Source organism: Nocardia sp. NPDC055050, from assembly GCF_053608345.1.
The window spans coordinates 1-55,618 of the sequence record NZ_JBSGVG010000043.1 but is presented as its reverse complement, the minus strand read 5'-3'; the positions used below and the strand labels follow the sequence as shown (position 1 = coordinate 55,618).

At 67.1% G+C, this 55,618-nt stretch carries 52 protein-coding genes, 5 tRNA genes, 1 other RNA gene and 1 pseudogene (1 of these 59 cut by a window edge); 28 read left to right on the top strand and 31 right to left on the bottom strand.

Annotated elements, in window-relative coordinates; translation table 11 throughout:
* The 6 genes from rsgA to ACWGCN_RS30660 form a co-directional block, all read right to left on the bottom strand.
* Window positions 1–1,022: the 5' portion of a ribosome small subunit-dependent GTPase A gene (gene rsgA / locus ACWGCN_RS30685; RefSeq protein WP_378996797.1), read on the bottom strand. 10 nt of this gene lie to the left of the window's left edge; the window shows 1,022 of its 1,032 coding nt (coding positions 1–1,022); the start codon lies at window positions 1,020–1,022; its stop codon lies beyond the left edge, outside the window.
* Between the two features lie 297 nt (window positions 1,023–1,319).
* Window positions 1,320–1,856, bottom strand: coding sequence for a hypothetical protein (locus tag ACWGCN_RS30680; protein WP_378996799.1), 537 nt, complete (start codon window positions 1,854–1,856; stop codon window positions 1,320–1,322).
* A gap of 64 nt (window positions 1,857–1,920) precedes the next feature.
* Window positions 1,921–3,009 (bottom strand): galactofuranosyltransferase GlfT1, encoded by a 1,089-nt coding sequence (gene glfT1, locus ACWGCN_RS30675; protein WP_379221961.1) that lies wholly within the window; start codon window positions 3,007–3,009, stop codon window positions 1,921–1,923.
* A complete protein-coding gene (gene wzt / locus ACWGCN_RS30670; protein ID WP_378996804.1) occupies window positions 3,006–3,848 on the bottom strand; it encodes a galactan export ABC transporter ATP-binding subunit Wzt/RfbE in 843 nt (280 codons plus the stop codon). Before wzt ends, glfT1 begins: the two co-directional genes overlap by 4 nt.
* 12 nt (window positions 3,849–3,860) lie before the next feature.
* Window positions 3,861–4,688: a galactan export ABC transporter permease subunit Wzm/RfbD gene (wzm, locus tag ACWGCN_RS30665; protein ID WP_379301792.1), complete on the bottom strand. Its 828-nt coding sequence runs from the start codon at window positions 4,686–4,688 to the stop codon at window positions 3,861–3,863.
* Window positions 4,689–4,999: 311 nt separating this feature from the next.
* Window positions 5,000–5,578, bottom strand: a complete 579-nt coding sequence (locus ACWGCN_RS30660) for a bacterial proteasome activator family protein (RefSeq protein WP_328658496.1) — start codon at window positions 5,576–5,578, stop codon at window positions 5,000–5,002.
* Window positions 5,579–5,664: 86 nt separating this feature from the next.
* On the opposite strand from ACWGCN_RS30660, the gene ACWGCN_RS30655 reads away from it, so the two are divergent.
* On the top strand, window positions 5,665–6,867 hold the full coding sequence (locus tag ACWGCN_RS30655; protein WP_378660816.1) for a cysteine desulfurase-like protein: 1,203 nt from the start codon (window positions 5,665–5,667) through the stop codon (window positions 6,865–6,867).
* Window positions 6,868–6,873: 6 nt separating this feature from the next.
* On the opposite strand, the gene ACWGCN_RS30650 is transcribed toward ACWGCN_RS30655, so the two are convergent.
* Entirely contained in the window at window positions 6,874–7,857 is a 984-nt protein-coding gene (locus ACWGCN_RS30650; RefSeq protein WP_379316834.1) for an NAD(P)H-quinone oxidoreductase, read from the bottom strand.
* Between the two features lie 144 nt (window positions 7,858–8,001).
* Between ACWGCN_RS30650 and ACWGCN_RS30645 the strand changes: the two genes are divergently transcribed.
* A tRNA-Ser gene (locus tag ACWGCN_RS30645) sits at window positions 8,002–8,089 on the top strand.
* A gap of 12 nt (window positions 8,090–8,101) precedes the next feature.
* Here the strand turns inward: ACWGCN_RS30645 and ACWGCN_RS30640 are convergent.
* Window positions 8,102–8,518, bottom strand: a complete 417-nt coding sequence (locus tag ACWGCN_RS30640) for a winged helix-turn-helix transcriptional regulator (protein ID WP_378996810.1) — start codon at window positions 8,516–8,518, stop codon at window positions 8,102–8,104.
* Between the two features lie 62 nt (window positions 8,519–8,580).
* Between ACWGCN_RS30640 and ACWGCN_RS30635 the strand changes: the two genes are divergently transcribed.
* Window positions 8,581–9,435, top strand: coding sequence for an NAD(P)H-binding protein (locus ACWGCN_RS30635; RefSeq protein ID WP_452458837.1), 855 nt, complete (start codon window positions 8,581–8,583; stop codon window positions 9,433–9,435).
* On the opposite strand, the gene ACWGCN_RS30630 is transcribed toward ACWGCN_RS30635, so the two are convergent.
* From ACWGCN_RS30630 to hisC, 4 genes are all read right to left on the bottom strand, one after another.
* Window positions 9,436–9,804, bottom strand: coding sequence for a nuclear transport factor 2 family protein (locus ACWGCN_RS30630; RefSeq protein ID WP_378638491.1), 369 nt, complete (start codon window positions 9,802–9,804; stop codon window positions 9,436–9,438).
* 157 nt (window positions 9,805–9,961) lie between these two features.
* Complete coding sequence (locus ACWGCN_RS30625; protein WP_452458838.1) at window positions 9,962–10,759, bottom strand: DUF2382 domain-containing protein; 798 nt, start codon at window positions 10,757–10,759, stop codon at window positions 9,962–9,964.
* Window positions 10,760–10,929: 170 nt separating this feature from the next.
* Window positions 10,930–12,042 carry a nitric oxide synthase oxygenase gene (locus tag ACWGCN_RS30620; protein ID WP_452452973.1) on the bottom strand — a complete coding sequence of 371 codons (1,113 nt, stop codon included), beginning with the start codon at window positions 12,040–12,042 and terminating at the stop codon, window positions 10,930–10,932.
* A 276-nt stretch (window positions 12,043–12,318) separates the two neighbouring features.
* Window positions 12,319–13,395 (bottom strand): histidinol-phosphate transaminase, encoded by a 1,077-nt coding sequence (hisC, locus tag ACWGCN_RS30615; RefSeq protein WP_452458839.1) that lies wholly within the window; start codon window positions 13,393–13,395, stop codon window positions 12,319–12,321.
* Between the two features lie 89 nt (window positions 13,396–13,484).
* On the opposite strand from hisC, the gene ACWGCN_RS30610 reads away from it, so the two are divergent.
* The 3 genes from ACWGCN_RS30610 to ACWGCN_RS30600 all read left to right on the top strand — a co-directional run bounded on the left by ACWGCN_RS30610 (window position 13,485) and on the right by ACWGCN_RS30600 (window position 14,497).
* Window positions 13,485–14,201 (top strand): dienelactone hydrolase family protein, encoded by a 717-nt coding sequence (locus ACWGCN_RS30610; RefSeq protein ID WP_378996824.1) that lies wholly within the window; start codon window positions 13,485–13,487, stop codon window positions 14,199–14,201.
* A gap of 93 nt (window positions 14,202–14,294) precedes the next feature.
* Window positions 14,295–14,384, top strand: a tRNA-Ser gene (locus ACWGCN_RS30605).
* 40 nt (window positions 14,385–14,424) lie between these two features.
* Window positions 14,425–14,497 (top strand) — tRNA-Arg (locus tag ACWGCN_RS30600).
* A 56-nt stretch (window positions 14,498–14,553) separates the two neighbouring features.
* On the opposite strand, the gene ACWGCN_RS30595 is transcribed toward ACWGCN_RS30600, so the two are convergent.
* The gene (locus ACWGCN_RS30595; protein ID WP_452458840.1) at window positions 14,554–15,603 is read right to left on the bottom strand and encodes an isopenicillin N synthase family dioxygenase; all 1,050 of its coding nucleotides are present in this window, start codon (window positions 15,601–15,603) and stop codon (window positions 14,554–14,556) included.
* A 145-nt stretch (window positions 15,604–15,748) separates the two neighbouring features.
* Between ACWGCN_RS30595 and ACWGCN_RS30590 the strand changes: the two genes are divergently transcribed.
* On the top strand, window positions 15,749–16,927 hold the full coding sequence (locus ACWGCN_RS30590) for a nitrate ABC transporter substrate-binding protein (RefSeq protein ID WP_452458841.1): 1,179 nt from the start codon (window positions 15,749–15,751) through the stop codon (window positions 16,925–16,927).
* Window positions 16,928–16,996: 69 nt separating this feature from the next.
* Here ACWGCN_RS30590 and ACWGCN_RS30585 read toward each other — a convergent pair whose 3' ends face one another.
* Together ACWGCN_RS30585 and ACWGCN_RS30580 are read right to left on the bottom strand one after the other, a co-directional pair.
* Window positions 16,997–17,722, bottom strand: coding sequence for a maleylpyruvate isomerase family mycothiol-dependent enzyme (locus ACWGCN_RS30585; protein WP_378994486.1), 726 nt, complete (start codon window positions 17,720–17,722; stop codon window positions 16,997–16,999).
* A 143-nt stretch (window positions 17,723–17,865) separates the two neighbouring features.
* On the bottom strand, window positions 17,866–18,261 hold the full coding sequence (locus ACWGCN_RS30580; protein ID WP_387445951.1) for a RidA family protein: 396 nt from the start codon (window positions 18,259–18,261) through the stop codon (window positions 17,866–17,868).
* Window positions 18,262–18,346: 85 nt separating this feature from the next.
* Here ACWGCN_RS30580 and ACWGCN_RS30575 point away from each other — a divergent pair, with 85 nt between their 5' ends.
* Window positions 18,347–19,927 carry an esterase-like activity of phytase family protein gene (locus ACWGCN_RS30575; RefSeq protein ID WP_452458842.1) on the top strand — a complete coding sequence of 527 codons (1,581 nt, stop codon included), beginning with the start codon at window positions 18,347–18,349 and terminating at the stop codon, window positions 19,925–19,927.
* Here ACWGCN_RS30575 and ACWGCN_RS30570 read toward each other — a convergent pair.
* Window positions 19,920–20,600 carry a DUF998 domain-containing protein gene (locus ACWGCN_RS30570; protein WP_378994480.1) on the bottom strand — a complete coding sequence of 227 codons (681 nt, stop codon included), beginning with the start codon at window positions 20,598–20,600 and terminating at the stop codon, window positions 19,920–19,922. The genes ACWGCN_RS30575 and ACWGCN_RS30570 overlap by 8 nt on opposite strands.
* A 147-nt stretch (window positions 20,601–20,747) precedes the next feature.
* Between ACWGCN_RS30570 and ACWGCN_RS30565 the strand changes: the two genes are divergently transcribed.
* Window positions 20,748–20,876, top strand: a complete 129-nt coding sequence (locus ACWGCN_RS30565; RefSeq protein ID WP_387445948.1) for a hypothetical protein — start codon at window positions 20,748–20,750, stop codon at window positions 20,874–20,876.
* A gap of 12 nt (window positions 20,877–20,888) precedes the next feature.
* Here ACWGCN_RS30565 and ACWGCN_RS30560 read toward each other — a convergent pair.
* Window positions 20,889–21,296: pseudogene (locus ACWGCN_RS30560) on the bottom strand (very short patch repair endonuclease); the annotation flags it as partial.
* 80 nt (window positions 21,297–21,376) lie between these two features.
* Complete coding sequence (locus ACWGCN_RS30555; RefSeq protein ID WP_452458847.1) at window positions 21,377–22,510, bottom strand: DNA cytosine methyltransferase; 1,134 nt, start codon at window positions 22,508–22,510, stop codon at window positions 21,377–21,379.
* Window positions 22,511–22,847: 337 nt separating this feature from the next.
* Here ACWGCN_RS30555 and ACWGCN_RS30550 point away from each other — a divergent pair, with 337 nt between their 5' ends.
* Genes ACWGCN_RS30550 through ACWGCN_RS30540 form a run of 3 tightly spaced genes read left to right on the top strand, consistent with a single transcriptional unit; the run spans window position 22,848 to window position 27,200 of the window.
* Window positions 22,848–24,677, top strand: coding sequence for an ABC transporter ATP-binding protein (locus ACWGCN_RS30550; RefSeq protein WP_452458843.1), 1,830 nt, complete (start codon window positions 22,848–22,850; stop codon window positions 24,675–24,677).
* Complete coding sequence (locus ACWGCN_RS30545; protein ID WP_378994473.1) at window positions 24,674–26,533, top strand: ABC transporter ATP-binding protein; 1,860 nt, start codon at window positions 24,674–24,676, stop codon at window positions 26,531–26,533. The genes ACWGCN_RS30550 and ACWGCN_RS30545 overlap by 4 nt, the downstream gene beginning before the upstream one ends.
* 49 nt (window positions 26,534–26,582) lie before the next feature.
* Complete coding sequence (locus ACWGCN_RS30540) at window positions 26,583–27,200, top strand: putative glycolipid-binding domain-containing protein (protein WP_378994471.1); 618 nt, start codon at window positions 26,583–26,585, stop codon at window positions 27,198–27,200.
* Between the two features lie 15 nt (window positions 27,201–27,215).
* On the opposite strand, the gene ACWGCN_RS30535 is transcribed toward ACWGCN_RS30540, so the two are convergent.
* Window positions 27,216–28,163 (bottom strand): prephenate dehydrogenase, encoded by a 948-nt coding sequence (locus ACWGCN_RS30535; protein WP_452458844.1) that lies wholly within the window; start codon window positions 28,161–28,163, stop codon window positions 27,216–27,218.
* A 58-nt stretch (window positions 28,164–28,221) separates the two neighbouring features.
* Here ACWGCN_RS30535 and ACWGCN_RS30530 point away from each other — a divergent pair, with 58 nt between their 5' ends.
* The 3 genes from ACWGCN_RS30530 to ACWGCN_RS30520 all read left to right on the top strand — a co-directional run bounded on the left by ACWGCN_RS30530 (window position 28,222) and on the right by ACWGCN_RS30520 (window position 29,344).
* Window positions 28,222–28,761 carry a tRNA adenosine deaminase-associated protein gene (locus ACWGCN_RS30530; RefSeq protein WP_378638527.1) on the top strand — a complete coding sequence of 180 codons (540 nt, stop codon included), beginning with the start codon at window positions 28,222–28,224 and terminating at the stop codon, window positions 28,759–28,761.
* A gap of 11 nt (window positions 28,762–28,772) precedes the next feature.
* Window positions 28,773–29,207 (top strand): nucleoside deaminase, encoded by a 435-nt coding sequence (locus ACWGCN_RS30525; RefSeq protein WP_378638685.1) that lies wholly within the window; start codon window positions 28,773–28,775, stop codon window positions 29,205–29,207.
* A gap of 46 nt (window positions 29,208–29,253) precedes the next feature.
* Window positions 29,254–29,344 (top strand) — tRNA-Ser (locus tag ACWGCN_RS30520).
* 16 nt (window positions 29,345–29,360) lie between these two features.
* Here ACWGCN_RS30520 and ACWGCN_RS30515 read toward each other — a convergent pair.
* Window positions 29,361–30,329 carry a GlxA family transcriptional regulator gene (locus ACWGCN_RS30515; protein WP_378994462.1) on the bottom strand — a complete coding sequence of 323 codons (969 nt, stop codon included), beginning with the start codon at window positions 30,327–30,329 and terminating at the stop codon, window positions 29,361–29,363.
* A gap of 303 nt (window positions 30,330–30,632) precedes the next feature.
* Between ACWGCN_RS30515 and ACWGCN_RS30510 the strand changes: the two genes are divergently transcribed.
* Window positions 30,633–30,881 carry a hypothetical protein gene (locus ACWGCN_RS30510; protein ID WP_378638529.1) on the top strand — a complete coding sequence of 83 codons (249 nt, stop codon included), beginning with the start codon at window positions 30,633–30,635 and terminating at the stop codon, window positions 30,879–30,881.
* Between the two features lie 40 nt (window positions 30,882–30,921).
* Here ACWGCN_RS30510 and ACWGCN_RS30505 read toward each other — a convergent pair whose 3' ends face one another.
* Complete coding sequence (locus ACWGCN_RS30505; protein WP_378994460.1) at window positions 30,922–33,213, bottom strand: MMPL family transporter; 2,292 nt, start codon at window positions 33,211–33,213, stop codon at window positions 30,922–30,924.
* A 176-nt stretch (window positions 33,214–33,389) separates the two neighbouring features.
* On the bottom strand, window positions 33,390–35,684 hold the full coding sequence (locus ACWGCN_RS30500) for an MMPL family transporter (protein ID WP_452458845.1): 2,295 nt from the start codon (window positions 35,682–35,684) through the stop codon (window positions 33,390–33,392).
* Between the two features lie 201 nt (window positions 35,685–35,885).
* Here ACWGCN_RS30500 and ACWGCN_RS30495 point away from each other — a divergent pair, with 201 nt between their 5' ends.
* The 5 genes from ACWGCN_RS30495 (at window position 35,886) to tgt (ending at window position 42,035) form a co-directional block, all read left to right on the top strand.
* Window positions 35,886–36,482: a TetR/AcrR family transcriptional regulator gene (locus tag ACWGCN_RS30495; protein ID WP_379313779.1), complete on the top strand. Its 597-nt coding sequence runs from the start codon at window positions 35,886–35,888 to the stop codon at window positions 36,480–36,482.
* Between the two features lie 83 nt (window positions 36,483–36,565).
* Window positions 36,566–37,042, top strand: coding sequence for an RrF2 family transcriptional regulator (locus ACWGCN_RS30490; protein ID WP_358102957.1), 477 nt, complete (start codon window positions 36,566–36,568; stop codon window positions 37,040–37,042).
* Window positions 37,043–37,126: 84 nt separating this feature from the next.
* Complete coding sequence (locus ACWGCN_RS30485) at window positions 37,127–38,860, top strand: ABC transporter ATP-binding protein (RefSeq protein ID WP_378994454.1); 1,734 nt, start codon at window positions 37,127–37,129, stop codon at window positions 38,858–38,860.
* A complete protein-coding gene (locus ACWGCN_RS30480; RefSeq protein ID WP_452458846.1) occupies window positions 38,857–40,761 on the top strand; it encodes an ABC transporter ATP-binding protein in 1,905 nt (634 codons plus the stop codon). Before ACWGCN_RS30485 ends, ACWGCN_RS30480 begins: the two co-directional genes overlap by 4 nt.
* Window positions 40,762–40,781: 20 nt before the next feature.
* Window positions 40,782–42,035, top strand: a complete 1,254-nt coding sequence (gene tgt, locus ACWGCN_RS30475; RefSeq protein ID WP_452529150.1) for a tRNA guanosine(34) transglycosylase Tgt — start codon at window positions 40,782–40,784, stop codon at window positions 42,033–42,035.
* Window positions 42,036–42,100: 65 nt separating this feature from the next.
* Here tgt and ACWGCN_RS30470 read toward each other — a convergent pair whose 3' ends face one another.
* Window positions 42,101–42,883: a queuosine precursor transporter gene (locus ACWGCN_RS30470; RefSeq protein WP_378994446.1), complete on the bottom strand. Its 783-nt coding sequence runs from the start codon at window positions 42,881–42,883 to the stop codon at window positions 42,101–42,103.
* Between the two features lie 274 nt (window positions 42,884–43,157).
* Between ACWGCN_RS30470 and ACWGCN_RS30465 the strand changes: the two genes are divergently transcribed.
* Window positions 43,158–43,748, top strand: coding sequence for a DUF4190 domain-containing protein (locus ACWGCN_RS30465; protein WP_378994444.1), 591 nt, complete (start codon window positions 43,158–43,160; stop codon window positions 43,746–43,748).
* 69 nt (window positions 43,749–43,817) lie between these two features.
* On the opposite strand, the gene ACWGCN_RS30460 is transcribed toward ACWGCN_RS30465, so the two are convergent.
* From ACWGCN_RS30460 to ACWGCN_RS30450, 3 genes are read right to left on the bottom strand one after another with little or no spacing between them, the layout of a single operon-like run.
* A complete protein-coding gene (locus ACWGCN_RS30460) occupies window positions 43,818–44,519 on the bottom strand; it encodes an RDD family protein (protein WP_378994442.1) in 702 nt (233 codons plus the stop codon).
* Window positions 44,520–44,564: 45 nt separating this feature from the next.
* On the bottom strand, window positions 44,565–45,485 hold the full coding sequence (gene gluQRS, locus ACWGCN_RS30455; RefSeq protein WP_387445943.1) for a tRNA glutamyl-Q(34) synthetase GluQRS: 921 nt from the start codon (window positions 45,483–45,485) through the stop codon (window positions 44,565–44,567).
* A 9-nt stretch (window positions 45,486–45,494) separates the two neighbouring features.
* The gene (locus tag ACWGCN_RS30450; RefSeq protein ID WP_378994438.1) at window positions 45,495–45,980 is read right to left on the bottom strand and encodes a DUF309 domain-containing protein; all 486 of its coding nucleotides are present in this window, start codon (window positions 45,978–45,980) and stop codon (window positions 45,495–45,497) included.
* Window positions 45,981–46,400: 420 nt separating this feature from the next.
* Between ACWGCN_RS30450 and ACWGCN_RS30445 the strand changes: the two genes are divergently transcribed.
* Complete coding sequence (locus tag ACWGCN_RS30445; protein WP_378638552.1) at window positions 46,401–46,610, top strand: DUF397 domain-containing protein; 210 nt, start codon at window positions 46,401–46,403, stop codon at window positions 46,608–46,610.
* A 96-nt stretch (window positions 46,611–46,706) separates the two neighbouring features.
* A complete protein-coding gene (locus ACWGCN_RS30440; protein ID WP_452460269.1) occupies window positions 46,707–48,137 on the top strand; it encodes a wax ester/triacylglycerol synthase domain-containing protein in 1,431 nt (476 codons plus the stop codon).
* Window positions 48,138–48,158: 21 nt separating this feature from the next.
* Here ACWGCN_RS30440 and ACWGCN_RS30435 read toward each other — a convergent pair whose 3' ends face one another.
* Window positions 48,159–48,641 carry a helix-turn-helix domain-containing protein gene (locus tag ACWGCN_RS30435; protein WP_452460268.1) on the bottom strand — a complete coding sequence of 161 codons (483 nt, stop codon included), beginning with the start codon at window positions 48,639–48,641 and terminating at the stop codon, window positions 48,159–48,161.
* Window positions 48,642–48,907: 266 nt separating this feature from the next.
* Complete coding sequence (locus tag ACWGCN_RS30430) at window positions 48,908–49,552, bottom strand: helix-turn-helix domain-containing protein (RefSeq protein ID WP_378994432.1); 645 nt, start codon at window positions 49,550–49,552, stop codon at window positions 48,908–48,910.
* Between the two features lie 379 nt (window positions 49,553–49,931).
* Here ACWGCN_RS30430 and ACWGCN_RS30425 point away from each other — a divergent pair, with 379 nt between their 5' ends.
* A complete protein-coding gene (locus ACWGCN_RS30425; RefSeq protein ID WP_378994430.1) occupies window positions 49,932–51,383 on the top strand; it encodes a threonine/serine exporter family protein in 1,452 nt (483 codons plus the stop codon).
* Window positions 51,384–51,422: 39 nt separating this feature from the next.
* Here the strand turns inward: ACWGCN_RS30425 and ACWGCN_RS30420 are convergent, their stop codons facing one another.
* The 3 genes from ACWGCN_RS30420 to ACWGCN_RS30410 form a co-directional block, all read right to left on the bottom strand.
* Window positions 51,423–51,851, bottom strand: a complete 429-nt coding sequence (locus ACWGCN_RS30420) for a DUF5994 family protein (protein ID WP_378638566.1) — start codon at window positions 51,849–51,851, stop codon at window positions 51,423–51,425.
* A gap of 263 nt (window positions 51,852–52,114) precedes the next feature.
* Window positions 52,115–52,199 (bottom strand) — tRNA-Ser (locus tag ACWGCN_RS30415).
* Window positions 52,200–52,266: 67 nt separating this feature from the next.
* The gene (locus tag ACWGCN_RS30410) at window positions 52,267–53,256 is read right to left on the bottom strand and encodes a hypothetical protein (protein WP_378994428.1); all 990 of its coding nucleotides are present in this window, start codon (window positions 53,254–53,256) and stop codon (window positions 52,267–52,269) included.
* 153 nt (window positions 53,257–53,409) lie between these two features.
* Here ACWGCN_RS30410 and ACWGCN_RS30405 point away from each other — a divergent pair, with 153 nt between their 5' ends.
* The 3 genes from ACWGCN_RS30405 to ACWGCN_RS30395 all read left to right on the top strand — a co-directional run bounded on the left by ACWGCN_RS30405 (window position 53,410) and on the right by ACWGCN_RS30395 (window position 55,545).
* Window positions 53,410–53,976 (top strand): TetR/AcrR family transcriptional regulator, encoded by a 567-nt coding sequence (locus ACWGCN_RS30405; RefSeq protein ID WP_452460267.1) that lies wholly within the window; start codon window positions 53,410–53,412, stop codon window positions 53,974–53,976.
* Between the two features lie 26 nt (window positions 53,977–54,002).
* Window positions 54,003–54,097: signal recognition particle sRNA small type (ffs, locus tag ACWGCN_RS30400), an RNA gene on the top strand.
* Between the two features lie 164 nt (window positions 54,098–54,261).
* Entirely contained in the window at window positions 54,262–55,545 is a 1,284-nt protein-coding gene (locus ACWGCN_RS30395) for an aminotransferase class I/II-fold pyridoxal phosphate-dependent enzyme (protein WP_449970070.1), read from the top strand.
* Window positions 55,546–55,618 lie beyond the last annotated feature (73 nt).

The following is a 55,618-nucleotide window of genomic DNA, read 5'->3' as shown; positions in this document are numbered from 1 at the left end:
CCGCGTTCGCGGTAGTTCCTCCGCTGCTGTTTGCTGATGTCGCGCCAGACTCGTTCGCGTTCGGCGGCCAGGCGTTTGTCGGTGCGGGCCGCCATCCAGTCGTTCTCTCTCGCGAGTTTGCGATAGCTGGTCAGCCTGCGTTCGGTGATGGTGCCATCGGCTAGTCCGGCCTGAACCGCGCAGCCGGGTTCGGTCTCGTGGACGCAGTCGGCGAAACGGCAATCGGCAGCGAGGGATTCGATGTCGCTGAAGGTCTTGCCGATGCCTTCCGCGGCGTCGTAGAGCCCGATGCCGCGCAGGCCGGGGGTGTCGATGAGCGTGCCGCCGCCGGGCAGTGGCCGCAGCTCACGGTGCACCGTGGTGTGGCGGCCTTTGCCGTCCACCGCGCGAACCGCGTTGGTGGCGAACACATCCGCGCCCAGCAGTGCGTTGGCGAGGGTGGACTTGCCCGCACCGGACGGCCCGATCAGGGCGACGGTGCCGTTGAGCACCGCGGTGAGCACCTCGAGACCGACCGCGGCGGCGGCGCTCACCGCCACCACGGTCGCGCCGGGCGCCACCGCACGCACCTCGTCGAGCGGAAGATATTCCGCCGCATCGGCTTTGGTGAGCACGACGACCGGCTGGGCATTGCTCTCCCACGCGAGGGCGAGCATTCGTTCGATCCGCCCCAGGTCGACGTCACCATCGGCGGCAGAGCAGATCAGCACGGTATCCACATTGGTGGCCAGCACCTGGGCCACCGAGCGCCCCGACACCGACGATCGCATGATCGCCGAGCGCCGGGGGAGCAGTTGCCGCACAGTGCCTTCGGCATCGAGTCCGACCCAGTCGCCGGTGCACAGTCCGGTGATGTCGCGCGGGCAGGCGGCTCGCGCCGGGCCGTGCGGGGTCACCACATCGCATTCGCTGCGGTCCATCCGCACGATGCGAGCGGGTGCGAGATCGCCGAGCAGCGGCAGATATTCAGAAGCTACGGCTTCGGTCCAGCCGTAAGGGACGAGCAGGTCGTAGTCGACCATCGTAAGGAATCCTTCGTCGGGTGCCGAACCCGAACGACGGGTTCAGCGAGTAGAGGTGATGTCCGGAGCAACCTGGGCAGGCGCACAATCGCGCCGCCCGGCCACGGCAATCCACACGTGTGTACTCACGGACATCCACCTCCTCTCCAACGTTCGAACACCACTGTGCCCGACCACGCCGACACCCGGCAACTCATTTTCCGTGCGCGGTCCTGCGCCGTCGTCACAGAGGCGAACTCGCGCTGTTGCGCGGCCCGATGACGGCACGCCTGCGGTCCCGCAGGTAGGCGTTCGGGGCTACGGCACGAAAACTTCGGTCGACTGGGGGATGTTGGGCTTGTCGGTGCGGACCGTGACCTGGACTCGACCGGGGCCGGTGTTCGCGATCACGTCCTGGACCGGGTAGGTGCTGGTGCTGGTGGCCGGGATGAAGCGGGTCACCGAGCCGGTGGCGCCGCTGTCCAGGTTCTTCCAGTCGACGACAACGTTCACATCGCATGCCAGCACGGTGGGCGCCCAGTTACCGAGTGGGGAGAAGCCCTGCGAGACGCGCAGGGCGATGCTGTGGGTGGCGCCGGGCGCCACGCTCGGGGAATTGAGCGGTCCGTCGAACGCGGTACCCGCCACGTTCAGGAGGCCGACGCAGACGCCGTTGCCCAGGGTAGCCACCGGCGCGGTCCTGACTTCGTTCATCACGCAGGAGCGCGGGCCGACATTGGACCAGCCGAGCTGGCACTGGTCGTCCGCCTGAGCGGTGCCGGGGGCGGCGAGACAGAGCGCGGCGCCGGCGAGCACGGTCGCCGCGGCGGATGCGAAACTCTTTGCGAAGGTCACGGTTCGCATCGTAAGACCGAACGGCAGATTGTTGCCAGAGGGAACTACCCCCTAGTTTCGGGGGCTAGTCGGGTTTACCGAAGTGCTCGTTGCGGCCCAGCGACCGCAGCCGGAACCATTCCTTGAGGCCGGCCGGGTCGCGGCGGGTCACCAGGAAGAACCAGGAGAATCGGATCCACTCCTGCGGCAACAGCTTCCGCATACCGGGCTGCGACATCAGGTAACCGCGATTGCGGTAGGTGAAGTAGCGCTTCACCGGATCGTCCGGGTACTGGGTGTGCATTCGCCCGCCCAGGATCGGCTTGAATTCCTCGGCGCCGTTGGGATGCAGGTAGGCGGTCTGCAAGCAGGTGCCGAACGGCAGCCCGGAGCGGACCAGGCGGCGATGCACCTCCACCTCGTCGCCACGCACGAACAGCCGCAGGTCGGGCACGCCGATCAGGTCGACGGCCTTCGCCGAGATCAGCGCGCCGTTGAACAGCGACGCGATGCCGGGCAGGAAGTCCTCGTCGCCGAGCTCCGAACGCAGCCGCCGCCACACCACGCCACGGCGCAGCGGGAACGCGAGCCGGTCCGGCTCGTCGATATCGCAGACCACCGGCGACACCTCGACCAGGTTGTGCCTGCGCGCGCAATCGATCAGTGTCGCGAGTACTTCGGGCCCGTCGGGGCGGCCGTCGTCATCGGCCAGCCACACCCAATCCGCACCCTGGGTGAGCGCGTGCAGCATGCCGAGCGCGAAACCGCCCGCGCCGCCGAGGTTGTGGCGTGAACCCAGGTAGGTCGCCTCGATCGGCTGCTGCGCGACCAGCTCGGCCACCGCGTCCTCGTTGGCGTTGTCGACAACGATCAGATGGTCCACCGGACGCGTCTGCGAGGCGAGCACTTTCAACGACTCGGCGAGCAGTTCGCGACGCTTGTGCGTGACGACCACCGCGATGATCCGCGCGGTCGGGCCGGTCTCGGTCGTGATGTCGGCGGGTTCGGCACCGGGGGGCAGTTCCGCGTCGTCGGGCAGCACCACCGCGGGCAGCGCGTCGTCGGGCAGCACGGCGGCAGGCTCGACGGGTGCCGGCGTCGCCTCGAGACGGTCGGTCATGCTGAACCCACCCGGCACGGCAGCCGGGGCAGCCTCGTCACGTTGACCGCTCATACCTGATTCTGCTCCAGCTTCTTCTCGCCCGCCGCGCCGAGTGCGCCCTCGGTTTCCAGATCACGCAACACCTGTGCCACGTGATTACCCGCCTCGGGCCCTTCATACGCTCGCACAACGTCCTCGATCCCGCCCTGTTCGCGGATCTGACCGTGGTCGATCCACATCGCGGTATCGCAGAGCTGTGCGAGGAATTCGTTGGAGTGGCTGGCGAACACCAGGATGCCCGACCGCGCGACCAGCGACTGCAGCCGCGTGCGGGCCTTCTTCATGAACTCCGCGTCGACCGCGCCGATGCCCTCGTCGAGCAGCAGGATCTCGGGGTCGATCGAGGTGACCACACCCATCGCCAGCCGCACCCGCATACCGGTGGAGTAGGTGCGCAGCGGCATCGACAGGTACTCACCGAGCTCGGTGAAGTCGGCGATCTCGTCGATCTTGGCCATCATCTGCTTGCGCGTCTGCCCGAGGAACAGACCGCGGATGATGATGTTCTCGTAGCCGGAGATCTCCGGGTCCATGCCGACCCCGAGGTCGAACACCGGCGCCACCCGGCCACGGATGCGCGCACTGCCGCGCGAGGGTTCGTAGATGCCCGACAGCAGGCGCAGCAGCGTCGACTTGCCCGCGCCGTTGTGGCCGACCAGGCCCACCCGGTCGCCTTCTTTGAGCGAGAGGTTGATGTCGCGCAGCGCCTCGACCACCACCACGTCGGAGCTGTTGCGCCCGATCGCGCCGCCCGCCTTGCCGAGGAACGCCTTCTTCAGCGACCGCGACTTGGCGTCGAAGATGGGGAACTCGACCCACGCCTCATGGGTTTCGATACTCACACGGCTCATCGAGAACTGCTCCTAAACCCAGTACGGGACGCGGGCACGGTACTGCTTGAGCGCCAGGATCGCGACAGCCCAGCCGACGACGGTGATCGCACCGACGATCGCCCAGTGATGCCACTGCGACGGCTCACCGAGCAGGGGAGCGCGCACGATCTCCAGGTAGTGATAGGTGGGGATGATCTCGAGGAGCTTGGCGCGATCGCCCGCCCCGCCGACCGAGTTCTCCAGCGCTTTCGTCGACCACATCACCGGCGTCAGCACGAACAGCATCAGCGTCATCGAGCCCAGGATCGGGGCGATGTCGCGGTAGCGGGTGGAGAAGATGCCGAAGACGATCGTCACCCACATCGCGTTGAGGAACAGCAGCAGGATCGCGGGGAACACCAGCAGGAACGACAGATCCAGATCACGCCAGATCGAGAACGCCACCACCAGCAGCGCGTAGATCGCCGCATTGTGGATGAAGAACAGGAACTGCCGCCAGACCAGGCGATACACGTGCACACTCAGCGCCGAGGGCAACTGTTTGATCAGTCCCTCGTTGGCGATGAACACATCGGAGCCCTCGAGAATCGAGGCACTGATGACGTTCCACACGATCAGGCCGACGGTCACATACGGCAGGTACTCACTGATCGGCTGGTCCAGCAGCGTCGAATACAGCAGACCCATCGCCAGCGCCTGCAAACCGGTCGCGATGGTGATCCAGAACGGACCGAGCACCGACCGGCGGTAGCGCTGCTTGATGTCCTGCCAGCCCAGCGACAACCACAGCTCGCGCTGGTGTAGTCCGTCGCGCATGTCCTTGAAAGCACGCCCGAAGGTCTGCGAATCCGACACCATCGGCGTCTTCACCAGCAGCGGCGCATCGGTGGTGTGCTCGGCAGCGGCGACTTCGGCTAGCGCCGCGTCGGCGGGAATGTCGTCAGAATGCACGGGGCTCTCTTCGGTACGCACGTCACCCTCATCGGAGACCGATTCAGGACGGGCGGCAGCGGCGGGCACGGTCCCCGACCTTACAGTGTTGTTTTCCGGCTGGCGCCGGGTGTCGCGGCCCCGAGGGGCCTCGATCTCGCCTCCCTCCGGGTACTCCTTCGTCGCACCCGCCACTCAGTCCAGATCGAGGCGGGCCGCGAACAAGAGACTCGGGGGGTTCACAGGTACTGGCCGCCGCCCACATGGCCGCCTGCCTTGGCGTCCGCCGCGTGCATTCCGGGCGGAAGCGCACCCTGGCGCATCTGCTCCAGCTGAGCGCGGGCGGCCATCTGCTGGGCGAACAGCGCGGTCTGGATGCCGTGGAACAGGCCCTCCAGCCAGCCGACGAGCTGAGCCTGAGCGATGCGTAGTTCCGCGTCCGAGGGCACTGAGTCGTCGGTGAACGGGAGGGTGAGGCGTTCGAGTTCCTCGCGCAGTTCCGGGGCGAGGCCCTGTTCGAGCTCACGCACCGAGGACTTGTGGATCTCCTTGAGGCGCGAGCGGCTGGCGTCGTCCAGCGGTGCGGCGCGAACCTCCTCGAGGAGCTGCTTGATCATCGTGCCGATGCGCATCACCTTGGCGGGCTGCTCGACCATGTCCGTCAGCGACTCCGCCGACTCGCTCGCGGCCTTCTCGTCGTCCGGCACGACCTGAGCGGTGAACGCGGACGCGTTGTCGGCGTCGGCGGGCACGGTCAGTGGACGGCCGTCGGGACCGATCACGACGATGGATTCGGGGACATCCTCCGAGTGCGTCATATCCCCATCATTGCGTGTGCGCCGGGTTCGCGCTAAAACCCCCACGCGGTTACCCCGGGAGGCCCCCTGCCCTTAAAGTGGCCACCATGACTTATGACGTCGCGAGGGTTCGGGGCCTGATACCGTCCCTGGGCGACGGCTGGATCCATCTGGACCCGCAGGCGGGGATGCTGGTTCCCGATTCGGTATCTCGTGCCGTCTCAACGGGTTTCCGCACCTCTTCGTTTTCCCACATCGGCCGCCACGGTGCGGCATCGCGCAGCGGCGCGATCCTCGACGCCGCACGGGAAGCTGTCGCCGATCTGGTCGGTGGAGATCCGGCCGGCGTCGTCCTCGGTCCCGATCGTGCGGTTCTGCTGGCCTGGCTGGCCGAATCGCTGAGCTCACGCCTCGGTCTCGGTACCGGCATCGTGCTCTCCCGTTTGGACGACGAGGCCAACGTCGCCCCGTGGCTGCGCATCGCCAACCGCTACGGCGCGCACGTGCGCTGGGCCGAGGTGGAGATCGAGACCTGCGAGATGCCGTCGTGGCAGTTCGAGGAGCTGATCGGGCCGACCGCGCGCTTGGTGGCGCTCACCGCCGCGTCGCCGATCGTCGGGTCGGCGCCCGGTGTCCGGGTGGCCGCCGATCGGGTCCACGACGTGGGCGGACTGCTGGTGGCCGACGCGTTCGGCGCGGCGCCGTACGCGCTGATCGACATCGACGAACTCAATGCCGACGTCGTCGCGCTGAGCGCGCCGTCGTGGGGCGGACCGCAGGTGGGCGCACTGGTTTTCCGCGACCCGGCGTTCCTCGATCGCATCCCCTCGATGTCGCTCAACCCCTATGCCAAGGGTGCTGAACGCCTCGAAGTGGGCGGGCATCAGTACGCGCTGCTGGCCGGGCTCACCGAGTCGATCGACTTCCTCGCCGGGCTCGACGAGCGCGCCTCCGGCACCCGCCGCGAACGCCTCGAGATGTCGATCACCTCGCTGCAGGACTATCACGACCAGCTCTTCGATCACCTCATGCAGGTGCTGGAGAAGGTCGACAACCTCACCGTGATCGGCCGGGCCTCCACCCGCATCCCGACGGTCAGTTTCACGATGGCCGGGATGCAGGCGGAGAAGGTGGCGGCCAAGCTGGCCGATGCCAGGATCGGGACGGTCAGCGGTGTGCACGGCGGCAGCCGACTACTCGACGCGCTGGGTGTGAACGATGAGGGCGGTGCGGTGACGATCGGGCTCGCGCCCTATACGACCCGCTACGAGATCGACCAGCTCGGCCGTGCCCTCAGCGCCCTCGAATAGCGTGCGTTAGTCGCGAACCCGCAGGATCACCTTGCCGAAGGTCTGCGAGTCGTCGAGCAGTTCGTGCGCGCGGGCGGCTTCGGTGATCGGCAGCTCGGTGGAGATCACCGGCACGATCTCGCCTGCGGCCACCTGCGGCCACAGTTGTGCGCGGACCGCCGCGATGATCTCGGCCTTGCTCCCCGGCCCCGATCGCGGACGGCCGCGCACGTTGGTTGCCGCCACGGTGCCCCACTTACGCAGCAGTGCGGCGATATTCAGCGTTCCGCTGACGCCCCCTTGCATCCCGATCACCACCAGCTGCCCATAGGGTGCGAGCGCCTCCACGTTTCGTTCCAGGTACTTCGCACCCATGTTGTCGAGAATCACGTCGGCCCCGCCCTGATCCGCGACCGTTGCGACGAAGTCGCCGGTCCGGTAGTTGATCAAGATCTCCGCCCCCAGCTCGGCACACTTGGTCAGCTTCGCGTCCGAGCCGGCCGTCACCGCGACCCGCGCTCCGAGCCCGCGCGCCACCTGGATCGCGTGCGTCCCGATCCCGCCACCGCCGCCGTGGATCAACACCAGCTGCCCCGATCGCAGCCCCGCCGTCATCACCAGGTTCGACCACACGGTCGCCGCCACCTCCGGCAACCCCGCGGCCGCGACAGCGTCCATCCCCTCCGGAATCGGCAACAGCTGCGTCGCGGGCACCGCCACGAACTGGGCGTACCCACCCCCGGCGAGCAACGCGCACACCCGATCCCCGACCTGCCAGTCCGTCACCCCCGCCCCCAACCGCGCGATCGTCCCCGAACACTCCAACCCGAGGATCGAACTCGCATCCGCGGGCGGCGGATAGAACCCCTTCCGCTGCATCACATCGGCCCGATTGACTCCCGCCGCAACAACTTCCACCAACACTTCACCGGGCCCCGGCTCCGGATCGATCGTCACGGTCCACTCCATGACCTCCGGCCCACCGAACCCGTTCAGCTCAATCGCGTACATGACACCAATCCTCTCCCCACGCCCCGCCGCTAGCCAGAACCCCGCGCCGATGTCGCCGACAGTTCTCGCCGGCGCGAGACAACCCGGCCCAGGTCCGCCCAGACTTGCGGAAGGCCGGATCAGGTCGGCTACCATCCTTCCCAGGGAGACGTGGCAGAGCGGCCGAATGCACTCGCCTTGAAAGCGAGCATGGGTAACACCATCGGGGGTTCAAATCCCTCCGTCTCCGCCAAAGGCCCGCAGGTCAGGATCGGTCGAGGAGCTTCGGTCCTGGCACGGGTCCACCCGTTCGGAAGGTTTCGATTTCCTCGGCTCGGGTGCTCACCCATTCCAGCAGTCCGTGGAGCTTTTCGGCTGCCTCGTGGCCGATCGGGGTCAGGGCGTAGGAAACCTGTGGGGGCACAGTGGGTTCGACGGTGCGCTCGACCAGGCCGTAGTCGGTGAAGGTGCGCAGGTTCTGCGACAGCATCTTCTCGCTGATGCTGCCGATTCGGTCACGCAGGACGTGGTAGCGCATCGAGCCGTCGAGTAGCGCGGCCAGGATCAGGACGCCCCAGCGGCTGGTGACTTTGCCGAGGATGGCGTGGGCCGGACACTCTTTGTCGAATACGTCACGTTGACCGAGTGTGGGCCGGTCGCTGTCCGGGACTCCTACTGCCATGCCATGAGCTTACCTATCGGTATGCCCTTTCCAATGGAAAGTCCCCTTCCTACGGTTGGCCCATGGTGGATATCAGCAGGGTTCTGGTGATCGGGGCGACCGGTCATGTCGGCGGTCAGGTGGCGGCGCAGCTCGCCGCGGGCGGAACGCGGGTGCGGGCATCGGCGCGCGACCCGCGCGCGGCGTCGCTGCCTTCGGGTATCGAGGTGGTGCAGGGCGACCTGACAGTCCCGGAGACCTTGGACAGTGCCCTTGACGGCATCGACGCGGTCTACCTGACCTGGCCGATGTTGTCGGCGGAGATCGCGGAGCGGGTCGTTGCCCGCATCGCCGCACACGCGCGCCGCATCGTCCTGCTCTCCTCCGCCTCGGTCCGCGACGAACTGGATGAGCAGGACCACCCGATCGGCCGTGCACACGCCCTCATCGAGCAGCCGATCACCGAGTCGTCACTGGAATGGACCTTCCTGCGGCCCGGTGGTTTCGCTACCAACACTGTCGAATGGGCACCTCAGATTCGCGCGGGCGACGTCGTGCGCGGCGCGTACGGCGCCGCCACGATGCCCCTGCTGCACGAGGCGGATATCGCCGCGGTCGCCGTGCGCGCACTGACCACCGACGGCCACGCCGGGGCGAAGTACCACCTGACCGGCCCGGCCGCGCTGAGCCGAATCGACCAGGTCGAAGCGATCGGCGCCGCACTCGGCCGCACGTTGGTCTGGGAGGAGATCAGCCCCGAAGACGCAGTGGCGCACATGGGTTGGCTCCCGCCCGACATCGCGCGCGTGGTGCTGAACGGACTCGCCGGACTCGTCGGCACACCGGGCTCGGTGACCTCCACCGTGCACGACGTCACCGGGTCACCGGCCCGCGACTATCGCCGATGGGCAGCCGACCACGTCGCCGATTTCCGCTGACTACTCCTCGTCCCACGCCTGGATCGACGTCTGGTCGACTATGCGACCGTCGCGCAGGTTCGCCATCGAGTGGGCGAGGACGCGCGTGCCGTCCGGATATCGGCACGATTCCACGAAGGCGATGTGGTCGCCGTCGATCAAGACGCTGTCGAGGGAGTGGGTCATCTCCCTGGAACACACATCGTCGAACATCGCGCTGATCGCCGAGCGACCGTGCATCACCCGGGGGTGACTCGGTTGGTCGCGGTGGTCGACCATGCGGATCTCGGCATCGTCGCTGTAGAGCGTCAGCAGTGTTGCGGCATCACGGCTTTCGATTCCGCGGCGCAGTGCGTCGGCATCGAATCCCGAACTGGATGCGGTGCTCATCGGGGGCTCCCTCGCTCGTCGAAACGAGCCGGACCAGGGCGATTCGGCCCGTATCGAGAACCCTACGCTCGCCGTCGACCGCGCGTAACCCGTCGAGAACCGGCCACCCACGGGGGTGGGTGGCCGGTTCGGCAGAGCGGGATGTCGACGCGCGGAGTCAGGGTTCCTGGCGGCGGCGGTCGTCGATCCCTTCGGCTTCCACGCGTTCCTTGCGGACCGTTTCGGAGACCGTTTTCTCGTCGTCGATCTCGTCGACCGCCAGCCGTACACGCTCCACCGGGACGGCTTCCTTCTCGACGTGCACCTGGTCGGCGTGCAGGGTGACCTCGCGGTCCTCCTCGCCGATGGTCGTGCGCCCGGTGCGGTCGGTGATCGGCTCGCGTTCGACGTGCACTTCCTCGTGCGTCACGGGCACCTTGAACGTCTGCTCCTCGGTGACCACCGACTTGTGCAACCGTGCGGTGCCGACCTCTTCGCTCTCGGTGTCGATGCGCAACTGCTCTTCCGAGCGCACCATCGAGTCGTCACCGTAGCGAGCGGTGTCGGACTGGCCGGTCACGGTCCGCGACGGGTTGCCATGGGTCATCGGCAGGTCGTCTTCGGGTCGAATCCGCGGGCGCCCTTCGGCATTCCAGCCCGAAGCCCGTGGATCGACGTGGTAGTGCTCGAACAGTTCCTGTTCCGATTGCGCGCTGATCCGGGACCCGTCGTGGTAAGGCGCCGATTTCACCAGCTCCTTGTTCACGTGCAGTCGGAGCGAGTCGTCGTCGGGCAGATGTTCGGCGCCGGCCAGCGGAACCAGCGAGTCGTGGCTGAAGAAGCCGGTCGAGACGGCAACCCAGGTGGGCGCTCCGGACTGGTTGTCGAGGTAGATCTGCTTGACCTTGCCGATCTTGTCGCCGCGTTCGTCGTAGGCGGTGGTGCCGATCAGCGATTCCAGGGTCGATTTGCTCATGATGATCCCTCCTACCTGGTACGGAGGCCGGTCGCGGGCATGTTGGGCTCGTTCGCCGGCTCCGCTGGGGGTTGTTGGATGATCAATCGGGCGTAGCGTCCGGCACGACCGGATTCGGCTACGTCACAGCAAATACCCGGTCGGTCACGAGTCAAACAGCCCGCCGTAGCTCAGTCTCGGCGGACGAAATTCGGTCGAACGTCCAGGTCGGGCGCGTCGTAGTAGCGGTGGAAGGTGGGCGTCAGCCCGGACGAGATGGGCGGATTGACCCAACTCCAGTCGGTCGGGCACGCGCGTCCGGCGGCTTCCTCGCGCTGGACATGATCGCAGAACTGCTTGGCCACGGTGTGGTGGTCGACCATGTGCACGCCGGATGTGCGAAAGCTGTGCAGCACAGCATGATTGAGCTCGATCAGCGCCTTGTCCCGCCACAGTGTCCGCACCGACGAGGTGTCGAGACCCATCATGTCGGCGATCAGCGGCAGCATGTTGTAGCGATCGGTGTCGCTGAGGTTGCGCGCGCCGATCTCGGTGCCGACGTACCAGCCGTTGAAGGGAGCGAAGGGGTAGCAAACACCGCCCACCTCCAGATCCATGTTCGAAACGGCGGGCAGCGCGTGCCATTTCAGGCCGAGTGCGGCGAACCACGGGTAGTCGGGGTGGATCAGGTCGACCTCGCGGACCAATTCGCGCGGAACGTCGAAATACTGCACGTCCTCGGTGGGTGTGGTGATCAGCACCGGCAGCACGTCGAACGGCGTACGCGCCCCGCGCCAGCCCAGCTCCAGCGCCTGTTCGGTGGCCGCGATATTGGCCGGATCACCGGTGACGGTGCCGTCGCCGTTGCGGTAGCCGGCATAGCGGATCAGCTGCGAGCTCTCGATCCGGTACTCGCCGCCGCCGGGTTCGGCCGCCGGGCCGACCGTGATCATCGACTGAATCGCGCCGCCGTTGGTGGCCAGGCGAAGATGTTGCCAGCACACCTCGGAAAGTTCCCGCGCGGAAGTAACTCGGCGGGCGTCGAGTAGCTTCAGTGATCGCCAATGTTTGCGGCCGACACAGCGAGCGTGGTTGCGCCACGCCAGTTTCGCGCCGATCAAGATCTCCTCGGCGGTCTGGGTATACGTCCCGGTATCGCGCAATTCGGCGAGCGCGCCGAGGCGACGCTGGGTGGGCAGGTGCCCGAGTTCGGGGTAGCGGAAGAACTCGTCGCAGTCGCGCAGGCGACGATCCAGCTCGACCGGCGGCGGCACGGCGACAGCGACATCGGGCGCCAAAGTCACTGTGGGGGTTGATTTTTCGCAGACGGCAGGGCGAGAGCCTTGATTCACGGTATATCTCCGGTCGGGCAGCAGGGTGCGGGGCCGTGCGGGTGCACCCTCCGACGCGGGAAGATTGCCCGCCGAGAACACATTCACTCGACCGGTGGCGCGCCGACCGGGTGATCGGTCGACCCGAAATCAGCTTCGGCAAGCCTACGACCGGTGTGCTGGCGGTGTGCTCGAATTCGGGGTAATCCCACGGCAACCCGCGTCAAGGGTTGCTGACCGTGCGCCGGACTAACGGAATCGGGCCGCCGTTTCGGGTGCGGTGGCGAAGCTGAGGAACTGTTCGTTCTCGTGCGGATCGCCGACCGTCACCCGCACACCGTCACCGGCGAACGGCCGAACCAGTACGCCCGCAAGGGCACTCGCCTCGGCGAACTCGATACTGCGCTCGCGCAACGGCAACCAGACGAAATTGGCCTCGCTCGACGGCACCTCGTAGCCCGCGGCCAGTAGCGCCTCGCGCAGCTGATGCCGTTGCGCCACCAGCACATCGGTGCGATCGAGCAGTTCGCCACGCGCCTGCAACGAGGCGATCGCGGCCGCCTGCGCGATCCGGTTCACGCTGAACGGAATGTGGACCTTCAGCAGCGCTGCGATCACCTCGGGATCGCCCACCGCGTAGCCGACGCGCAGCCCGGCCAGACCGTAGGCCTTCGAGAATGTGCGCAGCACAACCACATTCGGCCGGGTGCGGCCGATCTCGACGCCGTCGGGGCGGGTCTCGGGCGTCAGCCGCAGGTACTCGTAGTAGGCCTCGTCGAGCACGACGAGAACGTGCGCGGGCACCCGGTCGAGGAACCGCTCCAGCTCGGCGCGCCCGTGCGCGGTGCCGCTGGGGTTGTTCGGGTTGCACACGAAGATCAGCTTGGTGCGCTCGGTGACCGCGTCGGCCATCGCGTCCAGATCGTGCAGGTGATCCTCGGTCAGCGGTACCCGCACGGCGGTCGCGTTGCCCACCTGCGTGACGATCGGGTACGCCTCGAACGAACGCCACGCGAACACCACCTCGTCGGCGGGGGCGTCGCAGGTGATCTGCACGAGTTCCTGGCACAGCGCCACGCTGCCGCAGCCGACCGCGACATTCGCCACGGTGACCTCGAGGAAATCGGCGAGCGCCGCCCGCAGCTCGCTGACCTGATTGTCCGGATAGCGGTTGGCCAGCTCGGCGGACTCCGCGATCGCCTTGGCCGCGCTCGGCAACGGACCGAAGGTCGTCTCGTTGGACGCGAGCTTCACCGCATCCGGGTGGTTACGGCCGGGAACGTAGGCCGGGATGGTGGCAAGGTCGGGGCGGATGTGCGCGGTCACGCCTCCACCCTACGATGATCGGCTGCCGCGACATGCGGCACGGCCGTCCAGACCTACCCAAGTGCAGTTCTGCCGCCTACGCTGGGTTTATGCCGGGCACTTACGACGACGTCGCCCCCCTGCGGCCGGTGGATGCCGACACGGCCGCCGTCGCGCGGCGCACTGCCGTGCCGATCACCGTCGTGGAGCCCGAACGGGTGGCTCGCGGTGGCATCGTTGTCCTGCACGAATCCCGCGAATTCTCCCCCCAGCTACTCGATCTGATGCGGGCGCTGTCGTTCGAGGGCTGGATCGTCGTCGCGCCGCATCTGTTCGACCGCATCGCCGACGCGCAGCGACACGAGGTGTTCGGTGACGAACTCTTCGACGACTTCGACGCCGGTTTCGACTGGCTCACCGGCCGCGGCGTCTTCCCTGACACGATCGGCGTTCTAGGCTTCGACAGCGCGGGCACCGCGGCCTTCCTCGTCGCCGCCACCCGCCCGATCGGCGCTGCGGTGAGTGTGGCCGCCCCCGGCATCTCCGAACCGCTTCCCGACCAGAACGCGGCCCTGATCGACATCGCCGCCGACCTCCAGGCCCCTTGGCTCGGGATCTTCGGCGCGGACGACCCGGCCACCCCACCCGAGGCGGTCGACCGCCTCCGCGAGGCCACCGCGAAGGCGGATGTGGCCAGTCTCACAATCACTTATCCGGGCCTGAGTCACCGTGTCGACCGATCCGATCCCGAAGACGAGGCGGCCACCGCCATTCGCATCGACTCCCAGACTCGTATCTACGACTGGTTCGACAGCAACTTACGCTGATTGACCAGGCGTTTTGGACTACTACCACTGCTCGTGTAATCTTCATTCCCGGCGGTTCGACAAGGACCGGTGCCCTCGAAAGAGAAGGCTCCAGGAGGCGTGCCAGAGCGGCCGAATGGGACTCACTGCTAATGAGTTGTCCCTTCACGGGGACCGGAGGTTCAAATCCTCTCGCCTCCGCCACACCCAGCTTGCTGGGTAACAACTGAAGATGCACCACCATGCGCCCGTAGCTCAACGGATAGAGCACTTGACTACGGATCAAGAGGTTAGGGGTTCGAATCCCTTCGGGCGCACCGAAATCGACCCCGTGTCTACAGATACGGGGTCGATTTTTTCGTGGGAGGTGTGGTCAATCCGGGCTGGTCGCTGCCAGGACTCTGGCGGTTTCGCGGGCGGTCGGGGCGGGGGTGGCTATTCCTTTGAGGCCGGCGACTTTCGCGTTGATGTTGTCGGCGACGGTGATCGGGGGGTAGCCCTGTTCGCCGGGGGCGAGGGTGCCGGGGAGGGCTTGGATCACCGCGTCGTGGTTGCCGTCGAAGAAGAAGGCGGCGGAGCGGCGGCGGCGGATGTGGCCGTCGATGATCGGCGGATCGACACGGTGGAGGGTGGACATCCAGCGGTCGTTGGTCCAGCGGGCCATCGCGTCACCGAGGTTGATCAGTAGAGCGCCTTGCGCGGGCTGCACGTTGTGCCAGTGGCCGTGTTTGTCGAGCACCTGCAGACCGGGGACGCGGTCGGCCCACAGGATGGTGAGGATGCCGAAGTCGGTGTGTGCGCCCATGCCGGTCATGTCGCCGTCGAGACGCAGTTCGCCCTCTGGCAGGGCGTAGTTGTTCATCTTCAGCGCGTCGATGGAATGGTCGGTGAGGGTGTCGAAGTAGTCGGCGGGTAGCCGCAGGGCTGCGGTGAAGGCGCGTAACAGGATTCGCGACAGCCGCTGTGCGTGGGCGAAGTAGGTGTCGATCGCGGGACGGAAGCCCGGCGCGGCCTCGGGCCAGTTATTGGCGGCATACGACGACGCGGGTAGGTCGAGACCGGGGAAGTCGGTGGACTGGGTGCCGACGATGAAGGCCTCGTAGAAGTCGTTCATCTGATTCGCCGTGGGCAGTCCCAGACTCAGGCTCAGCGATTCCGACCTCGGCGGCGAGTAGCCACGGTTCTCCGAGGTCGAGCGGCGGTAGCGCGTCTTGATGTCGAGTGGCAGTGCGAAGAACTCGTCGAGCGCGTCGGTGAGTCCGGCGAGTACCTCGTCGGGGATGGCATGGCCGACGATCTGCATGAAGCCGACCTCGCGGCAAGCGGTGTCGATTTCGGCGGCGACCGCCGCGCGACCGGCATCGTCGGTGCCGGTCAGAAAGGGAGTGATGTCGATGGTGGGGACGGTGAACGGGGACGTCATCTCTTCAGGGTCTATTGCATGTATTGCCTCCGCATTACAGAACTGATGGAAGAGCAGACATGTAGTGAGTACGTAACTGTCCGGAAATCGACCACAAGTTGCATGTAATCATCGCGCAGAAGCGCGCGACGACCAGGAGGACGACATGCAGAACCACCGACACCGCAGGCGCGCCGCGACCTCGGGAGCAGTGCTGTTGGCGGCGCTGCTCGCCGTCGCCGGTTGCGGCACCGATTCCCCGGATCAGGGTGGCGCCGCTGTCGTGCTCGAACCCGCGGCGCCCGCGCAGACACTGCGCGGGGTGTGCCCGGACACGGTCACCATCCAGCTGCAGTGGCAGCCACAATCCGATCAGGGCGGGTTGTTCCAGCTGCTCGGGCCCGGGTACCGCGTGGACGAGGAGACCAAGTCGGTCGAAGGGCCGCTGGTGGCAGGCGGTAAGGACACCGGTGTGCGGTTGCAGCTGCGCGCGGGTGGGCCCGCGATCGGTTTCCAGTCCGTCCCCTCGCGCATGTACGTCGACGACACCGTCACGCTCGGGGTGGTGCACGGCGAGCAGGTGATAGCGGCGAGTGCCGCCAAGTCTGTCGTCGCTGTCACGCCGCTGCTGAAGTACAGCCCGTCCATTCTGATGTGGGATCCGGCGAGTCACCCGGACTGGCGTTCGATCGCCGACATCGGCCGCTCGAACGCGCCCGTTGTGGTGTCGAAGGAGCAGATCTTTCCGCAGTGGCTGGTGGCCAAGGGCCTGCTGAAACAGTCGCAGATCGATACCGGATACGACGGCGCCCCGGCCCGCTTCGTCGCCGACCCGACGATCGCCCAGCAGGGTTTCGCCAGCGCGGAACCGTACGTCTACGAGCGCGAGGCCCGTGCCTGGAACAAGCCGGTGGCCTACGACCTGATCAAGAACTCCGGCTTCGACACCTATGCCTCGAATCTCACCGTGCGCGCCGACACAGTCGACGGACTGGCACCGTGTCTGGCCAAGTTGGTACCGATCGTGCAGCAGGCCGGCGCCGACTTCGGCTCCGCACCAGCCGACGCCAATGCCAAGGTCGTCGATATCGTGTCTCGCACACCGGCATTCACTCCCTATCCGGCAGGTGAGGCGGAGTTCGCCGCGAAGCAGCTCGTCGAGCTCGGCCTGTTGGCCAACGAGGCCGACGGCTCCTTCGGCACCTACGAGCAGGCTCGAACCCAGCGCAACCTCGAGGACCTGCGGCCGATCCTGGTGGCAGGCGGTGCGGCGATCCCACCGGCGCTGACAGCGGGCGAGATCTTCACCAACCGCTTCACCGACCCGAAAATCGGCATTCGCTGACCACGTGGAACCTCCGAACTGTGCTGGAGCGAAGGTTCTTTCGTAGGTCGCGAGGTTTCCCTGTCGGGACTACTTCCAAGCCGGGAGCGGCGGTAAGGGGCCGGTCAGGTCGCTACCTGAGGTACGGCCGACGAGCCAGCCGAGGAGGGCGGTGGCGGGGCCGAGGACGGTGTGGTGGGGACGGCCAGGGCCGACGGTGGCGATGAAATCTGTGTCGGTGGACTGGATGTCGAACGTGGGGGTGGCTTCGGGCTGGAGTTTGGCGGAGAGGTCCGCGATGGTCTCGGGGAGAAGCCGCGCGACGAAGGGGGCAGGCCAATCGGCGGCGGTGTAGCCGACGTCGAGGTCCACGTGGTGGATTTCGGTCTCGCGCAGCCGCATCCAGGGGATCTGGTCGGCGGTGAGGGTGCCGCCCTGGCGGTTGCGGACCTCGACCTGCCAGTCGGCGGCGGGCATGGTGGTGGCGACGGCCTGCCAGCGGTGCGCGGTGGCGGTGAAGTCCGCGTGCTGCACGGTCAGCGGTCGGGGTGCACCTGCCTCGATATCGGCATCACGAATGGCGACGCTCGGGTACTGCGGCATCTCGATGCCGGTGCGGGCCCACAGCAGCAGGTTCAGCAGGCTGTCGGCATTGCGTGCCATGTGCGCCAGCACGTGACCGCGCGTCCACCCCGGTAACAGGGACGGTTCGGCCAACGCCGGATCGGTGAGGGTGCCGATGGCGGCGTCGAAGCGCGCGGTGGAGGCGGCGACCTGATCGAGCAGGTCGGTGGGAGTAGCCGTTTCGCTGGTCACGGATTCGAGGGTAGTGCGCCGCCGTCGCCGCGGACGCGAGAACGACGGCGTCGAACCTGCTCTGTGGACAACTCCGAACCTGTGGACAACTGGGGATGATCGGCCGTCGACGCCGGATCGCCGGAGCGGCTCCGTGTGACGATTCAGCTAGCGATGATCGCGTCGGCCTCGATCTCCACCAGCAGGTCAGGGGCGATCAGCGCGGTGACCTCATACATGGAGGCCGCGGGGCGGATCGTGCCGAACACTTCGGCATGGGCGGCCGCGACCTCGGGCCAGCGGGCGATATCGGTGACGAACATGCGCGTGCGCACCACGTCGCGCACGCTTGCCCCGGCCTGCTCCAGCGCGGCGGCGATGCGAGCCAGGACCTCACGGGTCTGGGCGCCGATATCGTCGCCGCCGACAGCGCCACCACCGGCGACAGCGGCGGTGGTACCGCTGACGATTACCTGGTCGCCGACCCGTACCGCTCGCGAATACCCGACGACATCTTCGAAATCGGAGGCTGAGGAAATGTTCACCCGAGTTGTGGTCATGATTGCCAGAATGGTCCACCGCGTGGTGGAGGACAATTCATTTCCCCGTCGTCTCGTGGTCGGATCGCGACGGTATGCATGGCAAATGAACGCGCGTCCAGGTCTTCGTCTTTTCCCTCTCACCGCCGCTTTGTGCGCCGCCGCCGTGGTGGCGGGCTGCTCGTCGCCGGACTCCGCGGCCGGCTTCACCGCCGGCAAGGACCAGCCGCTGGTGATCTCGCTCGACGACCTGGTCGCCAAGGCGGGTACCAGCGCGGTGCTGGGGGTCAGCCTCGAGCCCGAGCACGGCAATGTCACCCGCCGGGCCGACGGCGCCTACGTCTACACCCCGAGCGCCGGCTACATCGGTCTCGACCAGTTCACCGTCACCACCACCGACGCGGTTCGCCTCTACACGACCGATATTCCGGTGCTCGGCGAGTTCGGTGGCACCACGGTGCAGGGCAGTGGGTTCGGCTCGGCCTGGACCGCGGTGCCCGGTAGCACCGACGAGTTCTATGGGCTCACCGACCGCGGCCCGAACGTCGACGGTCCGGCTAAGAACGAGAAGCTCTCGCCGACACCGGGTTTCGTGCCCAAGATCGGCCGGTTCAAGCTGGTCGACACCAAGGCCGTGCTGCAGTCGAGCATCGAACTGCGGAGCAAGTCGGGCGTGCCGTTCAACGGGCAGGTCGACACCTCGGCCAGCACCGGCGAGACCATCAAGGACCTCCAGGGCAATGTCCTGCCGCCCACCGATCACGGCATCGATCCCGAAGGCCTCGTCGCACTGGCCGACGGCACCTTCTGGATCTCCGACGAATACGGTCCGTTCCTGGTGCATTTCGATGCCACGGGCACCGAGATCGAGCGGCTCGCGCCCGGCAGCGGCCTGCCGAAGGAGATCGCGCTGCGCACACCCAACCAGGGCATGGAGGGGCTGACCATCACTCCCGACGGCAGCACCCTGGTCGGCATGGTGCAGAGCGCGCTCAACACCCCCGGACTGAGCGGCTCGGCCAAGGAGGTGCCGTTCGCGCGGATTGTGACCGTCGATCTGAAGACCAAGGCGCAGAAGGAATTCCTGTACCCGCTGGAAAACCCGAAGCAGTCGAAGGTCGCGGTCTCGGAGATCACCGCGCTGAGCGCCACCACGTTCCTGGTCGACGAGCGTGACGGCAACCTCGCGCCCAAGTCGGACAAGAAGATCTGGACCATCGACATCGCGGGCGCGACCGATGTCGGCCCGCAGTCCGCCGTGCCGGGCGCGACTTACGACGCCGAGAAGGGCGGCCTGCTGATCGACGGCAAGCCCCTGGAGACGCTGATCGGGGTCACCCCGACCACCGAAGCCGTCGCCGCGCTGACCAAGGCGGGCGTCACCCCGGTCGCGAAGAAGAGCAACCTCGACCTCTCCGCGCTGGTCGCCGCACTCGACGAGAAGGGCAGGTTCTTCGGTCACGACAAGATCGAGGGCATCGCCACCCTCGACGGCGGCAAGACCATCTACATCGCCAACGACAGCGACTTCGGCCTGGCCGCCAGCCAGGGTGAACAGCCCCCGTTCGGGCTGAAGCCCAAGACGCTGCCCAACGGTGCACAGGACACCGGCGAGGTGCTCGCGGTGGACACGACCAAGCTGCCGGCGAAGATCGACGGCTACACGGTGAAGATCACCGTCAAGTAGTCCACTCGCGGGCTTCGACGAGTACCGCGGTGGCCAGGGCGAGCAACCACAGCGACATGGTTCCGACCTGGATTCGCTGGGCTATGCCGAGCGCGTAGGAGCCGGACAGGTTGTCGGCGACCATCATCCAGATGGTCGCCGCCGACCCGAGAACCAGTACGGCGACACCGAATTCCCGCAGGATCCGCCAGCGGTGGTAGCGGTAGGCGGCGGCGCTGAAGGCGAACGCCGCCACCGCGATCGAGGTGACGGCCAGTGTGCTCGTGAGCGCGTGCGGTTGATGCAGTTGCGGAAACAATCCGCTGTCGCCGCCGCACGCGCTGTCTCCCGGGGCGCAGTCGTGGAGCGGGAGCAGGGCGTCGGCGATGGTGGACGCGCCGAAACACAACAGCGCTGTCCAGCCGATCGTGGTCAGCCGGCGGCGCCGAAAAACGAGCAGTCCGCCCAGCGCCGCGGGGATCAGCAACAGGCCGACCACGGTGTCGGCGGTGCCGAACACCTCACGGTAGGGCTTGCCCTCGGCGTCGAGTTCGCTGAGGAAGTCGTTGACCGGGTCGGTGTCGATCGGCAGCGCGAATTCCAGCAGCCAGGACGAGTAGCACAGGCCCGCGATCGCGATCGCGAGCGCGATCAGCAACGAGTAGCCACGGGTGTGCCGTGCGAATTCGGTCACACCGACCATTGTGCGTGTCCGGCCGCCACCGCCCGGATCAGGCGCGTCGAAAGCGGGGACGTGGTTTCATCGTGGCATCACAGGCACGCACAGGTTGCTGTCAGGTTCGCCGTGCAGGGTGTTTGGTAACCAACGGAGAGGTCCTCGATGAGCTACATGATCGCGCTGGCAGGTTTTGCCACGATCCTCGCGCTGGCCGTGTCCGGATTCGTCGCGGCGGAGTCGTCGCGCGCACGGGTGCGGGTTCGCGCCGAACGCAGTCCGCGTCGTCGCTGAAGAACTCGATAGTCACCGGTCAGGATTGGAGCGTTTCACCAGTGCGGTGATCCGCTCGGCCGCCGCCTGCGGATCTTCGTGCTCCCACACCCGGATGACCGCCCAGCCCGCCGCAGTCAAGGCGATGTCGGTGGCGCGATCGCGGGCGACATTGCCTGCCAGCTTGTCGGCCCACCACTGCGCGTTGTTCTTCGGATCGGTCGCGTGGTCAGGGCAGCGATGCCAGAAACAGCCGTCGACGTAGACGGCGATGCGCAGTCGTGGAAACACCACATCCGCGCGACGGCGCTGACCTTTGATGGGCGGACGGTCGACGAAATAGCGCAGGCCGGCCCGGTGCAATTCGCGGCGTAGTGCCAGCTCGGGAGCAGTATCAGCGCGTCGCTGCTTGGACATTCGCGCGCTTGTGGCGGCGTCTGTGACGAGCTTGCGCGCAGCGGATGACCTCGACGAGGCGGCGGACTCGTCGGGCGATTCCCGGTTGTCTGCCCGCCGCGCGCTCATGCCGCCCAGCCGCCCATGCGGTCGAGGTGATCCCGGACGTCGTCGAGGAATCCGGGCGGGAAGCGCAGGCTTCCCATCTCGGTGCGGCGCAGGAATCCCGCCGTCGCGCGGGGAGAGAGCAGGCGGGGCTCGGTGAGGAAGTTCTTCAGGTCCTCGTAGGGCTCGTGGACCGGCCAGGTCGAGAGGGGGACGCGGTGCACGACGCCCGCGTGTCCCCAGGCGGCGCTCGGCCACGGCTGGCCCGCGGCTATCGGCTCTCCCACGGTCAGCGGGTCCGACGGCGCGGCCAGGCGTTCGCCGACCCAGTTCGCCATCCGCACGCTCACCGCGTTGCCCACCAGTTTCCAGCGATGACCGTGGCGCACGCCGGGAACATCGAGGGCGGGGGCGGTCCAGTCGGCGTCGAACCCCTGTAATCGTTCGCCGTCGACGATCCCCGGCGTCACGATCTCGCCCGCGGGCAACCGGACCGCGGGCGGACTGGCGATGCCGAGACCGGAACCGCCCTTGAGGGTCGGCACCGCGTTCACCGCCCAGCCGAGGCCGCGCACACCCTCGGTCCAGTAAAAGCCGCACGGATCGCAGTCCGGATCGCCGTAGTCGCGGGGACCGGCGTCGTCGCCGAACAGCACCTGGCGGGGGTCCTCGGTGCGCGAAGCCAGCATCAGCACGCGCTGACGTCGTTGCGGCAAGCCGAACGCGCGACCGTCGACGACCCGATAGGCCCAGGCGTACCCGAGCTCCTCCAGCGCGGCGGTGATGTGGCGCATGGCCGCGCCGCGACCCAGCTGCAGCATGAACGGGACATTCTCGATCAACAGCCACCGCGGTCCGCGCTGCCTGCGCACCAGCCGGAAAACCTCGTCGACCAGGCCGGATCGACGACCGGTGATGCCCGCGGTGCGCCCGGCTTGTGAGAGGTCCTGGCACGGGAAACCCGCCGCGACCAGCTCGGTGCCCGCGGGGAGCGACCGCAGGCGGGTGATGTCGCCGTGCAGGTCGGTGTCGGGGAACCGCGCCGCGAGGACACCCTGGGCACCGGGATCGATCTCACACAGCAGCTCCGACGCCCAACCATGACTGCTCAGACCGAGTTCGAGCCCGCCGATCCCGGCGAACAACCCGACCATCCGCGACAACGAGACTCCTGTGTTTTCGGAGCGCTCGGCGCGCTCGGGTTAGCGGCCACCGGGTGGTCCGCTCTTCAGCGACCCGTTCCCTCGCGCCTGGGGCGAATTGTATCGGTCCCCTGAACAGGTGCGGGCCGCGAACGAATCCTTCCCGACGGCGGGTGCCGCGTGGCTCGGCAGGGGGTAGACGGGTGGGCTCGGGCCGAGGAAAATCGGTGGCCGGGGGTGGGGGTGCTCTGGGACTCTTGATGGGCCGAACTTGTCGGACCCAAGTGCGAACATCACCTGGCGTCCGTACCGGAAAACCAACCAGCCGACCGGACATCAAGGGGGAGTTTTGTCTGTCACATCAGAGCTGGCGGCCGCCGAATCGGAGGCCGACAGATCGGAGCGGCCGTCGCCGCAGTCGAGTGGGGGAATGCGGTCGCTGCGGCGATTTCTGCCCTTTCTCCGGCCCTACCGGGCGCCGCTGCTGCTGGCCAACGTGCTGGCGATCGTCACCGCGAGCACCGCGATCGCGATCCCGCTCGTCATCGCACGGGTGGTCGACGGGCCGATCGCGCGGCGCGATTTCGTCGGTCTGCTGGCACCGGTCGCGCTGATCTTCCTGCTCGGATCACTCGAATCGTTCGGTATGTGGGGCAGGCGATGGCTGGTGTCCAAGCCCTCGACGATGTTCGAAATCACCATGCGCGCCAAGCTTTTCACGCAACTGCAGGCCCTCTCGATCGGCCGCCACGACGGCTGGCAGTCGGGTCAGCTGCTCTCGCGCGCCATCGACGATCTGTCGGTGCTGCGGCGGTTCGTCGCGTTCGCCGGTCCGTTCCTCATCGTCAACGGGGTGATCATGCCCACCGGGCTGATCGTGTTGTTCGCGATGAACTGGCAAGTGGGACTGATCTTCACGGTGACCTCCCTGCCGCTGACGCTGTTCTGCGCGCGCTTCGTCCGCCGCTTCGAGGTGGCCTCGCGGCGTTCGCAGGATCAGTCCGGCGACCTGGCCACCATCGCCCAGGAATCGGCGCAGGGCGTGCGGGTGCTCAAGGCGCTGGGGCGCGGCCGCTTCTTCGGGACGCGTTTCACCGCGCTCTCGCGCGAGCTGCAGCGCACGGAAATGGAGAAGGTGCGCCTGGACGCCACGCTGTGGGCGGCGTTGGTGACCTTGCCGACCGTGTCGATCGCGGTGTCGCTCGGGGTGGGTGGCTACTCGGTGGTGCACGGCTCGATGACGATCGGCACGCTGGTCGCGAGCATCACGCTGGCCACGTTCCTGCAGTGGCCGATCATCTGGCTCGGCTTCCTGCTGTCGGAGCTGTTCGAGGCGCGCACCGCGGCCGATCGATTCTGGGAGATCATCGACACCCCGCTCGACATCACCGACCCGCCGCACCCGGCGGAACTACCTGACCCGCTGCGCGGGGTACTGGTCATCGACCGGGTCCGCTTCGCCTACCCGCGATCCGGGGGCGGTCCGGAACACACCGTGCTGGAAGAGATCTCGCTGCGGATCCGGCCGGGGGAGACGGTCGCGCTCGTCGGCGCGACGGGTAGCGGCAAGACCGCGCTGCTCGAGCTGATTCCCCGGCTCTACGACGTCAGCGGCGGCCGGATCACCATCGACGGTGTCGACATCGCCACGCTGCGCCTGGCGGAGCTGCGCCGGGTGGTGACGGTGGCTTTCGAGGAACCGGTGCTGTTCTCGGCCAGCGTGCGCGAGAACGTGGCACTGGGCGACGCGCGTGCCACCGATGTCGACGTGCGGCAGGCGCTCGATATCGCGCAGGCGAGCGAATTCGTCGACGCGTTGCCGTGGGGGCTCGACACCCGCATCGGTGAGCAGGGCATGAGTCTGTCGGGCGGCCAGCGTCAGCGTCTGGCCCTGGCCAGAGCTGTGCTCACCGGCGATACCGCCGCCCACGGCCGGATCATGGTCCTCGACGACCCGCTGTCGGCGCTGGACGTGGAAACCGAAGAGCGCGTGCAGGATCAGCTGCGGGCGGTGCTCTCCGGCGCTACCACTCTGCTCGTCGCGCACCGGCCGTCCACCGCCGCGCTGGCCGACCGCGTCGCGTTGCTCGCCGACGGACGCATCGTCGCCGAGGGCAGCCACGAGAAACTGCTGCGCACGAGCAGCCACTACCGCGAACTGATGGGAGGTGAAGCATGAGCACCGAGACGGTGACGACGGAAAAGGAAGTGCCGGAGGAGAAGTCCGATCTGGCGGCCGACTGGCGCGGTATCGCCAAGGAGGACGACGCCGTCACCGGGACCGGAAACCTGGTGCTGGCCGGGCGATCCCGGCGATTGCTCCTCGATCTGGTGCGGCCCTACCGCAAGCAGGCGATTCTCACCTTCGTCCTGATCCTGCTCGACAACGCGGCCAAGGTGTCGCTGCCGCTGTTCATCGCCTACGGGCTCGACCACGGCATCAGCCAAGGTCGCCAGGGCAATTGGACGCCGATGATCGCGACCGTCGCCGGATTCGTCGCGGTGACGTTGCTGTCGGGGCTCACCACGTTCGCCTTCCTGCGGGCCTCCGGGTCGCTGAGTCAGCGGGTGCTGTTCGACCTGCGGGTGCGCGCGTTCCGGCACACGCAGCGATTGAGCGTGTCGTTCCACGAGAAGTACACCTCGGGCAAGGTCGTCACCCGGCTCACCAGCGATATCGAAGCACTCCAGGAACTGCTCGAAGGCGCGCTGAATCAGGCGCTGAGCGCGGTGATCTCGGTGGTGACCATCGCTGCCCTGCTGATCTGGCTCGACCCGCTGCTCGCCTCGATCGTGCTGATCGGGTTCGTGCCGCTGGTGCTGGTCACCCGGTGGGCGCAGCGGCGTCAGCGCGCGGGGTACCGGCGCACGCGCGGGGCGATCTCGCGCGTTGTCGTGCAGTTCGTCGAGTCGATGAGCGGCATGCGGGCGGTGCAGGCGTTCCGGCGCGAACATCGCAACGAGGAGGTCCTCGGCGTCGAGGATTCGGCGTACCAGAAGGCGACGACCACCGCGGTCCGCGGGATGGGCGACTACGTCGGGCTCTCCAACTTCATCGGCAAGCTGACCACGGTGATCGTGCTGCTGGTCGGCGCCTGGCAGGTGATGGAGGGCAACCTCGCGATCGGTGTACTTGCCGCGTACCTGCTCTACCTCGACCAGTTCTACGGTCCCCTCGACGAACTCGCGCAGGTGTTCAACTCCTACCAGTCCGCCGCCGCGGCGCTGGAGAAGATCTCCGGCGTGCTCGAGGAGGAACCGGCGGTCGCCGAACCCGAACGCCCGGTGACACTCGAGCGGGCGACCGGTGCGGTGCGGATGGACCAGGTCTGGTTCGGCTACAACACCACGTCGGTGCTGCCGGAATTCGACCTGGAGATCCCGGCCGGACAGGTGGTGGCGCTCGTCGGTGCCACCGGTGCGGGCAAGTCGACGCTGGCGAAACTGCTCACCCGGTTCTACGACCCGAGCGGTGGCGTCATCACGCTCGACGACGTGGATCTGCGCCACCTAGCCGATGTCGAGCTGCGCAGACACGTCGTGATGATCACGCAGGAGGCATACCTGTTCTCCGGCACCATCGCCGACAACATCCGGCTCGGCAGGCCCGAGGCGACCGACGCCGAGGTCGCCGCGGCCGCGCGCGCGGTGGGGCTGGACGCCTTCGTCGGCGGACTTCCCGACGGCTACGCCACCGACGTGCGCACGCGCGGCGGCAGGCTCTCGGCGGGCCAGCGTCAGCTGGTGGCGTTCGCACGGGTGTTCCTGGCCGATCCGGCGGTGATCGTCCTCGACGAGGCCACCTCCAGCCTGGATATCCCCGGTGAGCGGCTGGTGCAGCACGCGCTGGAGACCCTGCTGCGCGACCGCACGGCCGTGATCATCGCCCACCGGCTGTCCACCGTGGCCATTGCCGACCGGGTGCTGGTGCTCGACGGCGGCCGGATCGTGGAGGACGGCGCACCGGCCGAGCTGATCGCGGGCCAGGGCCGCTTCGCAGGATTGCACGCCGCATGGCGGGATTCGCTGGTGTGATGCGCCCGTGTTGTGCAGCGCCGGGGCTGGTGTCGCTTACCGTAGAGAGGTGACGACCCCAGCCCCGGGCCCGGCCGACGGCCCCACCGAGATCAGACCTGCCTCCCGGTGGCCTGCGGTGCTCACCTGGCGTGCCCACGACAACACCCGCATGGAATCGGTGCGGGTGACGGTGAACGGCAATCGGATCAGGGCGGCGGGCCGGATGATCGGCTGCGCCGGCGATGAGCACCCGGCATTCAGCGCGTCGTACGACCTGGTCACCGACGAAGCGGGCGCGACGCGACGGTTGTCGCTGCGTACCACCACGGCGGCCGGTGAACGCCATGCCTCGATCTCGCGCGACGAGGAGAACTACTGGCTCGTCGACGCCGGCGGCACGCACGTGCGCTCCACCTTCGGCGGCGCCCTCGACGTCGACGTGGTGCTGAGCCCGTTCTTCAACACCCTGCCGATCCGCCGGTTCGGCCTGCAGAACGCCGTCGGCGACGTCCAGGTCCCCGTCGTCTACGTGCGACTACCCGACCTGCTGGTGCAGGAGGCCGAGCTCATCTACTCGAGCGCGTCCGACGGGATCAACGTCCTCTCGCCGGTCTCGAGCGCCACCCTGACGGTCGATCCGGAGGGTTTCGTCCTCGACTACCCGGGGCTGGCCGAACGCGCCTGATCTCGCGAGAGGTACTCAGAGCGCGCGGAGCACCCCACCGTCGCGACCGGCGCGGTGAAGTTCACCGAGCCAGTCGCCGGCGCCGGGCGTGACGCCGGTGATGTTCCAGGTCGTGCGGTCGTCGTAGGCGGTGCGGCCGCGGAAACCCGTCTCGACGAGTTCGCCGAGACGGCTGTCCGCGCGCAGGGATTCGCGGGCAGTGACGAGTGTCTCGATGGCCTCGTCGAGCACCCGTTCCAGCGCGGTCGCGTTCGGCTCGCAGATGGCACGCACGAGGTCGGGCGCGGTACCCGCGACGCGGGTTCCGTCTCGGAACGAGCCCGCCGCCAGGCCGAGCGCCAGCTTCCCGCCCGCGGCCCCCGCCGCGGCCAGCGCTTCGGCCAGCACATGCGGCAGGTGCGAGATCCGCGCGACAGCGCGATCGTGCTCCTCGGCGAGCACCGGAACCACCACCGAACCACAGTCCAACGCGAGCCGCACCACCCGCGACCACGGTTGCACCCGCGTTCCCTCGTCCACTCCGACCGCCCAGACCGCACCCTGGAAAAGATCGGAATCAGTGGCAGCCCAACCGGATTGGGACGTTCCCGTCATCGGATGCCCGCCAACGTACAAGGCCTCGAGTCCGTGCTTTCGCACCGCGTCCAGCACCGGCCCCTTCACGCTCACCACATCGGTCAGCGGGCACCCGGGCGCGAGCACGGCGATGTCGGCCAGCAGGTGTTCGACCGCGGGCATCGGCACCGCGATCACCAGCAGCGCGTCCAGCTCGGCAGCCCGGGCCAGCACCGCGGACAGGTCGCCGGACACCTCGAAACCGTCCTGACACGCCGCGGAGACGCCGGATTCGGAGCGGTTGTAGCCGAACGCCCGGTACCCCGCCGCGACGGCGGCGCGCAGCAGCGAACCGCCGATCAGGCCGGTCCCGAGGACGCACACAGCCCCACGCTCGTCGATGCTCATCCGAACAGATTGGCACACGAGTTCATCATTAGGGGTGGGACAGACTACCGTTTGGTCCATGGCAGCACAGCGCTCGGGCACGAACAGGGCGACGTCGGATGACGACTTCGACGTCGAAGGGTTCGCAGTGGCCGTGGTCCGCGAAGAAGGCACATGGCGGGTCAGCCCGCTCAGCTCCGATGCCCTGCACGATCTGTCGGCCGCCGAGACCGAATTGAAGGCTTTGCGCAGCTCAGGTGCGGTGTTCGGCCTGATCGACGTCGACGATGAATTCTTCATCGTGTTGCGTCCCGCGCCGAGCGGCACCCGTCTGCTCGTCTCCGACGCCACCGCGGCGATCGACTACGACATCGCCGCCGACGTCCTCGACGCGCTCAATGTCGAGATCCCCGACATCGACCCCGACGATCTCGACGACGTCGAACCGTGGGAGGAGGGCGACCTGGGCGTCCTGGCCGACCTGGGCCTGCCCGAACCGGTTCTCAGTGTGATCATCGCCGACACCGATCTCTACCCCGACGAGCAGCTCGGCATGATCGCCCAGCGTCTCGGTTTCGCCGACGAATTCGCCGCGGTCCTGGACAAAATGCCGAGGTGACCGACGAGGAGATGATGCGCGCCGCCTTGGCGGCCGCAGCCGACGCCGACCCGCGCGATGTGCCGGTCGGCGCCGTCGTCTTCGACGCGCAAGGTCGTGAACTGGCCCGCGCCACCAACGCGCGCGAAGCCCTCGGCGACCCCACCGCGCATGCCGAAGTCCTGGCCTTGCGCGCGGCCGCGGCAGTCCACGGCGACGGCTGGCGACTCGAAGGCGCGACCCTCGCGGTCACCCTCGAACCGTGCACGATGTGCGCGGGCGCCCTGGTGCTGGCGCGAATCGGCAAGGTCGTGTTCGGCGCCTGGGAACCCAAAACCGGTGCCGTCGGCTCGCTCTGGGACGTCGTCCGCGATCGCCGCCTCAACCACCGCCCCGAAGTCCGCGGCGGCATCCTCGAACCGGACTGTGTCGCCCTCCTCGACACCTTCTTCAAAAACCAGCGCTGACCAGCCGATTTAACAATCTCGCACCCACTCCGGTACCGTAGTCGGCGGTGGCGTGTCCGAGCGGCCTAAGGAGCACGCCTCGAAAGCGTGTGAGGGGTAACCCCCCTCCGAGGGTTCAAATCCCTCCGCCACCGCCATGAGCCCCTCACTTGTTCACGCAGGTGGGGGGCTTTTTCTTGTCCGAAATGTGCGCCGGTACGACGACGGCGAGGTCCGCACGGCTCGCGTGAAATGGTGCCGGAAGGTGACCGGGGTGGCGAAACCGGCCGCGGTCGCGATTTCCTCGATGGGTGCGTCGCCGGTCTCGAGCATGGCCAGTGCCGCCTGGATCCGCTGGGCGATCAGCCATTTGTTCGGCGTCGCCCCGGTTTCCCGGACGAAATGGCGCAGGTAGGTGCGCGGTGAGAGTCCTGCGACCCGGGCCAGATCGGGTACGCCGATCGGGTCGGCGAGGTGTTCGAGCGCCCAGGAGAGGCTGCGGGCGATGGGGGCGTCGAGGGGTTCGGGGGGCATGGGCGATTCGATGTATTGAGCTTGGCCGCCCGCGCGGTGGGGCTGGATGACGAGGCGGCGGGCGACGGCGTTGGCGACGGACGCGCCCAGGTCGTTGCGAACCAGATGGAGCGCCAGGTCCAGCCCGGCGGCGCAGCCCGCGCTGGTCAGGATGTCGCCTTCGTCGGTGTAGAGGGGCTCGGGGTCGACCTCGACCAGGGGGTAGCGCTCGCGCAGCAGGTCGGCGTATCGCCAGTGCGTGGTGGCCCGGCGGCCGTCGAGCAGGCCGGCGGCGGCCAGGGCGAACGCGCCGGAGCAGATCGACACGATCCGGGAGCCGTTGCGGTGCGCCCGGCGCAGCGCGTCGATCAATTCCGGCGAGGTCCGCGCGCGCGGGTCGGCGACGCTTGGGACCACGACCGTGTCGGCGGCGGCGAATTCCGCGAGGCCGTAGGGGCTGGTCATGGTCGCGCCGCCGATCACGCGGACGGGTTCGGGGGTTTCGGTGCAGATTTTCAGCTCGTACCAGGGCTGCTCGATATCGGGCCAGGTCAGGCCGAAGACCTCGATGACGATGCCGGTTTCGAACGCCGTCATCCCGTCGTACGCCAGCACGGAGACAGACCTCATGTCTAAATCTTAGCGATAGTCGTCATCTATGCCACTTCTCCCGATGACACGGAAGTCCGACCATGGAGATATGTTGAAGCAACTCAAGGACTTCGCCATCGGAATCCACACCGCGAACGCGATCCGGCACGGCATCCGCCCACCTGTCGCGGCTCGGCCGGAAAGCCGGAAGTCGCGGTGCGGGGGAGCGCGGACCACCCGGTAGCGGCAAGATCTGTCGTCGGGTATTCACCTCGTCCGACCTGCGGTGTATTCCTCGCGTAATAGACTGGGTTACACCGAATCCGGGAAGGAACGATGATTATGCGCGGGCGACAGCCGCCACCCGCGAAGTCCGGAATCGGGCTCGGGGGAAAACTTCTGGTTCTCATCGTGCTCGGCTGGGTCGCTGTCGGGCTGCTCGCGGCCGGCCAGCGCCACCACTTCGCTCACCTGCCCAAGCAGTGTTCGGACTGGGCGACCATCGCGGTCACCGCCGCGGCGGGGCCCGCGAACTACATCGGGCTCAATCCGCGCGTCACCGAATGCCAAGTGCCGCAGCCGAGTCAGTAGCGAAACGGCCGGGGAACACGAGTTCCCCGGCCGTCGACGCTCAGCCTTGCGGTAGCGGCGCGACCTGCCGCTGTTCGGCCTGGACCTCGCGCAGCCGGGAGCCCTCGATGTCGATATCGGGCACGATCCGGTCCAGCCACTTCGGCATCCACCACGCCCACTTGCCCAGCAGCACAAGCAGAGCGGGAATGAGCACCATCCGGACGACGAACGCGTCCAACGCCACGCCCGCGGCCAGCGCGAAGCCCATCGACTTGGCGGTGACATCGGATTCCAGCAGGAACGAACCGAACACCGAGATCATGATGATCGCCGCGGAGGTCACCACGCGCGCTCCGTGGTGATAACCCTTGATCACGGCCTCGGTGGGGTCGGCGCCGTGCACGTATTCCTCGCGCATGCGGGTCACCAGGAACACCTGATAGTCCATGGCCAAGCCGAAGACCAAGCCGATCAACATGATCGGCAGGAAGCTCACCAGTGGATGTGGATCCTTGATCAGCCCGAGCTCGCCCTCCTGGAAGATCAGCACGGTCGCGCCGAAGGTGGCGCCCATCGACAGCAGGAAGCCGAGTGCGGCGGTGAGCGGGACCAGGATGGACCGGAACACCAGGATCAGCAGGATGAACGCCGCGCCCGCCACGATCGCCATGTACGGCACGATCTTGCTCAGCAGGACATGGTCGATGTCGGCGTAGATGGCGGTGGTTCCGGTGATGCCGTACGACATCTTGTACTGCTCGTTCAGATCGGATTCCGCAGCGCGCGCCGACTGCACCAGATCCTTCGTCGACTGCGCGTTGGGCCCGGTCTTGGGTATGCCGTTGATCAGGGCGCCCGCGCCGTCCTTGCTCATCTGCGGCTCGGTGACCAGATCCATGTCGGGGTAGGACTGTAGCTTGTCGCGCAAGGCATTCAGCGCCGCCTGCCGCTGGTCAGCGGGGGTTTCGCTGAGGTCGACGGCCACCTGCAAAACACCGTTGCTGCCCTCGCCGAAGCCTTCGGTGCGCAGATCGTAGGCCTTACGGACGGTGGTCGACTTGGGCAGGCTGTCCTCGCCCGGCAGGCCGAGGTTCAGGTTCAGCGCCGGTGCGGCGAGCAGGCCGAGCACCACGATGGCCAGGATCATCGTGACCGCGGGGAACTTGGCGATCCCCCTGGCCACCCGGGTGCCGTTGGTGACGACGCTGTCGTCCTCGGGATCGTGCTGGGCGATCAGCGGCAGTTTCGGCTTGAACAGCGCCTTGCCGAAGGCGCCGAGCAGCGCGGGCATCAGGGTGATGGCGGTGAGCACGGCGAACGCCGCCGCGATGGCGCCACCCAGACCCATGAACGTCAGGAACCTGACCCCGACGATGCTCAGCCCGACCAGCGCGATGATCACGGTGAGCCCGGCGAACACCACCGCCGAGCCCGCGGTACCCAACGCGGTACCGGCCGCTTCCTCGGCGGAATCCTGCACCGCCAGTTCGTGTTTGTAGCGCGAGACGATGAACAGCGCGTAGTCGATGGAGAGGGCGATGCCGATCATCGAGGCCAGGAACGTGGTGAAGCTCGGCACCGACAGCACCGAGGTCGACAGGAAGATCAGCGAGGTCGCCGCGCCCAGCCCGACGATCGCGGTGATGATCGGCACGAACGCGGCGACGATGGCGCCGAACGCCACGATCATCACCACCAATGCCACGGCCATACCGATCATCTCGGACTTGCCGCTCGGCATCTCCTGTTCCATCGCGATGGTGCCGCTGATCTCGACCGTCAGCCCGGCCGCGCGGGCGGAGTCGCCGGCGTTGTAGGCGGCCTCGCGTTCGTCGGCGGTGATGTCGGCGAAGTCCTTGATCGCGAACGGGACACTGAAGTACGCGACGGTCTCGGGTGCGGTCTCGTTCAGCACATTCAGGGGCGCGCCACTGCAGGTCGACGGATCGGGTTGCCCGGTGAGACAGCCCATTTCCTCGGTCGCGGTGATCGGATTCACGATCGGTTCGGCATGGTCGACGATGTCGAGCTGCTCGAGGTCGGCGATCAGGTCATCGATCGCGGCGCGGTTGGCCGGGTCGGTGAGCTTCTGGCCTGCGGGCGCTCCCACAACATAGGTACCGGTCACCGCGTCGAACGCGAACGCCTCCGACATACCGGGGAAGTGCTTGTCGAGGATTTCGGTGGCCCGTTCCGAGGGCAGGTTCGGCATGCTGAAGTCATCGGTCATCGGCTTCTGCAACGAGGATCCCAGCCCCGCGAGCACCATGAAGAGCAGCAACCAGACGGGCAGCACAATCCATTTGCGGCGAAAGGCCAGCTTGCCCCACCGGTAGAGATAGATGGACACGGTTCTTCTCCTCGTGGATCGGTGCGGAGCGCGGATCGGAGGTGTAGCCGGGTCGAACTAGCCCTGAGTCTGGTGCCCAGCAACGGTGATATCAAGCACCGGTGCAGCGCGGATGCCGAAAACGAACGGCCCCGCAATCCGGTAGCGGATTGCGGGGCCGTGCTCGAGGTCGCGGGTCAGCCGACCGAAACCGGGTGCTTCACCGTTTCGACGTTCTCGGTACGCAGCTGCTCGAGCTTCGCACCCTCGACGTCGATATCGGGCACGACGCGGTCGAGCCACTTCGGCATCCACCACGCCCACTTGCCCATGATCACCAGCAGCGCGGGCACCACGACCATGCGAACGATGAACGCGTCGATCGCCACACCGGCGGCCAGCGCGAAACCGAACGACTTGGCGGTGACGTCGGTCTCCAGGATGAAGGAGCCGAACACCGAGATCATGATGATCGCGGCCGAGGTCACCACGCGGGCACCGTGGTGGTAACCGGCGACCATCGCGTCCTTGGCCGACTTGCCGTGCACGAATTCCTCGCGCATGCGGGTCACCAGGAACACCTGGTAGTCCATGGCCAAGCCGAAGACCAAGCCGATCAACATGATCGGCAGGAAGCTGACCAGCGGCTGCGGATCTTCGATCAGGCCGAACTTGCCCTGCTGGAAGATCAGCACCGTCGCACCGAAGGTGGCGCCCATCGACAAAAGGAAGCCGAGTGCGGCGGTGAGCGGGACCAGGATCGAGCGGAACACCAGGATCAGCAGGATGAACGCGGCACCGGCCACGATCGCCAGGTACGGCAGGATCTTGCTGAGCAGTACATGGTCGACATCGGCGTAGATGGCGGTGGTGCCGGTGATGCCGTACTCCATGCCGTACTGCGCGTTCAGATCCGCTTCCGCGCCACGCGCTTCGGCGACCAGATCCTTGGTGTCCTGATTGTTCGGACCGGACTTCGGGACACCGTTGAGCATGGCGCCCTGGTTGTCCTTGCTCCACATCGGCTCGGTGACGTAATCCATGCCCTCGTAGGACTCGAGCTTGGCGCGCAGCGCGCCGACGGCGGCCTCGCGCTCACCCGCGGGCGTCGCACTCAGGTCAGCGGCCACCATGAGCACACCGTTGCTGCCCTCGCCGAAGCCTTCGGTCCGCAGGTCGTAGGCCTTACGGATGGTGGAGGTCTTCGGCATGCTGTCGTCACCGGGCAGGCCGAGGTTCAGGCCGGCGGCGGGCGCGGCGAGCGCGCCGAGCACGATCACCGACAGGATCAGCGCGACCCACGGCGCCTTGGCGATCAGCTTGGCGAAACGCTGGCCGTTGGTGACCGAGGTGTCGTCGTCGGGATCGTGCTGCGCCACGATCGGCAGCTTCGGCTTGAACAGCGACTTGCCGAAGGCGCCCATCAGCGCCGGCATCAAGGTGACGGCGGTGAGCACGGCGAACGCGGCGGCGATGGCGCCACCCAGACCCATGAAGGTCAGGAATTCCACGCCGACGATGCCGAGCGCGCCGAGCGCGATGATGACGGTGAGACCGGCGAACACCACGGCCGAACCGGCGGTACCGAGCGCGGTACCCGCGGCTTCTTCGGCCGAATCACGCACGGCCAGTTCGTGTTTGTACCGGGAGACGATGAACAGCGCGTAGTCGATCGACAGCGCGATACCGATCATCGAGGCCAGGAAGGTGGTGAAGCCGGGCACCTCCATCACCGAGGTGCCGAGCATGATCAGCGAGGTCGCCGCGCCGAGGCCGACGATGGCGGTGATGATGGGCACGACCGCGGCGACGATGGCGCCGAAGGCCACCACCATCACGATCAGCGCGACACCCATGCCGATCAGTTCGGACTTGCCGCTCGGCTGTTCCTGCTTCATCGCGATCGAGCCGCTGAGTTCGACGGTCAGCCCGGCGTTGCGGGCTTCGGCGCCGACCTCGAAGGCGGCGTCGCGCTCGGCGTCGGTCACGTCGGTGACGGCCTTGATGGTGAACGGGACGCTGAGCACACCGACGGTGCCGGGTGCGGTCTCGCTCAGCACGTTGAGCGGGGCCGACGAACACTTCGACGGGTCAGGGGCGGCGAGGCAGCCCATCTCCTCGGTGGCCGCGATGGGGCTGGCCAGCTTCTTCTCGTGATCGACGATCGACAGGTCGTTGAGCTTGGCGATGAACGCGTCGATCGCGGCCCGGTTGGCCGGGTCGGTGAGCTTCTGCCCCTCCGGAGCGCCGATCACGTAGGTGCCGGTGACGGCATCCATCGAGAACTGCTCCGACATGCCTTCGAAGTGCTTGTCGAGGATCTCGTTGGCGCGGGCCGACGGGAGCTCGGGCATGCTGAAGTCGTTGGACATCGGCTTGCTCAGGGTGGCGCCGAGGCCGCCGAGCAGCACGAACAGCAGTAGCCAGACCGGCAGGACAATCCATTTACGGCGGAAAGCGAACTTTCCCCATCTGTACAGGTATACGGACACGCGTGTGCTCCTAGCGCGAAGAACGGGTGGGTGGCATGGCTCGTAGACAGCACTCGCGGGCCACCCCTGCGGGACCCGCCTCCACAACATCGTTTTCTGCCTACCGTGCGGTAGGTAGACTACCTAGTGGATAAGTGGAGGAGCAACCTCAATATTGGGGGCGCCGGATCCGTCACACCGAATCATGGGAGGATTGCCGCCATGCCCGCCCGAGACATCGCCGACACCGTCACCGCAGGTGGGGGTACTAAACAGGCGATCCGCGACGCCGCGGTACAGCTGTTCGCCGCCAAGGGTTTCGAACAGACGAGCCTGCGCGAGGTAGCGGATGTGGTGGGAATCACGAAGGCTTCGCTCTATTACCACTACGCGTCGAAGCTCGATCTGCTTCTGGCGATCATCGATCCGATCATCGATCACATGCGCGACATCGTCGAGGACATCGAGGCTGTTCCCTACAACGACGAAGGCATTCGCGCGGTCCTGCGCACCTACCTGCGCGGCATGATCCGCCATCGCGACGCGGGGGCGCTCTGCGTGCGCGACACCGCGGCCATCGTCAACGCCATCGCCGATCGCTATCCCGACCTGATGGAACCCACCCGTGAGCTGCGGCTGTGGCTGGCCGGGCCCGATCCGACCCAGAACTCGATGCTGCGTGCCGCCGCCGCCATCGAGGTGCTCGGAGTGGCGCTGCTGTCCTCGGAGCTGGCACCAGGCGCCACCGACGAGCTGGTCGAGAAGACTCTCCTCGACGCGGCAACCTGCGTACTGACCGGCTGTATCAATTCGGCGTGAGCGGGCGGCCCGCGTGGTGACGCTTCGCTACCGCCTCCGGCCGCTGACCGCTCGATCCAGGAGCACCGCGTAAGTTCGACACCGTGCATATCACCGCCAGGGTCGATTACGCGGTGCGAACGCTGCTCGAGCTCGCCGCGGCCGACGGAGTCGTCAAGTCCGAGGCCATCGCCGCCGCCGCGCAGATCCCACCGAAGGTGCTGGAGACGGTGCTGGCCGAACTGCGTCGCGCCGAGCTCGTGCTGAGCAGGCGCGGGCCCGACGGCGGGTATCGCCTCGGCAGGCCCGCGACCGAGATCTCGGTGGCCGATGTGATCCGCGCCGTGGAGTCGCCGCTGGCGTCGGTGCGCGGGCAGCGGCCCGAAGATGTGCGGTATCCGGGCGCGGCGGAACCGCTGCAGCAGGTATGGATCGCGCTGCGGGTCAATATTCGGGCCGTGCTGGAGAACGTCTCCATCGCCGACGTCGCCACCGACCGGCTGCCCGGTTTCATCGGTGAACTGGTCGCCGACCCCGGCGCCTGGGTGCGTCGCGAGCCGCGTACACCCGCAGGCACATGAAGTTGTCCACAGGCTGAGAGTTGTCCACAGGGCAGGTAAAAGTGCTCGGCGCTGCTCACCCGCGCGCTGTAGCCTTCGACCATCATGTTGATCACCCTGCTGCGGACCTACCTGGCCCCGTACCGCGCCCAGCTGGCGGGTGTCCTCGTACTCCAGCTGATCTCGGTTATCGCGATGCTCTACCTGCCCAGCCTCAATGCCGATCTGATCGACGACGGTGTCACCAAGGGCGACATCGGTTTCATCTGGACCACCGGTCTGTGGATGCTCGCGGTGAGCTGCGTGCAGATCGTGGCCTCGGCCGCGTCGGTGTACTTCGGCGCGCAGGCGGCGATGGGCGCCGGTCGCGACATGCGCGGTGGCGTGCTGCACCGGGTGGAGACGTTCTCGGCCAGAGAGGTGGGGATGTTCGGCGCGCCGTCGCTGATCACCCGCTCGACCAACGACATTCAGCAGGTCCAGCTGCTCATCGTGATGTCGGTGACAATCCTGGTGATGGCGCCGATCATGTGCGTCGGTGGCGTCATCATGGCGCTGCGCGAGGATCTCGGGCTCTCGTGGTTGCTGCTGATCGCGGTGCCCGCCCTCGCCCTCTCCATGGGCACGATCGTGGCCAGGATGGTGCCGGGGTTCCGGCAGATGCAGGAACGCATCGACGGAGTCAACCGCGTGCTGCGCGAGCAGATCACCGGTATCAGGGTGGTCCGCGCGTTCGTGCGCGAGCGGCAGGAGATCTGGCGCTTCGGGATGGCCAACACCGCGCTCACCGACGCGTCGCTGCGCGTCGGCAAGCTGATGGCGCTGATGTTCCCGACCGTGATGTTGATCAGTAATCTCACCGCTGTCGGCGTGATCTGGTTCGGCGGTCACCATGTGGACAACGGCACGATGCAGATCGGTTCGCTCACCGCGATGCTGTCCTACGTCATGCAGATCCTGATGGCCGTCATGATGGCCTCGTTCCTGGCGATGATGGCCCCGCGCGCGGCCGTCTCCGCCGATCGGATCGGCGCGGTGCTCGAGACCGAGTCCTCGGTGCGCCCGCCGCGGTTGCCGCAGTCGTTCAAGGGCGACCAGGCCACGGTCGACCTGCAGTTCGCGGAATTCGCCTACCCCGGCGCGGAGAAGCCGGTGTTGCGCGGTATCCGATTCCAGGTGTCGCCTGGCACCACCACTGCCGTCGTCGGTTCCACCGGCGCGGGCAAGACCACGCTGATCAACCTGATCCCGCGTCTGATCGACGTCACCGACGGCGCGGTCTACGTCGGCGGCACCGATGTACGCCACCTCGACCTCGAACTTCTGCGTAGTGGGATCGGATTGGTGCCGCAGAAGGCCTATCTGTTCTCCGGCACCATCGCGACCAACCTGCGCTACGGCAACCCCGACGCCACCGACGACGAACTCTGGCACGCGCTCGAGGTCGCCCAGGCAGCCGACTTCGTGCGGGAGATGCCGCAGGGTCTCGACACTCCGGTGGCCCAGGGCGGCACCACGGTGTCGGGCGGTCAGCGTCAGCGGCTGTGTATCGCCCGCGCGCTGGTGCGCAGGCCGCGGATCTTCCTGTTCGACGATTCGTTCTCCGCGCTCGATGTCGCCACCGACGCCCGGCTGCGCGCCGCGCTCAAGCCCGAGACCGCCGACGCGTCGGTGATCATCGTGGCCCAGCGGATTCAGACGATTCGCGACGCCGACCAGATCGTCGTCCTCGAAGACGGTGCGATGGCCGGCATCGGAACCCATGACCAATTGATGCAGCGCTGCTCGGAGTACCGCGAGATCGTCGAGTCCCAGCTGAGCGTGGAGGAAGCCCGATGAGGCCAGGTGGACCCGTTCCCGGAGCGCCGGGAACGAAGGCCAAGTCGTTCCGTCCGTCGCTGAAGCGACTGGTGAGCAGGCTGGCCCCCGAGAAGTTCACGGTCGGTGTGATCGTCGCGCTGGTGATCACTTCCGTGGTGCTCAATACGCTCGGCCCGTATCTGCTCGGCAGGGCGACGAACCTGGTGTTCGACGGCTTCGTCGGTAAGCAGCTCGAGCCCGGCCTCACCAAGGACCAGACCGTCGAGCTGCTACGCAGCCAGGGCGAGACCACCCGCGCCGACATGCTCTCGGCGATGAACGTGATCCCCGGTACCGGCATCGACTTCGACGCCGTCGGCCGCGTGCTGATGCTCGTGCTCGCGCTGTACGTGGCCGCCGCGATCTTCGGCTGGCTGCAGGGTTATCTGCTCAATATCGCCATCAACCGCACCGTGAAGCGGCTGCGCGACGAGGTGGAGCAGAAGCTGCACCGGCTGCCGCTGCGCTACTTCGACACCGCGCCGCGCGGTGACGTGCTCAGCCGCGTCACCAACGACGTCGACAATGTCTCGCAGAGCCTGCAGCAGACGATGAGCCAGCTGCTGGTCTCGCTGTTCACCGTGGTCGGCATCCTGATCATGATGTTCTGGATCTCGCCGCTGCTGGCACTGATCGCGCTGCTCACGGTGCCCGCCGCGATCGTGGTCACCGCGCAGATCGCCAAGCGGTCCAAGCCGCACTTCGTCAACCAGTGGAAATTCACCGGGGAGGTGAACTCCTCGGTGGAAGAGGCCTACACCGGCCACGAGATCATCACCGCGTTCGGCCGCGGTCGCGAGGTCGGCGAGGAGTTCGACAAGCGCAACGACAAGCTCTACGACGCGAGCTTCAAGGCGCAGTTCATCTCCGGCCTGATCATGCCCGCCATCATGTTCCTCGGGAACGTGAACTTCGTGTTCATCGCACTGGTCGGCGGGCTGCGGGTGGCCACCGGCAATCTGTCGCTCGGTGACGTGCAGGCGTTCATCCAGTACTCGCGCCAGTTCAGCCAGCCGCTCACCCAGATCGGTGCGATGGCGAACCTGCTGCAGTCCGGTGTCGCCTCGGCGGAGCGGATCTTCGAGATCCTCGACGCCGAGGAGCAGACCCCCGATCCGGTGGTGGAGATCGCGCGCCCGGTGGATCGCGGGCGGGTGGAGTTCGAGGCGGTGTCCTTCGGTTACGACCCGGAAACCCCTGTCATCGAACGGCTTTCGCTGGTGGCCGATCCCGGCCACGTGGTTGCCATCGTCGGCCCGACCGGCGCGGGCAAAACCACGCTGGTGAACCTGCTGATGCGCTTCTACGAACTCGACGCGGGCACCATCGCCATCGACGACGTCGACATCACCACCATCACCCGCGACCACCTGCGCTCGCGCATCGGCATGGTGCTGCAGGACACCTGGCTGTTCAAGGGCACCATCCGCGAGAACATCGCCTACGGCAATCCGACGGCGCCGGAAGCCGACATCCAGGCCGCGGCCAGGGCGGCCTACGTCGACCGGTTCGTGCACTCGCTCCCCAACGGCTACGACACGGTCATCGACGAAGAGGGCGGCGGGGTGAGCGCGGGCGAGAAGCAACTCATCACGATCGCCCGCGCGTTCCTGGCCAAGCCGTCGATCCTGATCCTGGACGAGGCGACGAGCTCGGTCGACACCCGCACCGAGTCGCTGGTCCAGCACGCCACCGCGGCCCTGCGCCGCGATCGCACCAGTTTCGTGATCGCGCATCGGCTTTCGACGATCCGGGACGCGGATCTGATCGTCGTGATGGACAAGGGGCGCATCGTCGAACACGGCACCCACGAGCGGCTGCTGTCCGAGCGCGGGCCCTACTACAACCTGTACAACGCCCAGTTCGCGGCCGCTCAGTAAGGCCCTGGCACGATGGGTCGGTGGCCGACAGCAGCGAGTTCTCCTTCGAAGTAGGCACCCGTCTGGACGGGGGCAGGCACGGCCGGACCGGCGTGATCTCCACCCCGCACGGCGAGATCGCCACGCCCGCTTTCATTCCGGTGGGAACGAAGGCTTCGGTGAAGGCCGTGCTGCCGGAGACGATGCGCGAGATCGGGGCGCAGGCGCTGCTGGCCAACGCCTACCACCTGTACTTGCAGCCCGGCGCCGACGTGGTCGACGAGGCGGGTGGGCTCGGGAAGTTCATGAACTGGCCGGGGCCCACCTTCACCGACAGCGGCGGATTCCAGGTGATGTCGCTGGGGGTCGGTTTCAAGAAGGTCCTCGCCATGGAGGCTGTGGACATCCGGTCCGATCAGGTGATCGCGGCGGGCAAGGAGCGCCTGGCCACCGTCGATGACGACGGGGTCACCTTCCGTTCGCACCTGGACGGTTCGAAGCATCGCTTCACACCCGAGGTGTCGATGGGCATCCAGCACGAACTCGGGGCCGACATCATGTTCGCCTTCGACGAGCTGACCACCTTGATGAATACCCGTGGCTATCAAGAGAAGTCGTTGCAGCGCACGCACGAGTGGGCGCAGCGGTGCATCGACGAGCACGAACGGCTCACCGCGGTGCGCGGTCATCGTCCGTATCAGGCGCTGTTCGCGGTGATCCAGGGCGCGCAGTACGAAGATCTGCGGCGCAAGGCGTGTCGTGAGCTGGAGTCGATCCGGGGCAGTGGTGGAACGGAATTCGACGGTTACGGCATCGGCGGAGCGCTGGAGAAGCACAATCTCGGCACGATCGTCGGGTGGTGCTGTGATGAGCTGCCCGAGGCCAAACCGCGCCACATGCTGGGAATCAGCGAGCCGGAGGACATGTTCACCGCGATCGAGAACGGGGCGGACACGTTCGACTGCGTCAATCCCTCGCGGGTGGCGCGCAATGCCGCGATCTATGTCGACGAGGGGCGGTTCAACATCAACACCGCCCGGTTCCGTCGCGACTTCACCCCGATCGACGAGAACTGTGACTGCTACACCTGCGCCCACTACACCCGCGCCTACCTGCATCACCTGTTCAAGGCCAAGGAAATGCTCTCGGCGACGCTGTGCACAATTCACAACGAGCGCTTCACGATTCGCCTCGTCGACCGGATCAGGGCCAGCATCGAGGGCGGCTACTTCGACGAGTTCAAGAAGGAGTTCCTGGGCCAGTGGCGGGGTGTGTTTAATTTTCATTTGGTGTAGGAGGAGTAATTTCGTTTTCGGGGGTGTTGGCGGCGGACCTTCCGGTCCGCCGCCCACCCTGCGGGCTAGTCGTGCAGCGCGTCGACCTTCGCCGGAGCGTAGGTCGGTTCGGTCTTCTTGAGGACGGCGATGACGCGGTAGGTGATCGGCATGACGAGCACCTCGCACAGGGTCTTCCACAGGAAGCCGACGATGACGTAGTTGATGAACGACTGCCAGGTGTTGATGCCGATGGCGGTAGCGGCGATCGAGCAGAAGATCAGGGTGTCGGCGAACTCGCCGACAACGGTGGAGCCGATCAGGCGAGCCCACAGGTGCTTTTCCTTGGTGCGCTCTTTGATCAGTACCAGGGTGGCCGAGTTCAGCAGCTGACCGACGAAGTAGCCGGCGAGGCCGGCGAGCACCAGCTGAGGGGTGGTGCCGAGGACCGTGCGGAAGGCTTCCTGGTTCTCGTAGAAGCCCGCGGGGGGCAGCTGGATGGCGATGTAGAAGCAGGCGACGGTCAGCAGCAGCGCGGCGAAACCGGTGTAGATGGCGTGGCGGGTGGCGCGGAAGCCGTAGACCTCGCTGAGCACGTCGCCGAGGATGTAGGCCAGCGGGAACAGGAAGAAGGCGCCGTCGGTCGCGATCGGCAGGATCTGGATCGGGCCCAGCATCACCGAACTGTCGGTGAAGAACTCCACACCTTTGGTGGCGCAGATATTGGAGATGATCAGCGTCGCGGTGAACAGGGCGACGATTACCGGATAGAACCCCCGCGCAACCTGGGCGAATGCCGCATGTTCCGGCGCGGGGTGCCCAGATTCAGCTGGTTTGTCGAGCGAGTTTGTATCAGTCACGAGCCCCATTCTCCCAAGAAACACCCCGTCCACTACCCGGGCCCGCTAAACCCGATACGTCTCTACCCAAAGGGGCCCGCCCCGATCTGGACTGACCGGAGGGTGCGACGAAGGAGTACCCGGAGGGAGGGAAGATCGGGGCCTCCAGGGCCCCGCTCGAGCGCGCCAGCGCTCCAAAAACACAGCCCGTACACTACCCGGGGCCGGTGCGCCCGATATGTCCTCTTCCTGCCTCGAAACGCCCAGCGTTCCACGGAACACCGTTGTGGAATACCCTGTAGCAATGACGAATCCCGGCGATTCCGACGAGTGGTGGAAGCAGTACGGCGGCTCCGGCGTGTCCCCGGAGTCCGGCGCGCCGGGTTCGGTGCCGCAGCATCCGACCGCCCAGCCGTCGCAGCCTTCCCAATATCCGTCGTCGCCGCAGTATCCCCAGCAGCCGGCGCCGCCCCCCTCCCAGCCGCAGTACCCGCAGCAGCCGTCGCAGCCGCAGTACCAGCAGCCCAATCAGCCGCAGTACCCGCAGCAGCCGCCCGCTTACGGGCAGCAGCCCGGCTACGGCGGCTATCCGGCGGCGGGCGCGTACCAGCCCTACGGGCAGTACCCGCAGCCGCAGGGCACCAACGGCCTGGCGATCGGCGCGCTGGTCTCCTCGCTGATCGGGCTGTGCAGCTGCGGTGTCGGCGCGATCGTCGGCATCATCCTCGGCGTGATGGCGCTCAACCAGATCAAGGAGCGCGGCGGCGAAGGTAAGGGCATGGCGCAGGCAGGCATCTGGATCGGTGTCGCCGCGATCGTGGGCTGGATCCTCTACATTCTCTTCTTCGTGGTGCTCGGCATCGCCGGTGGACTCGACTCGTCCACGACCTACTGATCTCACAACGAAACAGGGGCGCTTCCGGATTCCGGAAGCGCCCCTGTTGTTTTCGTCAGGTGTGAAGAATCAGCCCTTGACGACCTGCGTGCCGCCGGCGAACTTGTCGTGCCAGCCCTGCTTGTTCGGGTCGTTGCTGATCGTGACCATGATGTAGATCGCCAGGCCGAGGCTGACGAGCCCACCGACGCAGGGAATCAGGCCGACAATCGTGAACAGGTTGCGCTTGAGGGACTGCTCGGGCGTCAGGCTCGGCGCGCCACCGGGGGCGAGTACGCGCAGGCCGAGGATCTTCTTGCCCAGGCTCTGGCCCTGCTGGGTGACCTCCATGGCGACGAAGTAGCCGTAGATGGCCAGCGACAAGATCAAACTGGTGGCGATCTGGCCACCGGTGCCGCTACCGACGATGAGCCCGAGCACGATCGCGACGGGGATACCGACGATCAGGTAGTCGATCAGACGCGCACCGATCCGGATTCCCAGGTCGGCGGCCTGTACCCCGCCGAAGCCCTGCTGCTGACCGTACTGGCCCTGCTGCGGGTAGGGCTGCTGCTGACCGTACGGGTCCTGCCCGTAGGCCGGCTGCTGCTGGCCGTAGGGGTCCGGCTGGCCGTAACCGGGCTGGGGTGCGCCGCCGTGTCCGGGCTGGCCGTACGGCTGCTGCTGGCCGTAGCCGGGCTGCGGCTGCTGCTGGCCGTAGGGGTCCTGGCCGTAGCCGCCGGGCTGACCGCCCTGCGGGTACTGGTTGGGGTCGTAACCACCGCTGGTCATAATCTCAGTCCTCGTTTTGATCTTCTAGATCGGTCTATGCGTACGTTACGGACATCCCTCTGGTCGGAACAACCCGATAGGCTCGAGTATCCATGGTTTCTCGGGGATACGCGCTGGGTCGAAAACATCGCGCAGCTCGCCGGTCGTCCGCGCGGAATACCCGAGTGACTCCGCGATCGCCGCCACCACGTCTCCGGGCGTGTGGCCCAGGGCACGTTGGTCCGAAAGGCTCACGGCGCCATCGCGTTTCGCCAGCCGCTTGCCTTCCCCGTTGAGCACGAGCGGCACGTGGGCGTAAGTCGGGGCGGTGAGTCCGAGCAGTTCCGCGAGATATGCCTGGCGCGGGGTGGACGGCAGCAGATCGTCGCCGCGAACCACCTGGTCGACGCCCTGGGCGGCATCGTCGACGACGACGGTGAGGTTGTAGGCGGGGACACCGTCGCCGCGGCGCAACACCAAATCGTCGACAGCACCCCGATATCGGCCGTGCAATAGGTCGGTGATCTCGTACTCGGTGACGTCGGCGCGCAATCGCACTGCGCCGACGCGTCCTTCGGCCCGCTTGGCCGCGCGCTGGGCGTCGCTGAGCTCACGGCAGGTGCCGGGGTAGGCGCCCATCGGCCCGTGCGGCGCGGTGGCGGCCTGCTGGATTTCGCGTCTGGTGCAGAAACATTCATAGGTGCGCCCGGCTGCGCTCAGTTCGGCCACAGCGGCCGCGTAGCTCGGCAGCCGTTCGGATTGGTAGACCACGGGGCCGTCCCAGTCGATGCCGATCGCGGCGAGGTCGTCGAGCTGACCCGCGGCGGCGCCGGGCCGGACCCGGTCCAGATCGTCGACGCGGATCAGGAACTCGCGCGCGGAAGTTCGCGCGAAAAGCCAGGCGAGTACCGCGGTACGCAGGTTTCCCACGTGCAGCTCGCCCGAAGGGCTCGGCGCGTAGCGGCCCGCGCCTCGACTCGTTGGCACTCCACGATCCTAGGTGGGCTCGCGGCACAGCCGCGTGCGTAGCCGCTCCTCGGCGATGCCGTCGCCGGCATCGAGCGCGTCGAGCAGCTCCCGCGCGTGCGCGATCAGTCCGGCGCGGTCGACATCGTGCTGCTGGGCATTCGCCGGGTAGGACCCGAGTCGCTCGCTCGCCCGGCGCAGTAGAGTACCCGCGCCTTTGGCGTTGCCGCGCTGGATGTGGGTGAGGCCGACGGCGTATTGGGCCAGCCCTTGCCAGAGCATCCGTTCGGCAACCGGCCCGTTCTTCCATGCCGCCTCCAATACCTCGTGGGCATTGAATGCCAATCCGTCGTCCAGCAGTTGCTGAGCGAAGGTGAGAGTTTGCTGGGGTCCGAGGTCGAGGTCGTCGGGAATTCGGGCGACTCCGGCACTGCCGGGGGGCAGCGGTCGGCCGAGTCGATCGCGGGGACGGTCGTTACGGGCACGACCTGCGGTGTCACGGTCACGGGAGATCATTCCCCCATGATCCACGCCTGCCCTCGATGGTGCTCATGTGACTGCTGAGGTACTCGAGAAATTGACGTATCACGGACTAATCACACGGAAGTAAATGGGGATGTGTCAACCAGATCGGGAATGGGTAAGAGGCCTGGCAATGCCTCCGCAAACGTGAAGCTTCGCAAGGTTGGCAAAACGATATGGGAAAGCAAATTCTCTTCCGCAACATTGCGGAAGACCTGCTAGTGTTTCTTCCGCGGGGGCAGCCCCCGGAGGCGGAAACGCCTCGATGCGCTGGTTCGTGCCGGTCGGTTGCGCGCGCCGTGTGGCAGTGCCTTGTGTGCCACGAAGTAACTCATCGGTCGCGCCGGATTTCGGAATGTTGCAACGATTCCAGGAGTTATCCCCTCTTCTCGATGAACCAAAGGAGCAAGTGCCGTGGAAGTTGATGTAACCGACGCTGTGTGGCGGAAGAGCACCTACAGCGGACCCGATGGGAACTGCGTCGAAGTAGCCTTTCTCGCCGGCGGCGACATCGCCGTTCGTGACACCAAGGATCGTGGTCGCGGACCCGTACTGGCCTTCGGTCCAGGGCAGTGGCGAGCCTTCCTCGCCGATGTCACCGCGGGAGAGTTCGCGCGGGGCTGAACCGCGAGATGCATCTCGAATGGGCAATACCGGCCCCGAGTCGAGCGGACTCGGGGCCTTCTCAGTGATCTCGGCGGGGTGGCCTATCGTGGCCGGATGACCACGATGGCCGCGCGTGACGCGACGATGTACTGGCTGTCGCGGCGCACCGCCAACGACGTGTTCCTGCTCTACTCTTTCGCCGAAACCGATTCCGCCACCGACGAACTCCGCGCTTTCATCGCCGCGCGCGCCGCGCGCATTCCGGATCTGCGGATCCGGTTGCAGGAGATTCCGGGCGATCTCGACTACCCGCGCTGGGTTCCGGCCGAATTCACCTCCCAGCAATTCGTGCACCACAGGCCGGACGGCCTGTCGTGGCAGGCGTTGCTCGCGGATCTGGGCGAACTCCTGGGAACCGGTGTCGTCGCGACCGAATTTCCGTGGCGTGTCCATGTTTTCCGGTCGGTTCACTCCGCACCACGGTCGGCCGCGCCCGTTGTGGTGGTGGTGCTGCAACTTTCGCACGCACTGGCCGACGGCACCCGTGCCGCCGCCATCGCGCGAGCGCTCTTCGGGATGGCTGTGGATGAAGCTGTTGTCCACAGCACACCCGATGTGCCTGTGGACAACTCGGCAGATCACCCGGTCGGACCTGGTAAAACTTCTGCACAGCCTGTGGATTCCTGTGGACAACCCTGTGGATGGATCGCTCGGCGGGTCGATCCGAGAGTGCTTGGGGTGCTGCGTCTTCCCGCGCAGGTCGCCGCGACGGTGTGGCGCGGGCGGGCCGCGTACCTCGCGCAGCGGGAATTGGCGGACCGGACGGCCGCCGGTGAGGTACCCGCGGCCACAACCGGGTTCGCACCCTGTGCGCTGAATCCGGCAACCGCGGTCGACGGTCACACCGTGAGAATGCTCGTCGTCGATGCGGACGACCTCCGCATTCCGGGCAAAACCGTCACTGTTGTTGCGTTGACGGCGATTTCGCGGGCGCTGGTCGACTATCTCTCGCAGCGAGGTGAGCAACCGGAACGGCTGGGTAACGCACTACCGATGGCACTTCCGGGGCCGAGTGCGGCCCGCAACAACTACCGCGGACTGTCCATCGACCTGCACATCGACGAACCCGACCTGCGTACGCGCGCGAACCTCATCGCCGATGAACTCGCTGCCCGCCGCGAACGAGCGCTGAATCCGCTGCTCTCCGCGCAGGATCGAGTCGGCGATGTCGTCCCCGCGGTGCTGGCGGTGCGTGATGTCGAACGGGCCGAACTGGACAATGTCCCCGCGGCGCTCGATGGCAATACCGTCGTGTCCAGTGTGTATCGCGGGCCGGCCGATCTCGCCTTCGCGGGTGCCCCGGTCCTGTTCACCGGCGGTTTTCCGGCTCTCGGTACCGTCATGCACCTGACTCACGGTGTCCACGGCATCGGCGAAACGATCACGCTGTCCGTGCATTCCGATCCGCGGGTGCTGTCCGATCCGGACCGCTACCTGGAATTGCTCGCCGTCGCGCTCGATGCGGTCGTCGCCGCGCACCGCTGATCCGCGGGGCAGGACCAGTTTTCACCGACGTCGACCGTGGCCGACGCTGTTTCCCGCGCGATCGAGCTCCGCGCCCACCGCGAGCAGCGCCGAGTGCAAGGCCGTCGCCGGGTCGGTTCCCGCGGCTTCACCCTCGATCACGCCGTCGATCCGGAACGGGCAGAAGTATCCGGTTCCGTTGTCTCCCCGGTGTGGTCGCCCGATCTCGATCAGCGGGCCGGTTCGATGCGCCGCGGCGATCGCCGTCGCGAGGGCCGCATCGGCAGCTCGCGGATCACATCGACGAGTACCTGGCAGCGCGGGCGTCGATTGCGCGTGTACCCGCTCGTACCACGCGATCACCTCGAAAGACGCCGCTCGCGTACCGGTTTCGTAGTGTCCCAGCGCCGCCCTGCTGTACGGAACGCGCGCGGCCAACGCCGCCAGCGACAACCCCGACTCTTCCCGCAATCGCCGCAACCGAGCTCCGACGACGCCGTTCCCCTGCTCGCCCCGACTGGACATGGGCTCATCGTAGAGAACTGTAGACGTTTGTAGACGCTTTTTGCTGTCCAAAAGGTCTTGGCGGCGACCATACTTTCCGTGGCGGCTCGGCGACCACCATACCGCGCCACTCGTGCAAGCACTGACTCGTTCGGAGGGGAACCGATGGAGATCTATCTGTGGATTGCCGTGGGGCTGTTCGTGTTCGGGGCGCTGAGCCGCTACCTACTACTCACACCGCCCGCCGAACGCGGGCGCCCGAGCGTCGCCGAGATCAGGCGGCGGCTTCAGGCCGAGCGCGAGGGACCCGGCCACGACTCGACATTGCCGTCGGTGCGCAGCATTTCCGCCAGCAGCTTCTCGGCGTCGGATTTCTCCCGCGCCAGCACGCTCCAGCCGCGTACCAGACCGTCGGGGCCCGATTTCGTCGTCCACGAGCCGACGGCATGAGCACCCTGGGGATGCAGCGAGTAGTAGATGGTGCCGACCGGGAACGCGATGTCCATGCCGCGCATCCAGCCGGTGAGCGCCTCGCCCTCCCAGACCCGCATCTCGCCACGTACCTGGGCGACCGGATCGGCTTCGGGCGCAGGCGGTTCAGCGGCCGAGTCGAGCATCAGATGGTCACCCTCGTGCCGGATGGTCACCGCCGCTACCTCGACCTCGTCCGCGTGGTTCGCCGGTTTCTGCCAGGCTGCCCACCAGTCACCCGCCAGGTCGACGCGGTTGTCGACGATGCCCGCCAGCTCCGCCAGCGAGACCTGCAACGCGTCGGCCAATCGGACAGCGACCGGCAGTGTCGGCGATTGCTCCTCGGACTCGTACCTGGTGATCTGGCGCGAGCTCACCCCGATCGCGGTGGCCAGCGCGGGCTGCGAGAGCCCGAGCAGCCTGCGCCGCTCCTGGATCACCTTCCCCGTCCCGGTGTTCATACAGTCATCGCCTCCATTGCCTGCCCCTCCCGTCACACCCTGCTGGACACTTCCGCACCAGACCCGCCGACATCGCGGGCCGCCGCCCTCCGCTACGAAGACCACTGGCGCGCCGCACATGCCGACTGTCTGGCCGATTCTTCCATTTCTTCGCTCCAGCAGGCCCGTTTCGTGCTGACTCAGCACAACGGATGCGGCCCGCGCTGCCTACAGCACCTGGCGGCGACGGCCTACAGCACCGGATTGATCGACGACATCTGACCCTACGGCGCGACCTCGGACGTCGTCACCGTTCGGCTACCAGCGAATCCGGACCCGACACGTTGACGAACTGATTGCGAGACGGCGAAGGTGCTGCGATCGCTATTACCGTCGAGGTATGAGTGTGGACCCCTTGGCGGAAGGCGACGGCGCCACCATCCTCGAACGCCCAGGTCTGCGCCAGCGATGGTGGCGTTTGCGCAGGCCGTTCGTCCTGCCGTCACAACGGGCCACCGCCGACAACATCGTCGCCGCACCCACCCCGCTGCAACCGATCGACCTCGCCGACGACGCCGAGGTGTCGCAGGTACTCGACCTGGCCGTGCGCGTGGGTGAGGTCGTCCTCTCCGCGGGTACCGGTGTCGGTGACACGTCAGCGCAGGTCCGCTTCATCGCCTCGACCTACGGTCTGAACAGCTGCGATATCGACGTCACCTTCGACGCGATCCGTATCTGGGCCGACCGTGGACCCAGCCTGCCGCCGGCCAGCGATATGCGCGTCGTGAAGTACCGCTCGCTCGACTTCACGCGGTTGGCCGCGGTCGACCGGCTGACGCGCCGCATTCGCAGCCAGATCGTCCCCGTCGACCAGGCGCACGCCGCCCTCGACGAACTGATCTCGTCGCGCCACCCCTACCCGCGCTGGGTGTCGACGGCGGGTTGGTCGTTGCTGGCGGCGGCGATCGCGGTGCTGCTCGGCGGTGGGTTCGTTCTCGCCGCGATCAGTTTCGTGAGCACCGCGGCGATCGACGTGGTGAACCGGTACCTGCATCAGCTCGGTCTGCCGATGTTCTTCCAGCACATGGTCGGTGGTGTCATCGCCACGATCCCGGCCATCGCGCTCGCCTCGATCAGCGACCACTGGCGTTCCGACGCGGCGCTGATCGTTGCGGCGGGTATCACCGTGCTGCTGTCCGGTCAGCAGTTGGTGGGTTCGGTGCAGGATGCCATCACCGGCGCGCCGATCACCGCGGCCGCCCGCATGCTCGAAGTGGTGATGATGACCGGCGGCATCGTCGCGGGCATCGGTCTGGCCCTGCGGATCTCGACGATGATGGGGATCGCGGTGCCCGAGATCGCGGCCAGCGCGGGCCGCGACACCGATGATCTGGCGATCAAGCTGGTGGCCGGTGCGGTCGCGGCGATCGCCTTCGCGATGGCCTGTTACGCGGAGCGGCGGGCGCTGTTCGCGGCCGGGCTCAGCGGTGCGGGCGGCACCATGGCCTTCCTCGGCGCGCAGGACATCGGCTTCGGGCCGGTGGTGTCCGCCGGCCTGGCGGCCACGGTGATCGGCCTCGCCGGTGGTCTGATGGCGCGTCGCGCGCTCACCCCGCCCCTGGTCGTCGCGGCGGCGGGCATCACGCCGCTGCTGCCGGGTCTGAAGGTATATCGCGGGCTGTATGCCCTGCTCGAGGACGAAACGCTGCTCGGTTTCGGGCAGATCCTCGGGGCGTTCGGAGTCGGCTGCGCGCTGGCCGCGGGCGTCATCCTGGGTGAATGGTTCGACCGGTTGCTGAGTCGTCGTGGTGCGCCGCGCGACTTCGATCCGTCGTTCACCAGCGACCGATGAGGTAGATCGGCGAAGTTCAGATCTGCACGAGGGTGCTGGTCAGATCTGCACGAGGGTGCGCGGCCCGTCGGCGGCCGTGTCGGCGGGCGCCGGGTCCTGGATGCGTGGTTTTCCTGCCGCCCAGCGCATCTGGCTGCGCGCTGCGGGTGCCTCGGTGGCCGCGGGGATGACCAGCAGCGCGAGCGCGGCGCCGTTGCTGCCGACCACGTGCATGATGCGCGCGGCCTGGTCGTTGCGGGCTGTGCTGTCGCCGGATTCGCTGGTGGTCCAGTCGAATCCGAGCCGGGCCAGCTTGCCGATCCGCGGTCCGACCGCGGTCACCAACTGGTGCAACTCGGTCATCGGCTGGTCGGTTCGCGGCCACCAGGCGCCGTCGATCGGCCCGGTGGTGGCTGTGCGGTCACGCAGCATCAGCCGGATCGGCCCGGACGCGTCGCGCCCGATGCTCGTTTCAGGTGATGTATTCACTTCGTTCTGTACTTTCTGATTTCTGTGCGATCGACGCGCTCGTGGCATCGACCGGCGCGATCCGAACTCCGGACCGGCGCGAAGGCTGGGTACCCACTGGACTGCGTCGGCACGCACATCTGTGTTGGGGCGGCGACGACGGTATGTGGGTGTGGTGGGGGTCTCCCGCACCATCGGGGCTCACTCTACGGATGCCCACTGACAGATCCACCGATTAAACGAACAGGGCCCCGACCGGCGAACCGATCAGGGCCCTGCTGTTGCGGAGGATAGGGGATTTGAACCCCTGAGGGCGTTAACCCAACCCGCGTTCCAGGCGAGCGCCATAGGCCACTAGGCGAATCCTCCGTGGAGCAGCATAGCGGGTCGCAGGGGGTCGATGCCAAACCGGGCCCCCGCGACCGCTTCTGACCTGCTACTTCTTCAGAGCGGCCAGTACCTTGCGGACCTGGGTCTCGGCGGCGGTGCGCATGGCCGCCTTGTCGACGGTGCGCATCGTCGACACCTCGATCTCCACCTTCACCGAGATGTTGCTGTCGTGCGCGGCCACCACGACGGAGTAGTCGCTCGGGATGGAGCCGTAGGTGTGCTGCTCGCTGGCGTAGTACGCCTCCGTGCCGAGGCCGCTCACCGGGCCGTGGTCGTAGTCCTTGCCGGTGGTCTTGGTGTCGTAGCCCTTCCAGCGCGCGTAGTCGGACTCGGTCTCGCTCTCGGTCTTGAACTCGACCTCGAGACCCAGGGCCGCGTCGTTGGCGTTGCGGCCCGACTCCTGATTCTTGGCGTCGCAGTCGTAGGAGCCGCCGCCGATGTACTCCGACGGGCCACGCTCGGTGTGGGTGGTCGTCTCGCGCGTGGACGACCACTGGTTCAGCACGGTGAGATCGACCAGGTCGCAGGCGTTCTTGCCGTCTTTGTAGACGTAGCTGCCTGCCCACTTGTCCGGATCGGGTCCGAAGGGGTTGTCGTCGTCGACCTTGTTGGCCGTGAACGCGATCAGCCCGATCACGAGCGCGCCCACCGCCACGATGGCGCCACCGACGATCCACCAGACCGCCTTGTTGCCCGACGAGGGCGGCCGCGGCGGTGCGCCCCATTGCGGCTGTGGCGCTTGATAGGCGCCCGCTTGCGGATGCGCGTACTGCTGCGGCTGTGGGAACGGTTGTGGATTCGCTCCGCTCTGATAAGGCCCGGGCGGCGCGGTGTAGGGCTGGGGGTTCGCGCCGCTCTGATAGGGCCCGGGCGGTGCGGTGTACGGGCCGGGCGCGCCGATATTGCCGCGCAGCACTGTCGGGTCGGCTTGGGCGGGGTTCTGACCTGCGCCTTCGCCTGGTCGTTCCCACCATGCGACGGTGGGGTCGGACGGCGGCACACCGTCGCCGGGTGGTCGCTGATTCGGGCCGGTCACGATCGGGCCCCCTCTCCAGTCATGGGGAACACCGAACCCCCGCTGCCGATATCGGATAGATCGTAGCCAGCGTCACCGTCGCCGCGGCGGTTATACGGTTGCGTACACTCGAGTATCGACTGGTCGGATGCGCTCGTCGTCGAGGGATATGAGGTGGAACACGTCGTGGGTACCGCGCGAACGCCCCGGGCCAGATGGGTCGAGGAGGGCCTGGCCGTACTGGCGTCCTCCGGCGTCGACGCCGTGCGGGTCGAGGCGCTGGCCAAGCGCATCGGCGTGACCAAAGGCGGGTTCTACGGTTACTTCGCCGACCGTGACGCACTACTCACCGCGATGCTCGACGTGTGGGAGAGCGAAGCGACAGACCAGGTGCTCGAACGCGTCGAAACCCTCGACCCGAAGACCAAGGCGCGCGTGGCGGGCCTACTCACCTTCTCCAGCAATCGACTGCTCCCGATCGACCTCGCGATCCGCGACTGGGCCCGCCGCGACGACGACGTCGCCGCACGCCTTCGCCGCGTCGACAACACGCGAATGGCGTTGCTGCGCGAGACAATCGGCGTGTTCTGCGAAGATCCCGACGAGGTCGAAGCCAGGAGTCTGCTCGCCTTCTGCGCCACCATCGGCAGCCACTTCCTGGCCGCCGATCACGCGGGCCGCACCCGCGTCGAGGTCCTCGCGCGCGCCGCCGACCTGCTGTTCGAAGACCGGAATCGCTAGTACCGCGAACAACCGCTACACTGGCCGACGGATCCCGCGCGGCGAGCATCCTGTGAACTCCCCCAGGGCCGGAAGGCAGCAAGGGTCAACGGGCTCTGCCGGGTGCGCGGGGTCCCCTTTATTTTCAGGGGTCCCCGCTCCGACCGATCGGCCTACGCACCTTCGCAGCGTGCGAGCCTGATCCCGGCCCCGATACCCCGCCGATTGCGGGCAATCGCCGGGTAACGTTGCGCCTGTCAGCACGCATAGCGTGCACCCCCTTGCTGCTTCGAAAGGCTGCCCAGGATGCCCCGGCAAACGCAGATCGGTTTGATGAGCCACGAGGAACTCGTGTCCGAGCACGAGTCCCAGACCGCGAAATACGCGACGCTCAAAACTGAGAAGCTCACGCTGGATCTCACCCGAGGTAAGCCCTCGCCGGAGCAACTCGACCTGTCCTCGTCGCTGCTGTCCCTGCCGGGCGAGGGCGACTTCCGCGACGGCTCGGGCACCGACTGCCGCAACTACGGCGGCCTCACCGGTCTGCCGGAACTGCGCGCGATCTTCGGCGAACTGCTCGGTATCCCCGTCGAGCGACTGCTGGCGGGCAACAACGCCAGCCTCGAGATCATGCACGACATCATCGTGTTCTCGATGCTCTACGGCACCCCCGACTCCCCGCGCCGCTGGGTCGGCGACGAGCCGATCAAGTGGCTGTGTCCGGCCCCCGGCTACGACCGTCACTTCGCCATCACCGAGGCGCTCGGCATCGAGATGATCACCATCCCGATGCGCCACGACGGCCCCGATGTCCACGCCATCGCGACGCTGCTGGCGAACGACCCGCAGATCAAGGGCCTGTGGGCGGTGCCGAACTACTCCAACCCCACCGGTGTCGTCTACTCGGAAGAGATTGTCCGCGAACTGGTTTCGCTGCCCGCCGCGGCACCGGACTTCCGGCTGTTCTGGGACAACGCCTACGCGGTGCACCCGCTCACCGATATCGCGGCGCCGGTCGTCGACGTACTCGGCCTGGCCGAGGCGGCGGGCAACCCGAACCGGCCACTGGTGTTCGCGTCGACCTCCAAGATCACCTTCGCCGGTGCGGGCGTGAGCTTCTTCGGAGCGTCACAGGCCAACATCGACTGGTATCTGTCACACGCCTCGAAGAAGAGCATCGGCCCCGACAAGCTCAACCAGCTGCGGCACCTGCGCTTCTTCACCGATGCCGAGGGTGTGCGCGACCACATGCAGAAGCACCGTGCGCTGCTCGAACCCAAGTTCGCGCTCGTGCGCCGCATCCTGGAAGACCGCCTCGGCGCGTCGAAGGTGGCCTCGTGGACCGAGCCCAAGGGCGGCTACTTCATCAGCCTCGACGTGCTCGAGGGCACCGCGGCCCGGGTGATCGCGCTGGCCAAGGAGGCGGGCATCGCGCTCACCGCCGCGGGCTCGGCGTTCCCGTACAGCAAGGATCCCGAGGACAAGAACATCCGCATCGCCCCCAGCTTCCCGCAGCTGCCGGAACTGGAGAAGGCGATGGACGGACTCGCGACCTGCGTGCTGCTCGCGGCCACGGAGAAGCTGCTCTGAGATCGCCGGCGTTGGCGGGGGGGGGGGGGGCCCCCCCCCCCCCCGCGGGGGTGTGGAGCCACGCGCGGGCCAC

What these genes read in the sequence shown, in the direction of transcription:
- glfT1 (WP_379221961.1), bottom strand. Translation starts at nt 3,009, where the DNA reads ATGAGCGGTCAACGTGACGAGGCTGCCCCGGCTGCCGTGCCGGGTGGG.
- wzt (WP_378996804.1), bottom strand. Translation starts at nt 3,848, where the DNA reads ATGAGCCGTGTGAGTATCGAAACCCATGAGGCGTGGGTCGAGTTCCCC.
- wzm (WP_379301792.1), bottom strand. Translation starts at nt 4,688, where the DNA reads ATGGTGTCGGATTCGCAGACCTTCGGGCGTGCTTTCAAGGACATGCGC.
- ACWGCN_RS30660 (WP_328658496.1), bottom strand. Translation starts at nt 5,578, where the DNA reads ATGACGCACTCGGAGGATGTCCCCGAATCCATCGTCGTGATCGGTCCC.
- ACWGCN_RS30655 (WP_378660816.1), top strand. Translation starts at nt 5,665, where the DNA reads ATGACTTATGACGTCGCGAGGGTTCGGGGCCTGATACCGTCCCTGGGC.
- ACWGCN_RS30650 (WP_379316834.1), bottom strand. Translation starts at nt 7,857, where the DNA reads ATGTACGCGATTGAGCTGAACGGGTTCGGTGGGCCGGAGGTCATGGAG.
- ACWGCN_RS30640 (WP_378996810.1), bottom strand. Translation starts at nt 8,518, where the DNA reads ATGGCAGTAGGAGTCCCGGACAGCGACCGGCCCACACTCGGTCAACGT.
- ACWGCN_RS30635 (WP_452458837.1), top strand. Translation starts at nt 8,581, where the DNA reads ATGGTGGATATCAGCAGGGTTCTGGTGATCGGGGCGACCGGTCATGTC.
- ACWGCN_RS30630 (WP_378638491.1), bottom strand. Translation starts at nt 9,804, where the DNA reads ATGAGCACCGCATCCAGTTCGGGATTCGATGCCGACGCACTGCGCCGC.
- ACWGCN_RS30625 (WP_452458838.1), bottom strand. Translation starts at nt 10,759, where the DNA reads ATGAGCAAATCGACCCTGGAATCGCTGATCGGCACCACCGCCTACGAC.
- ACWGCN_RS30610 (WP_378996824.1), top strand. Translation starts at nt 13,485, where the DNA reads ATGCCGGGCACTTACGACGACGTCGCCCCCCTGCGGCCGGTGGATGCC.
- ACWGCN_RS30595 (WP_452458840.1), bottom strand. Translation starts at nt 15,603, where the DNA reads ATGACGTCCCCGTTCACCGTCCCCACCATCGACATCACTCCCTTTCTG.
- ACWGCN_RS30590 (WP_452458841.1), top strand. Translation starts at nt 15,749, where the DNA reads ATGCAGAACCACCGACACCGCAGGCGCGCCGCGACCTCGGGAGCAGTG.
- ACWGCN_RS30580 (WP_387445951.1), bottom strand. Translation starts at nt 18,261, where the DNA reads ATGACCACAACTCGGGTGAACATTTCCTCAGCCTCCGATTTCGAAGAT.
- ACWGCN_RS30575 (WP_452458842.1), top strand. Translation starts at nt 18,347, where the DNA reads ATGAACGCGCGTCCAGGTCTTCGTCTTTTCCCTCTCACCGCCGCTTTG.
- ACWGCN_RS30565 (WP_387445948.1), top strand. Translation starts at nt 20,748, where the DNA reads ATGAGCTACATGATCGCGCTGGCAGGTTTTGCCACGATCCTCGCGCTG.
- ACWGCN_RS30555 (WP_452458847.1), bottom strand. Translation starts at nt 22,510, where the DNA reads ATGGTCGGGTTGTTCGCCGGGATCGGCGGGCTCGAACTCGGTCTGAGC.
- ACWGCN_RS30545 (WP_378994473.1), top strand. Translation starts at nt 24,674, where the DNA reads ATGAGCACCGAGACGGTGACGACGGAAAAGGAAGTGCCGGAGGAGAAG.
- ACWGCN_RS30535 (WP_452458844.1), bottom strand. Translation starts at nt 28,163, where the DNA reads ATGAGCATCGACGAGCGTGGGGCTGTGTGCGTCCTCGGGACCGGCCTG.
- ACWGCN_RS30530 (WP_378638527.1), top strand. Translation starts at nt 28,222, where the DNA reads ATGGCAGCACAGCGCTCGGGCACGAACAGGGCGACGTCGGATGACGAC.
- ACWGCN_RS30525 (WP_378638685.1), top strand. Translation starts at nt 28,773, where the DNA reads ATGATGCGCGCCGCCTTGGCGGCCGCAGCCGACGCCGACCCGCGCGAT.
- ACWGCN_RS30515 (WP_378994462.1), bottom strand. Translation starts at nt 30,329, where the DNA reads ATGAGGTCTGTCTCCGTGCTGGCGTACGACGGGATGACGGCGTTCGAA.
- ACWGCN_RS30510 (WP_378638529.1), top strand. Translation starts at nt 30,633, where the DNA reads ATGCGCGGGCGACAGCCGCCACCCGCGAAGTCCGGAATCGGGCTCGGG.
- ACWGCN_RS30495 (WP_379313779.1), top strand. Translation starts at nt 35,886, where the DNA reads ATGCCCGCCCGAGACATCGCCGACACCGTCACCGCAGGTGGGGGTACT.
- ACWGCN_RS30485 (WP_378994454.1), top strand. Translation starts at nt 37,127, where the DNA reads ATGTTGATCACCCTGCTGCGGACCTACCTGGCCCCGTACCGCGCCCAG.
- ACWGCN_RS30480 (WP_452458846.1), top strand. Translation starts at nt 38,857, where the DNA reads ATGAGGCCAGGTGGACCCGTTCCCGGAGCGCCGGGAACGAAGGCCAAG.
- ACWGCN_RS30470 (WP_378994446.1), bottom strand. Translation starts at nt 42,883, where the DNA reads ATGGGGCTCGTGACTGATACAAACTCGCTCGACAAACCAGCTGAATCT.
- ACWGCN_RS30465 (WP_378994444.1), top strand. Translation starts at nt 43,158, where the DNA reads ATGACGAATCCCGGCGATTCCGACGAGTGGTGGAAGCAGTACGGCGGC.
- ACWGCN_RS30460 (WP_378994442.1), bottom strand. Translation starts at nt 44,519, where the DNA reads ATGACCAGCGGTGGTTACGACCCCAACCAGTACCCGCAGGGCGGTCAG.
- ACWGCN_RS30450 (WP_378994438.1), bottom strand. Translation starts at nt 45,980, where the DNA reads ATGATCTCCCGTGACCGTGACACCGCAGGTCGTGCCCGTAACGACCGT.
- ACWGCN_RS30440 (WP_452460269.1), top strand. Translation starts at nt 46,707, where the DNA reads ATGACCACGATGGCCGCGCGTGACGCGACGATGTACTGGCTGTCGCGG.
- ACWGCN_RS30435 (WP_452460268.1), bottom strand. Translation starts at nt 48,641, where the DNA reads ATGTCCAGTCGGGGCGAGCAGGGGAACGGCGTCGTCGGAGCTCGGTTG.
- ACWGCN_RS30430 (WP_378994432.1), bottom strand. Translation starts at nt 49,552, where the DNA reads ATGAACACCGGGACGGGGAAGGTGATCCAGGAGCGGCGCAGGCTGCTC.
- ACWGCN_RS30425 (WP_378994430.1), top strand. Translation starts at nt 49,932, where the DNA reads ATGAGTGTGGACCCCTTGGCGGAAGGCGACGGCGCCACCATCCTCGAA.
- ACWGCN_RS30395 (WP_449970070.1), top strand. Translation starts at nt 54,262, where the DNA reads ATGCCCCGGCAAACGCAGATCGGTTTGATGAGCCACGAGGAACTCGTG.